Here is a 57,260-nt window from a genome sequence, read left to right as displayed (position 1 = left end):
CCTTCAGCCCGGCGCGCTTGCCGGTGAGCAGCAGGGCGCGGGCCTCCTCGGCGGTGAAGTGGCCCTCGTCGCAGTAGACGTCGATGGAGTCGGCGCCGGCCACGGCGGCGTCGCCGGCCCACAGCCGGACGGCCTCGATGTAGTCGCGGCGGCGGCCGAAGAACTCGGGCGGCAGGATGTGCGCCGCGAGGAACGTCGCGTGGATGCGCGGCATGGACGGCTCGCCCTCCAGCGACCGCAGCATCCGGATGTCGGCGAGCTCGCCGTCGCGGGTGAGGTGGTAGCCGGTCTTGGCCTCGACGGTGGTGGTGCCGGCGAGGATCCACTGGCGGAGCCGCTCGCGGACGCCGTTGCACAGCGTCCACGGGTCGGTGCCCCGGGTGACGGTGACGGTGGAGTTGACGCCGCCGCCCGCCGCGGCGATGGCGGAGTGCGACGACCCGCTGGTCCGCATGGCGAGCTCGGCCCACCGGTTGCCCGCGTAGACGGGGTGGGAGTGCGCGTCGATGAGGCCCGGCGTGACGAGGCCGCCGCCGAGGTTCTCGACGTGGTCGACGTCGACGATGTCGTCGATGATGCCCGGGACGCTCTGCGGAAGGTCGGAGGCGGGACCGGCCCAGACGATGCGGTCGTCGTGGATGAGGACCGCGGCGTTGCTGCAGACGTCGGTGCCCGTCCAGAGCCTGCCGATGTTCGTCAACAGCCGTACCGTCATGGCGTCACCGACCCGGACCGAGCCGTGCGCGCCGCCGCGCGGGATGGCGCCGAGGCGGGCCGCCCGCCCTCGTTCCGGTGTTCGGACCTGCCATGGCCACCTGCTCTCGATCCGAAACACCGGCCGGGCGCCGGCGACTCGCCAATGGAGGATCGGGTGGCCGGGCGACCACCGCTGGCAACGAGACCGGAGATATCGGTTTCGTCACGGTAGTGCACCGAAGGCCCGTCCGACAACCTCTCGCCGTAGTGCATCGACAGCCATCACCCCGCCCCTAGTGCTAAAGACCGTACGGATTTCAACCGAACCGTCAAGCGGATTGGACAAGCTGTCACCGTTCAGCGACGGGAACGGGCTTTCCGCTGGTTCCGGACGGCATCCAAGCCCGGCCTCAGAGCACCCGAAAACCCACCGGGCCCGCGCGGGGCCCGGTGGGTCGGGAGTCAGGCCGTCGGGGAGACGGTCTCGTACTGGGCGAGTTCCCCGGCGAGACCGGCGGGCATCCTGGCGTGCAGGACGGTGCCCTCGGCGACGTGCTCCTGCTTGAGCACCTCGCCGCGCTCGTGCACCTGCGCGACGAGGTCGCCGCGCTCGTACGGCACGAGGACGTGGAGTTCGCTCTCCAGCCCCGGCAGGTCGGCCTCGATGGCCGCGCGGAGCTCCTCGATGCCGAAGCCGGTGCGGGCGGAGACGACGACGCTGTGCGGCTCGCGCCGGCGCAGCCGGGCGATCGCGAGGTCGTCGGCCGCGTCCGCCTTGTTGATCACGATGATCTCGGGGATCGCGTCGGCGCCGATCTCGCGCAGCACCTCGCGGACGGCGTCGATCTGCGCCTCGGGGTCGGCGTCGGAGCCGTCCACGACGTGCAGGACGAGCCCGGCGTCGGTGACCTCCTCCAGCGTCGACCGGAACGCCTCGACGAGCTGGTGCGGCAGGTGCCGGACGAACCCGACGGTGTCGGCCAGGGTGTAGGCGCGGCCGCCGGGCGTCTCGGCGCGCCGGACGGTCGGGTCGAGGGTGGCGAACAGCGCGTCCTCCACCAGGACCCCGGCGCCGGTGAGCCGGTTGAGCAGCGACGACTTGCCCGCGTTGGTGTAGCCGGCGATGGCGACGGCCGGCACCTGGTGGCGGCGCCGCTCGCCGCGCTTGGTGTCGCGCGCCTTGCCCATCTCGGCGATCTGCCGGCGCAGCTTGGCCATCCGGGTGCGGATCCGCCGCCGGTCCAGCTCGATCTTGGTCTCGCCGGGGCCGCGGCCGCCGATGCCGACGCCGCCCGCGGCGCGCCCGCCGACCTGCCGGGACAGGTTGCCGCCCCAGCCGCGCAGCCGCGGCAGCAGGTAGTTGAGCTGCGCGAGCTCGACCTGCGCCTTGCCCTCGCGGCTCTTGGCGTGCTGGGCGAAGATGTCCAGGATCAGCGCGGTCCGGTCGATGACCTTGACCTGGACGGTCTCCTCCAGGTGCCGCAGCTGGCTCGGGGCCAGCTCGCCGTCGCAGATGACGGTGTCGGCGCCGGTGGAGATCACGATGTCGCGCAGCTCCGCGGCCTTGCCGGAGCCGATGTAGGTGGCCGCGTCGGGACGGGACCGGCGCTGGACGAGCCCCTCGAGCACCTGCGAGCCCGCGGTCTCGGCGAGCAGCGCCAGCTCGCGCAGGGAGTTCTCGGCCTCCGCGGCGGTGCCGTCCGTCCAGACGCCCACGAGGACGACCCGCTCCAGCCGCAGGGCGCGGTACTCGACCTCGGTGACGTCGGTCAGCTCGGTGGACAGGCCCGCGACGCGGCGCAAGGCCCTGCGGTCCTCCAGGTCGAGTTCGCCCGTCATGGGCTCGAACTCGACGTCGTCCTGGATGACGCCGTCCTGGATGACGTCGTCCTGGTTCTGGTTCTGGGTCTGGTCTGCAGAGAAAGGTTGAGTCATATGTCCTCGGTAGAACGCCGCTTCGCGGCCGTATCTTCCCGGCGATGGTCTCACGCACCGTCCCGGTAGGTCACCTGCTTATCCCCTGTTTCCCGCTGGATTGACGCAAGCGCGCGCGGGGAGGTCTCGCAAGGCGTACCCGCTTTGACCGCACCTCGCACCGCCGAGTACGGTTCTCCACATAACAGAAGTCGAATTTCGCTAGACGAAAGGCGAGGCAGATGGCCGAACTGGAAGGCGTCGAGGTCGCCGGGCCTCTCGGCGACCGCTACGAGGAGATCCTGACCCCCGAGGCGCTCGGCCTCCTCGCCGTCCTGCAGCGCGCCCTCGGCACCCGCCGCAAGGAGCTGCTCGAGGCCCGCGCGGAGCGGCAGCGCAGGCTGTCCGCCGGCGGGACCCTCGACTTCCTGCCCGAGACCGCGAGTGTCCGCGACGACGACTCCTGGCGGGTCGCCGAGCCCGCGCCGGGCCTGGTGGACCGCCGCGTCGAGATCACCGGCCCCACCGACCGGAAGATGACGATCAACGCGCTGAACTCCGGCGCGAAGGTGTGGCTGGCCGACTTCGAGGACGCCAACACGCCGCTGTGGAACAACATGATCGAGGGCCAGCTCAACCTGCGGGACGCCCTCGACCGCACCATCGACTTCACCGACCCCAAGTCCGGCAAGAGCTACGCGCTCAAGGCCGACGAGGAGCTCGCGACCATCGTCGTCCGGCCGCGCGGGTGGCACATGGAGGAGAAGCACCTCCTCGTCGACGGCGAGCCCATGTCCGGGTCGCTGTTCGACTTCGGCCTCTACTTCTTCCACTCGGCGCGGCGGCAGCTCGCCAAGGGCAAGGGGCCGTACTACTACCTGCCCAAGATGGAGAGCCACCTCGAGGCGCGGCTCTGGAACGACGCCTTCAACCTCGCCCAGGACCACCTGGGCGTCCCGCGCGGCACGATCCGCGCGACGGTCCTGATCGAGACGATCCCGGCCGCGTTCGAGATGGAGGAGATCCTCTACGAGCTGCGCGACCACTCCGCGGGCCTGAACGCCGGCCGCTGGGACTACCTGTTCTCGGTGATCAAGAAGTTCCGGGACCGGGGCGCGGAGTTCGTGCTGCCCGAGCGCAACGCGATCACGATGACCGCGCCGTTCATGCGCGCCTACACCGAGCTGCTCGTCCGGACGTGCCACAAGCGCGGCGCGCACGCGATCGGCGGCATGGCGGCGTTCATCCCGTCCCGCCGGGACGAGGAGGTCAACAAGGTCGCGCTGGAGAAGGTCCGCGCCGACAAGACCCGCGAGTCCGGCGACGGCTTCGACGGCTCCTGGGTGGCCCACCCCGACCTCGTCCCCGTCTGCCGCGAGGTGTTCGACGGCGTCCTCGGCGACCGGCCGAACCAGCTGGACCGGCTCCGCGAGGACGTCTCCGTCACCGCCGCGGACCTGCTCAACGTCAAGGACACCCCCGGCGAGATCACCGAGGCGGGCCTGCGCAACAACATCGATGTCGCGCTGCGCTACCTCGCCACCTGGCTGGACGGCGCCGGCGCCGTCGCCATCCACAACCTGATGGAGGACGCGGCCACCGCCGAGATCTCCCGCTCCCAGGTGTGGCAGTGGATCTACAACGGCGTCTCCACCGCCGAGGGCAGGAAGATCACCAAGGAGTGGGTGGAGCAGCTCCTGGACGAGGAGCTCGGCAAGATCCGCGCGGAGCTGGGCCAGGCGTACAACGAGCCCCGCTACGAGCAGGCGGTCGCCCTCTTCAAGGAGGTCACGCTGGCGGACGAGTACTCCGAGTTCCTGACCACGCCGGCCTACCAGCGCTTCCCGTAACCGCGGGCGGCGGACGGGGCGAGCCGGGCGGCCGCGGGCCGTCCGGCTCCGGATCTTGCGACGGTGTCGGGGGCGGAGGATGGTGGTGAGGGTGGAGTCCATGCTCACGGCGCTCGGGTCCAGGCTGGAGGCGCTGCTCGGCGCGGAACGGGTGATCGACGACCCGGTGCGGCTGCGCACCTACGAGTGCGACGGCCTCACCAACCACCGGGCGACGCCCGGGATCGTCGTGCTGCCGGACACGGCCGAGCAGATCGCGGCGATCGTGCGGGAGTGCGCGGCGGCGGGCGTGCCGTACGTGGCGCGCGGATCCGGCACGGGGCTGTCCGGCGGGGCGCTGCCCCGCACCGACGGCGTGCTGATCGTGACGTCCCGGATGCGCCGCATCCTGGAGATCGACATCCCCGGGCAGCGGGCCGTGGTGGAGCCCGGCGTGATCAACCTGGACGTCACGCGGGCCGTCCGCCCGTACGGGTACTACTTCGCGCCCGACCCGTCCAGCCAGCAGATCTGCTCGGTCGGCGGGAACGTGGCGGAGAACTCCGGCGGCGCGCACTGCCTGAAGTACGGGTTCACCGCGCACCACGTGCTGGCGTGCGAGGTCGTCACGCCGGACGGCGAGCTGGTGGAGCTGGCGGCGGACGCGCCCGGCTACGACCTGCTCGGGGTGTTCGTCGGGGCGGAGGGAACCCTCGGCATCACCACCAAGATCACGGTGCGGCTGACCCGGGTACCGGAGACCGTGCAGACGCTGCTGGCGGCGTTCGACTCGATCGAGGCGGGCGGCGCCGCGGTGTCGGCGATCATCGGCGCGGGCGTGCTGCCGGCGGCGATCGAGATGATGGACGCGCTCGCCATCGAGGCGGCGGAGGCGGCGGTGCGCTGCGAGTACCCGGCGGGCGCCGGGTCGGTGCTGATCGTGGAGCTGGACGGCCCGGACGCCGAGGTCGCGGCCCAGTTCGCCGAGGTGGAGCGGCTGTGCCGGGACGCGGGCGCGTTCGAGATCCGGATCGCCGCCGACGACGCGGAGCGGGCGCTGATCTGGAAGGGCCGCAAGTCCGCGTTCGCCGCGGTCGGCCGGATCAGCCCGGCCTACCTCGTCCAGGACGGGGTGATCCCGCGGACGGTGCTGCCGGACGTCCTCGCGAGCATCGACGAGCTGTCGGCGAAGTCGGGCGTGCGGGTCGCGAACGTGTTCCACGCGGGCGACGGCAACCTGCATCCGCTGGTGCTGTTCGACGACGCCGAACCGGGCGCCGAGGAGCGCGCCGAGGAGGTGTCGGGGGCGATCCTCGACCTGTGCATCCGGCACGGCGGCTCCATCACCGGCGAGCACGGCGTCGGCGTCGACAAGGCCCGCTACATGCCTCGCATGTTCACCGACGCCGACCTGGACACGATGCAGATGGTCCGCTGCGGGTTCGACCCGGCGGGGCTGTGCAACCCGGGCAAGGTCTTCCCGACGCCCCGGCTCTGCGGTGAGGTGCCCGGCAAGCGCAAGGGCCCGCACCCGTTCGAGGGAAAGGCGGAGATCTTCTGATGCGGCCCCTGGACGCCCTGGCGAAGGTCTGCGCCGACGTGCGCCCCGGCGAGCCCGCCGAGGGGGTGCTCGGCGTCGAGCCCGCGCTCGTCGCCGCGCCGGAGAACCTTGCCGAGGCCGCCGACGTCATGCGGGTCGCCGCCGAGCAGGGGCTCGCGGTCGTCCCGCGCGGCGCCGAGACCCGGCTCGACTGGGGGGCGCCGCCGGAACGCTGCGACCTGCTGGTCGACACCCACCGGCTGGACCGGCTCGTCGAGCACACGGCGGGCGACCTCGTCGCCAAGGCCGAGGCGGGGCTCCCCATGGAGCGGCTCAACGAGAGCCTCGCCGAGCACGGACAGCGGCTCGCGCTGGACGTCCCCCTGCCCGGCTCCACGGTCGGCGGGACGGTCGCCAGCGGCGCCGCGGGCCCGCTCCGCACGCTGTACGGGACGCCCCGGAACCTGGTCATCGGGCTCACGGTCGTCCGGGCGGACGGCCAGGTCGCGCGGTCGGGCGGCAAGGTCGTCAAGAACGTCGCCGGATACGACCTGGGCCGGCTCTTCTCCGGCTCTTACGGCACCCTGGGCCTGATCGTGGAGGCCACCTTCCGGCTGCATCCGATCCCGGCCGCGTCCGCGTACGTGACGTGCGCCGCGAACGGGCCGGAGGACGCGCATGACGCCGTCCAGAGCGTCCTGCACTCCCCCGTGGCGCCTAGTGCGGTCGAGTACATCGGCCCTGGGACGGTCTCGGTGCTCCTGGAGGGCGTCCCGGAGGGCGTCGCCGCGCGCGCTGAGCAGACGAAGCAGCTCCTAGGGGAGAACGCCGAGATCTCCGAAACCGCGCCGGACGGCTGGGGACGCTACCCCGACGGCACCACCCTCATCGACATCAGCGCCCCGCCGCCGTCGCTCCGCGACGTCCTCACCCTGCTCGGCGCCGACGCCGCCGTCACATGGAGCGGCAGCGGGAACGGCCACGTCGGCCTGCCCCCTGAGACGGCCCCGGACGAGGTGGCCGACGTCCTGGGGCGGCTGAGGGACGTCCTGTCCCGGCACCGCGGCCATGCCGTCGTCCGCTACGCGCCGCAGGAGGTGCGCGGCGGGATCGACCTGTGGGGGCCGATTCCGGCGCTCGCCCTGATGCGCCGCGTCAAAGACCAGTTCGACCCGGACCACAGGCTGTGTCCGGGCCGGTTCGTGGGAGGTATCTGATGAGCGCCCAGGACGATCTCCCCGATCTGCTGAGCGACTGCGTCCACTGCGGTTTCTGCCTCCCCACATGCCCGACCTACGTGCTGTGGGGCGAGGAGATGGACTCCCCCAGAGGCCGCATCCACCTCATGCAGCAGCATCTTGAGGGCGCCCCGCTGAACGAGCCGATGGCCGAGCATTTCGACCGGTGCCTCGGCTGCATGGCGTGCGTGACGGCCTGCCCGTCCGGCGTCCAGTACGACCGCCTCATCGAGATCACCCGCACCGAGGTGGAGGACGAGCACCCGCGTCCGCTCAAGGAGCGGGCCATCCGGGAGATGGTCTTCCAGCTGTTCCCCTACAAGCGGAGGCTCCGCGCCTTGCGCGGCCCCCTGCGCGCCTACCAGAAGTCGGGGCTGGAGCGCCTCGTCCGGCGCACCGGCATCCTGGAGCGCCTGTCGCCGTCCCTCGCGGCGATGGAGCGGCTCGCGCCGCCGCTCGGGAAGGCGCCCCGGCTGCCGGAGCGGGTCGCGGCGCGCGGCGACCGCCGCGCCACGGTCGGGATGCTGACCGGCTGCGTGCAGAGCGAGTTCTTCCCCGGCGTCAACGCCGCGACGGCCCGGGTCCTGGCCATGGAGGGCTGCGACGTCGTCATCCCCCGCGGCCAGGGCTGCTGCGGGGCGCTGTCGCTGCACTCCGGCCGGGCCGAGGAGGCCCGCGCCTTCGCCCGCCGCACCATCGAGACGTTCGAGTCCGTCGACGTCATCGTGGTGAACTCGGCGGGCTGCGGGTCGGCGATGAAGGAGTACCGGACGCTGCTCGCCGACGAGCCGGCGTGGGCCGCGCGGGCCGAGGCGCTGTCGGACCGGACCAGGGACCTCGCCGAGTACCTCGCGGAACTCGGGCCCCGCGCGGAGCGGCGGCCGCTTCCGGTCACCGTCGCCTACCACGACGCCTGCCACCTCGCCCATGCTCAGGGCGTGCGCAGCCAGCCGAGGGCGCTGCTCGCCGCGATCCCCGAGCTGACGCTCCGGGAGATCGCCGAACCGGACATCTGCTGCGGTTCCGCCGGAACCTATAACCTGTTCCAGCCAGAGGCCGCCGGCGAACTCGGCGACCGCAAGGCGGTGAACGTGGACGCCACCGGAGCCGAACTACTGGTCGCCGCCAACCCCGGCTGCTCGATGCAGATCGCCACCGCGCTGCGCCGGCGCGGCGCCGGCATCGCGGTCGCGCACACCGCGCAGGTGCTGGACGCCTCCCTGCGGGGGCTCGGCCGCGACGCCCTCGTCGCGCGCACTTCGTAACCCGCCGGCCTGGGACACCGCCGTTCCGGGCGTCAGGTATCGTGACCTGCCGCCGTTGCCACCGACAGCTCGACAGGACGCGCTTACTGAGCCTGGAGAAGGCCCGAGGGAGCACGCACCACCATGTCCAACATCCACCAGCCGTCCAGCGGCTACCAGCCGCACCGCTCGCACCGCCGCAGGAAGAAGACCGCCGCCGGCCGGCTCGGCCTAGCCGGGGCCGTCACCGGCGCCGTCGGCATCGCCGCGATCGCCGCGGGGATGGTGTTCCTGCGGCCCGGCGGCGACGCCGCCGAGGAGACCGCCCGGCCGACGCTGGCGAGCCAGGGCGACGGCGCGCGGCAGGGCTCGGCCGTCCCCGCGCCGAAGGCGGGCCCGGCGGTGGACTTCACGACCCCCGAGGGCTACGGCTACAGCCTCGCCGCGGTGCGCGCGGGGACCGACGCGCAGCCCCTGGGCGCCACCGAGGCGCCGCCGTCGGGGACGACGTACGCCTACGCCGACTACGTGCTGACCAACACGCAGCGGCGGCCCGTCCTGCTCGACTACCCCGCCGACCTGTTCATGCCGAAGGCGCAGGTCCCGAAGTCGGCGCAGGAGCGCTGCATGCCGCAGGCCGGCATCCCCGACGACATGTGCACGCTGCCGAACCACAGCGAGGTCACCGCCCGTGTGGACGGGTCGAAGCCGCCGGTCGACGACAGCGGCACGTTGATGATGCCGGGCGGCGCCTCCTACGTCGTGCGGATCGCCTCCGACCTCCCGGTCGACGACGGGGTGTCGGCCGACGACCTGCGGCTCTACGTGTGGAACGCGCGCTACACCAGCGACCGCAAGGGCATCCAGCTCGCCTTCCCGTGACCGCCTGCCGCTCCTGTTCTCAGCGCCGGGTTCACAGCGCCGGGTTCACAGCGCCGCGTTCTCAGCGCCGCGTTCTCAGCGGCGGGTGAACCCGATGTCCTGGTAGCCGGGCTCCAGGAAGCCGCACGCCCCCATGTTGGCCAGGTCCGCGCGCACCGCGACGAGCTGCGGACGCTGGTACAGCGGCAGCACCGTCGCCTGGCGCCAGATGAGCCGGTCTGTCTCGTTCACGAGGACGTGGACCTTCGCAGGGTCGGTCTCCGCGATCGCCCGGTCCATCGCGGCGTCGATGGCGGCGGTCCCGGTGCGGGAGTAGTTCTGCTGGACGCGGCCGGCGTGCGGCCGGGCGAACACGGCCCTCATCGGCGACACCGGGAACGAGGTGCCCAGCCAGGAGAACGCGACGATGTCGAAGTCGCCCCGTGTCACGTGGGTGTCCAGGGCGTCGTCGGCGGGGACGGGCCGTATGTCCACCCGGACACCGATACGTTCGAGCAGCGCGCCCGCCAGTTCCGCTTCACGCGCGCTGATGGGGACGCCGGACGGCACCACGAAACGTAATGCGAGCGTGCGTCCGGCCTTGGCACGGTACTTGCCGTGCCGCCGCCAGCCCGCCTCGTCCAGGAGCCGGGCGGCGTGCGCGGGATCGTATCCGCCGAGGACGGCCGAGTTGTCCCGGTATCCGTTCTGGGTGTTGACGTAGAAGTGGTTGCCGAGCGTCCGGACCGGTACGCCGAGACCGGCCAGGTCGGAGCGGGCGATCACCTCCCGGTCGATGCCCATCATGACCGCCCGCCGTACGCGCACATCCGACAGGACGGGTGACGCGGCGTTGAACGTGAAGTGCCGCCAGTCGGGTCCGCCCGCCCGGCGTACGCGGGTACCGGGAGCGGCTTGGACGCGTCGCATCGCGCTCGCGTCCAGCCCGATGTCCATGAGGTCGATCTCGTGGTTGGCGAACGCGCCGGGCATCGCGCTGGTGTCCATGGCGCGGTAGACGATGCGGTCGAGTTTGGCCGGCGGACCCCACCAGGACGGGTCTCGGGCCAGGGTGACGGTCTTGCCCGTGCGGTCGACCCGCTGCACTTTGAAAGGACCTGAGGTGACGGGCAGCGCGTTCATCCAGGCGGTATTGAACGCGCGTGGGGTGGCGTAGGCGGCGGCCGGGTAGAGCGGGCTGAACAGGCTGCGCCAGTCGGCGTACGGCTGGGCGAACGTCACTTTCACGACGTTCTCGCGAGGGCCTTGCTCGACGCGCTTGATCAGGCGGTAGCCGCTGACGGTGGAGACCTCGTAACGCCGGTCTTGTCCCGAGAGCGCACGTGCCTGGGCGGCGAAGTCCGCGTATCCGATGGGGCGGCCGTCAGACCATCTGGCGCGGGGGTTGAGCCGGTAGGTGACGGTCTGGGCCCGCTCGGTGCGCTTCAGCGTGGCCGACTCCAGATACTCCGGAACGGGATGAGGGACGGATTTCTCGTCAGCACGCATCAGATACGGCAGGACGCCTTGGACGACATGCTCCACCGCGCCCTTGGTGCCGTTGACGTGGTTGAAATTCCATTGGGACGGAAACTCCGGCAGCGGCCAGCGGAGCGTGCCGCCCTTCATGACCCGCTCGCGCGGGACGGGGTTGACGTCAGCGGCCGGCAAATGCCCTGACGCGTCGTCCTGTGCGCCGATGTCACCGCACCCGGACAAGAGCACTGCGCCCAAGAGAATCGCGCCGAGTACCCGATTCACTGCTCGACCTCGGCTCCGATTAGGGGACGGTGACAGGCGACCGACCGATCTGCATCCTCCGAAGGCTCCGGATCCTCCACTTCGCACAGGCGAGCGTCCTGTTCGGCGAGCGTGAGGTACCGGGGGCACCGGGAACGGAAACGGCATCCAATGGGTGGCGACATCGGGTCTGGCAGGTCTCCTTGCAGAAGGTCGGGTCGTAGCAGGGCGCGCGTATAGGGGTGGGCCGGCTCCTCGTACACGTCCCGAGTCGGCCCCAGTTCGACGATGCGCCCCATGTACATGACGGCGATCCGGTCGGCGATTCGGTGGACGACGGCCAAGTCATGAGTGACCAGCAGATAAGCGAGGCCGAGGCGTGCACGCAGGCTCTCCAGAAGCGCCATGACCCCGGCCTGCACGGACGCGTCCAGGGCCGACACGGGCTCGTCCAAGAGCAGCAGGCGCGGTTCCAGCGCCAGCGCCCGCGCGATGCTCACGCGCTGCTTCTGCCCACCCGAGAGTGCGTGGGGGTAGCGCCGCCTTAGATCGGCCTTCAGACCCACGAGTTCCAGTAACTCCCCCACACGGCTTTGTATCCGCGATGACGGGAATCCGTGGGTGACCAACGGCTCGGCGATGATGTCGGCGATGCGCATCCGGGGGTTGAGCGACGCGGACGGGTCCTGGAACACGACCTGGACATCCCGCCGCAGTGCCCTGCGCCGGGCCGCGCTCAGCCTCGCCGTGTCCTGGCCGAAGACGACCACGCGGCCCTGCTGCGGGCGCGCCAGCCGCAGGATCTCCATCAGGGTCGTGGTCTTGCCGCACCCGGACTCCCCCACGAGCGCGAGGGTCTCGCCCTCCCGGACGTCGAAGCCGATGCCGTCGACCGCGCGCACACTGCCGACCCGCCGCCGTACCAGCGTGCCCTTGTAGACGGGGTAGTGCCGGACGAGACCGTCCACACGCAGCACAACGGGACGCTCAGGCCGAGGCTGCGGCACATCCTTGCCCTCGATACGCGGGATGGCGGCCAGCAAGTCACCCGTATACGCCGCACTCGGTTCCCGGTAGATCCGCTCCACCGGCCCGGTCTCGACGATCCGCCCCTCACGCATCACGATCACGCGGTCGGCGAAGCCCTCGACGAGCCGCAGGTCGTGCGTGATCAGCGCGATCGCGGCCCCGGTCGCGTCCTTCGCCGTCCGCAGGACGTCCAAGATCTGCGCTTGGACGATCACGTCCAGCCCGGCCGTGGGCTCGTCCGCCAAGATCACTCCAGGACCGTTCGCGACCGCCATGGCGATCATCACCCGCTGCCGCATCCCGCCGGAGAGCTCGTGCGGGTACGCGCCCGCCCGTCCGGCGGCGATCCCCACCAGGTCGAGCAGTTCGGCCGCCCGCGCACGCGCTGCCGCGCGCGTGACCTCGGAATGGGCCCGGACCGCCTCGGCGACCTGGTCACCGACGGTGCGGACGGGCGTGAGCGCGGCCTCCTGGAACACCATCGCCAGGTCCTTGCCGCGCACCCGGCACAACTCCGCGTCCGGCCGCCCGATCAGCTCCGCATCGCGCAGCCGCACGGACCCCGTGACCTCGGCACCGTCCGGAAGAAGGCCCATGACGGCGAGCGCGAGCGCCGTCTTGCCCGCCCCCGACTCGCCCACGATCGCGAGAACCTCCCCCGGCTCCACCGCGAAGCCGACGTCGCGCAGGGCGCGCACACCACCCGGAAGGCCGACCGTCAGGGCGGTGACGCGCAGCACCGTCAACGCCCGTCCCGCCGCGGATCGAGGACGTCGCGCACCCCGTCGCCGACCAGGTTCACGGCGAGGACGATCAGCACGAGCAGCCCCGTGGCCGACACGAACGGCCAGGTGGCCGCCGCGCCCCGTCCCTCGGCGATCATCGTGCCGAGCGAGACGTCCGGCGGACGGACGCCGAAGCCGAGGAAGGAGAGCCCGCCCTCGGCGACGATCGCGGCCCCGGCGGTGAGGCTCGCGTCCACGGCCAGCGGCGACGCGACCTGCGGCAGGACGTGCCGGACGAGCACGCGCGGGGCGCCCGCCCCGGTGAACCGGGCGGCGAGGACGTACTCGCGCTCGCGCACCGACAGCGTCATGGCCCGCACCACCTTGGCGGTGAGCATCCACAGGAACGCGGCGAGCACGGGCGCGAGCAGAGGCCACCCCATGCCCGGCGCCAGAACGGCGACGACGAGGAAGGACGGCAGCACCAGCAGGAGATCGGCGCCGCACATCAGGACGCGGTCGAGCACGCCGCCCGCGAACCCGGCGGCGGTACCGACGGCGGCGGCGACGCCCGTCGAGAGCAGGGCGGCCAGCAGCCCGATGACCAGCGATTTCTGCGCGCCGCGCAGCATCAGCGCGAAGACGTCCCGCCCGCTCTGCGTCGTCCCGAGCCAGTGCCGCGCCGACGGCCCGTGGCCGAACGACGCGAAGTCGGTCTCGTCCCAGCGCCACGGCGCCGCGAGCGGCCCCGCGAACGCCAGGACGAACACCACCGCGAGCAGCGCGAGCCCGGCGACACCCCGCCGGCTCATGGCACGGCCCCGGACCGGACGCGCGGATCGAGGACACCGTTCAGGACGTCCGACACCAGCCCGGCCAGAAGCACGGAGCACGCGGCGACGCAGTCGATCGCCGCCACCGCGTTGACGTCGCCGCGCGCCATCGAGTCGACGAGCCACTCGCCCAGGCCGTGCCGCCCGAACACCTTCTCGGTGAAGACCCCGCCGAGGATGAGCAGCCCGGACGCATAGGCGAAGTACGTCGTCATCGGCACGAACGCGGTGCGCAGCCCATGCCGCAGTAAGGCGTCCCGCCGCGAGAGGCCCTTGGCCCTTGCCGTCCGTACGAAGTCGGCACGCAGGACGTCCAGCATCAGCCCCCGCTGGTACCGGCTGTACAGCGCGCACTGCGCCAGCGCGATCACGGCCATCGGCAGCAGCAGATGCCGTACCTGGTCAGCGAAATCGCGGGGCTCACCCTCCCCCACCCACACGAACACCCGCACGCCCAGTGCGTCGTTCACCATCGCGGCAGCCGCCTGTAGCAGCACCGCAAGGACGAACACGGGCACGGCCAGCAGGAGACAGGCTCCGCCAGTGACGACTCTGTCCGCGACCCGACCGCGCTTGGCCGCCGCATACGCACCGACCAGGATCCCCAGGACGCCTCCCACGACCCCGCCCGGAACCAGCAGCCGGAGGCTGACACCCAGCCGCCGCCATAACTCGGCGTCGACGGGCTCGCCCTCCTGCGTCCTGCCGAAGTCCCCGTGCAGGACGCCCAGCGCCCAGGTCCGGTAGCGGTCGGCCAGCGGAGTCCGGTCGTTCAGGTTCAGCGAGTCGAGCCGGGCATCGACGACGGCCTCGGGCGGACGCGGCGTCCGCCCCTCGAACGCGGCCCGCGGGTCGAGCACGGACGCGGCCAGCAGGTAGGCGAGGCTCCCGGCGAGCACGACCAGCACCGCGCGGCTCAGCACCCGCCGCACCACGAACCCAGCCACCGGCTCCCCTCCTCGCGCCACTCCCGACGAGCACGGAATGCTACACATCGACCACGGAACGCGCAGATAGACCGCGAAACCCCTCCCTGACCTGCGCTTTCCGCCCGGCTTGCGATCGCGCGCCTTACCGCGGCCCACCCGTGCGGGTACACGCGACGAACCATCACGGCCCCGTCCGCGCCCGCCAGACCCCCTCAAAACGGGACAGATCTTCCCTGCTCAGGGCGCCTCGTCGTAGGTTGGGCCTCCCCCGGTGGTTCCCGTAGGTAGATCATTCGGCCGGATGCGGCTCTCGGCCTGGGTCTGCGCCACCTGGACGCTTTAACATTCCATTACTTTTGGGCGGGGAGTAATGATGGAGACGGCACGGCACGGTCGCGCGGCGGGACGCCTGGGCGTCCTCCTCGCGCTCGCCGCCGTCGCGTTCGTCACCGCGTCGCTGACGCTCGGCGCCTGGCTGCCGCAGGACGACCGGATGGTCTGGTGGCACCCCGAGATCCTCGTCGCGCTCGCCTGGACGCCCGTCGGCGCCGTCCTGCTGCGGCACCGGCCGGGCCTGAAGGTCGCCTGGCTCATGGTCGGCGCCGGCTTCAGCGCCGCCGTGTACGTCCTGACGCTGAACCTCGCCCCGTGGGCGGACGCGCACGACTGGGCGGCCGCCGGGTTCCTCGAGTGGCTCGGGACCTGGCTGTGGGCGGTCGACACCTACGCCCTGACGCTGGTCCTGCCGCTGATCTTCCCGGACGGGCGGCTCGTGTCGCGCCTCTACCGGCCGGTGCTCGCGCTCGCCTGCCTCGTGCCCGCCGTCGTCTGCGTCCACCTGACCGTCGACCCGGGGGTGCGCCGCTGGCACAACGGCGTGTCGGTCTACCCGTTCGGCGGGATCCCGCTGCCGATCAGCGTCGTCATCCTCGGCACCCTGGCCGCGGGCCTGTTCTCGGTGCTCGTCCGATTCGTCCGGTCGCCGCCGGACGTGCGGCGGCAGATCGCCTGGGTCGTCTACCCCGGCGTCCTCGCCGAAGGGGTCATCTACATCGGCGAGAACAGCCCCATCGGGGACCCCCTGCGCAACATCACCATCGTGGCCGTGCCGATCTGCATCGCGATCGCCATCACCCGGTACCGCCTGTACGACATCGACCTCGTGGTCAGCAGGACGCTGGTGTACGCCGGGCTGGTGGTCGTCATCACCGGCGTGTACTTCGCGCTGGTCGGCGCGGCGAGCCTGCTCGCGCACGGGCGCGGCACCCTCGCCGGCCTCGCCGGGGCGATCGTCGCGGGCGCGGTGTTCGAACCCGTCCGGCGGCGCCTGCAGCGGATGGTGGACCGCGTCATCCACGGCGAGCGCGACCCGTACCGGATCGCCGACACCCTCAACCGGCGGCTGCAGACCGCCGCCGACCCCGGGGCCGCGCTCGCCGCGGCCGCCGAGGTGGCGCGGTCCGCGCTGCACGCGACCGGCGTGGTGATCGAGGTGCTCGACCGCGACGGCCGGACGATCTCCGCCGAGGACGGCGTGCTCGGCCCCCGCCCGCAGCTCATCCCGCTCGTGTGGCACGGGGAGCCGGTCGGCCGGCTGCTGTTCGGCGTCACCCGCACCCCGGACGCGCGGCTGTCGGGCATCCTCGCCCGCAACCTCGCCGAGCTGGCCAACGCGGCCCGGCTCGCCGCCGACGTCCAGCGCTCCCGCGAGCACATCCTGCGCACCCGCGAGGAGGAGCGGCGCAGGCTCCGCCGCGACCTGCACGACGGCCTCGGCCCCACCCTCGCCAGCCTCGCCATGACGGTGGACGCGGCCCGCATCACGCTGAAGACCGACCCGGAGGCGGTGGACGCGCTCCTGGAGGACCTGCGCGCCACCATGGGGCGCACCATCGGCGACATCCGCGACCTGGTGTACGGGCTGCGCCCGCCCGCGCTGGACGACCTCGGGCTGGAGGGCGCGATCCAGGCGCTCGGCGGCGTCGTCGCCACCGGGGACGGCCCGACGGTCGACGTGCGCGTGGAGGGCGACCTGAAGGGCCTGCCCGCGGCGGCGGAGGTCGCCGCGTACCGGATCGTCCAGGAGGCGCTGACCAACGTGCACCGGCACGCCAACGCCGGCTCCGCCGAGGTCATGCTGTGCCTGAACGGCGACCTGCACGTCACGATCGGCGACGACGGCGTGGGGCTGCCCGACCGGCCGCGTTCCGGGGTCGGCATGTCGTCGATGCGGGAGCGCGCGACGGAACTCGGCGGATCCTGCACGGTCGGCCCCGGCCCCAACGGCGGCACCCTCGTCCGGGCCCGGCTGCCGGTCAACGGCGCCCACTCCTGACGCCGGCCCCGGGGTCTCCCGGGGGCGCGCTCACCCCGGGTCTCTCCGGCCTCACCCTGGTGGGAGGGCCGGTGACCGCCCCCCGCCAAGAAGGTCGCCACCGGCCCTCAGGCTCCGTACGGCCCCGGGGCTCCCATCCCGGTCCGTACGGGCCATTCACCAGAGGGTGTGCAAGAGAGAAGTTATGCGGCCGAGGGTCCCGTTGGAGAGGGACACCTGTCCCGTTCGTGCCGGGACCGCTCCTGTCCACCGCAATCCCTGGTGAGGCGGCGTTCCGCCGGAATCCGCCCGGGTTCCGCTAGATCCAGTCCGGGCGCGTCTCGCCCTCGGCGACGAGCACCGCCGGGCCGCGCAGATGGCTGGTCCGCCCGTCGAGGGTGACGGTCACCCTGCCGCCGGGGACGTCCACGGTCCATTCGGACGTGCCCGGCGCCCCCTGGGCCGCCGCGGCGGCCACCGCGACCGTGCCGGTGCCGCACGAGCGCGTCTCACCGGAGCCGCGCTCGTACACGCGCATCTCCACGTGCCGCTCCCCGACGGACCGGAAGAACTCGACGTTCACCCCGTCCGGGAACACGGCCGGGTCGAAGCCGGGGGCGTGCGACAGGTCCAGCGCGTCGACCGGCCCGTCCACGCGGCACGCCAGGTGCGGGTTGCCCACCGAGACCCGCCGGCCCTGGAACGCCGTCCCCGCCAGGGACGCCTCGCCGTAGCCGAGGAGTTCGGGCGGGCCCATGTCCACGCTCACGTCGCCGGAAGCGCCGAGGCTCACCCGGCGCAGGCCTGCGCGGGTCGCGACGTCCCATTCCCCGGGCGCGGCCAGGCCGGCGTCGACGAGGTAGCGGGCGAACACCCGCATCCCGTTGCCGCACATCTCGGCGACGCTGCCGTCGGCGTTGCGGTAGTCCATGAACCACTCGGCGCCGGAGCCGAGGTCCGCGCCGAGGTCCGCGCCGAGGTCCGCCGCCTTCGTCCGGACGACCCGCAGCACGCCGTCGGCGCCGATCCCGGCGCGCCGGTCGCACAGCCGCGCGACGGCCTCCGGGGTGAGGTCGAGGGCCCCGTCGGGGTCGGGCAGGATGACGAAGTCGTTCTCGGTGCCGTGGCCTTTGACGAACCGCATCCTCCGATCGTATTGCCTCGCTCAGGTGCCCGGCCCGGCGCCGCCCGCGGCCTCCGCGACCAGCGCGAGAGCGCGCTCGGCCAGGTCGGGGGCGTCGTGCGGGAGCCACCGGACGCGCGGGTCGCGGCGGAACCAGGACTCCTGCCGGCGGGCGAAGCGCCGCGTCGTCCGGACGGTCTCCTCCTTGGCCCGCTCCTCGGTCCACTCCCCCGCGAGGAACCGGAGCACCTGCGCGTAGCCGAGCGCCCGCCCGGCGGTCAGGCCGTCGCGCAGCCCCCGCTTCTCCAGAGCCCGGACCTCGTCGACCAGGCCCGCGTCCCACATCCGCTCCACCCGCAGGGCGATGCGCTCGTCCAGGGCCTCGCGCGGGACGCTCACCCCGATCTGCAGGGCCGCGCCGTACCGGTACCGGTGCTCGGGCAGCGTCGCGGTGAACGGGCGGCCGGTGATCTCGACGACCTCCAGGGCGCGGACGATCCGGCGCCCGTTGCTCGGCAGGATCGCGTCCGCGGCGGCCGGGTCGAGCCCGCGCAGCCGGTCGTGCAGCGCACCGGAGCCGACCCGCGCCAGCTCCCCCTCCAGGCGCGCCCGGACGGCCGGGTCCGTCCCGGGGAACTCCATCTCGTCCAGCGCCGCGCGGACGTACAGGCCCGACCCGCCGACCAGCACCGGCAGCCGCCCCCGGCCGCGGACGTCCGCGATCGCGTCCGCGCTGAGCGCCTGGTACTCGGCGACGCTGGCCGTCTTCGTCACGTCCCAGACGTCGAGCAGATGGTGCGGGACCCCGCGCATCTCGGCCGCGGACAGCTTCGCCGTGCCGATGTCCATGCCGCGGTAGAGCTGCATCGAGTCGGCGTTGACCGCCTCGCCGTCCAGCCGCAGCGCCAGTTCCACGGCGAGGTCGGACTTTCCCGCGGCCGTCGCCCCGACGACCGCGATCACGTAGGGAGCATCAGGTGAGGTCACGGGATTGATTGTGGCAACAGAACGGGTATGGGCGGACTGTACGGGTGTCGCGCGCGATCGCCGCCGCACCGATCGAGACGAGGGATCCGGGGGGATCGGGAATGTCCATCGTCGACAAGGTCAAGCAGATGCTGGGGCAGCACTCCGACAAGGCCAAGCAGGGCGTCGAGCGCGCCGGGGACATGTTCGACGAGCGCACCGGCGGCAAGTACGCCGACAAGGTCGACAAGGTCCAGGAGAAGGCCGGCGACTACCTCGAGCGGGAAGGCGGCCAGGGCGGCACCGCCCAGGGCGACCAGATGCACCAAGGCGACCAGATGGGCCAGGGCGGCCACATGGGCCACGAGGGACAGATGGGGCAGGAAGGGCAGATGGGCCGGGAAGGCCGGCCCGGCCAGGGCCAGGGCCCCTCCTAGACGGCCCCGCGGTCCGGCTTCGACCAGGCCGCCACGAAGTAGCCGACCCCATAGGGCGCGTCGTCGGCCAGCAGTTCCCCGCCGAGACCGGCGGAGCCCTCGGCGGCGCCCGCGAGCACCTGCCACGCCGCACGCCCGGCCGCCTGGAGGTCTCGGGACAGCCCGGGATCGAGTGCGGCCAGGGCGGTGGCGTCGGCGGTGCCGAGAGCGCGCGCCACGGCCTCGTCGTGAGGGCGCGCGCGCTCATCGAGGTATCCGGGCGCCTTCTCTGACCGGCACGCCGACCCGTCCCCCATGACCAGGAGGGCCACACGGTCGGCCGCCCCGGCCAATTCCCTGCCGAGGGAGAGGCACTCCTTGGGTTCTGCGTCGAAGGCGACCGCCTGGTAGCGCGCGCGGGCGGCAAACCCCTGCCGCTCCAGCAGCCACCGGCCGATCGTCAGGGACAGCGGGAGCGGCTCAGCTCCGTCCCCCGGCTCGGGCGGGCTCGTCCAGTCGAGACCGAACGGCCTGAGCGACGCGTAGGCGTCCGGGCCGTAGGGCCGCGTCCGCGCCCCGCCACCGACGACGGCCAGCACGTCCGCGCCGGCGAGGAGGCCGGCGGCCCGGTCGCAGGCTTCGCGCAGCGCGTCGAGCTCCGGCGCCGCCTCCCCAGCCATCTCCGGGACGAGGACCGGCGGATGCGGGCACACCGCCGCCGCTACGAGCACACTGCCTCCTTAGACGCGCTGGGACCGCCCTCGGGGCGGGTGGGACCGCGAACGGCCGCGAGAGCCGCGCTCAGGAGCAGCCGTGGCCGGACGGCGCGGCCTGGGCCGGGGCCGGACGGCCGATCGAGGGCATGCCCAGCGCCACGCCCCTGGCACCGCCGCCGCCCCCCTGCCGGGCCTCCCAGGCGTCGCCCGCCCGCGTGCGGCGGACGCCGAGCACCGGCTTGTCGGCGACCAGGTGGTGCGGCGCCGCGTAGGTGACCTCGACGGTGACCATGTCGCCGGGCCGGACGGGCTCCTCCGGCGCGCCGAAGTGCACGAGCCGGTTGTCGGGCGCGCGGCCGGACAGCCGGCGGGTCGCCTCGTCCTTGCGCCCCTCGCCCTCCGCGACCAGGACCTCCAGCGTCCGGCCGAGCTGCTTCCTGTTCTCCGCCCAGGAGATCTCCTCCTGGAGGGCGACGAGCCGCTCGTACCGCTCCTGGACGACCTCCTTCGGCAGCTGGCCGTCCATGGTCGCCGCCGGGGTGCCGGGCCGCTTGGAGTACTGGAAGGTGAACGCCGAGGAGAACCGGGCCTCCCGCACCACGTGCAGGGTCTCCTCGAAGTCGGCCTCGGTCTCGCCGGGGAACCCCACGATGATGTCGGTGGTGATCGCCGCGTCCGGGATCGCCGCCCGGACCTTGCCGATGATACCGAGGTAGCGCTCCTGCCGGTACGAGCGCCGCATCGCGCGCAGCACCGCGTCCGAACCGGACTGGAGCGGCATGTGCAGCGACGGCATCACGTTCGGGGTCTCGGCCATCGCCGCGATGACGTCGTCGGTGAAGTCCTTGGGGTGCGGCGAGGTGAACCGGACCCGCTCCAGGCCCTCGACGCCCCCGCAGGCGCGCAGCAGGCCCGCGAAGGCGGACTGGCCGCCCTCGGTCATGGCGCGCACCTCGTCCGGCGCCGCCGACAGGGCCCCGAAGCCCGAGCCGTAGGCGTTGACGTTCTGCCCGAGGAGGGTGACCTCCAGCACGCCCTCGGCGACGAGCGCCTCCACCTCGGCGAGGATCTCGCCGGGGCGGCGGTCCTTCTCCTTGCCGCGCAGGGACGGGACGATGCAGAAGGTGCAGGTGTTGTTGCAGCCGACGGAGATCGACACCCACGCCGCGTACGGCGACTCCCTGCGCGTCGGCAGCGTCGAGGGGAAGGTCACCAGCGACTCTTCGATCTCGACCTGCGCCTCGCTCTGCACGCGGGCCCGCTCCAGCAGCGCCGGCAGCGACCCGATGTTGTGGGTGCCGAACACGACGTCCACCCAGGGGGCGCGCTTGACGATGGTGTCGCGGTCCTTCTGCGCGAGGCAGCCGCCGACGGCGATCTGCATGCCCGGATGGCCGTCCTTCACGGGCCGCAGATGGCCGAGGTTGCCGTAGAGCCGGTTGTCGGCGTTCTCCCGCACCGCGCAGGTGTTGAACACCACCACATCGGGCTCGGCGTCCCCGGCGCGGACGTACCCGGCCGCCTCCAGCAGCCCGGACAGCCGCTCGGAGTCGTGGACGTTCATCTGGCACCCGTAGGTACGGATCTCGTACGTGCGGGCGGCCGTCTCCATTGGCGCACTCATGACGGTAACCAAGGGTACGGGCCCGTCCCGCCGCGATGGAACGCCCGGCCGCGGCGGCCCCGGCGGAGCGGCGCACTTCCGGGGGCCGGGGACCGGTCCGGGCGCATCTCCGGACACACCGCTCCGACCAGCCCCGATGATCACTCTCCGCCACGACGGACCCCGTCCGACATGGGGATTCGTGATCGTATCGGTACCGCTCGGCAACTTCCAGGCGGCCGGCCATGACGTAAAGTCCGTCCGCATGACGGACAGCGAAGGCGAGCTCGACCTCACCAAGGACGAGCCCGAGGACTCCGTTCCGGAGCCGGCCCCCGCGGCGGGCGACCGGCCCCTCGTCGTGGTCGAGAACGTCAACAAGCACTTCGGCGAGCTGCACGTCCTCAAGGACATCAACCTCACGGTCGACTCCGGCGAGGTCGTCGTCGTCATCGGCCCGTCCGGGGGCGGCAAGTCGACCCTCTGCCGGTCGATCAACCGGCTGGAGCCCATCGACGGCGGGAAGATCCTCGTGGACGGCAAGGAGCTTCCCAAGGAGGGCAAGGAGCTGGCGAGGCTCCGCGCCGACGTCGGCATGGTGTTCCAGTCGTTCAACCTGTTCGCCCACAAGACGATCCTCGAGAACGTCACGCTCGGGCCGGTGAAGGTCCGCAAGCAGGGCAAGCAGGAGGCGGAGAAGCACGCGATGGAGCTGCTCGACCGGGTCGGCATCGCCAACCAGGCCGGCAAGTACCCCGCGCAGCTGTCCGGCGGGCAGCAGCAGCGGGCCGCGATCGCGCGCTCCCTCGCGATGAAGCCCAAGGTGATGCTCTTCGACGAGCCGACCTCGGCGCTGGACCCGGAGATGGTCAACGAGGTCCTGGACGTCATGACGGGCCTCGCCCGCGAGGGCATGACGATGATCGTCGTCACGCACGAGATGGGGTTCGCGCGCCGCGCCGCCCAGAAGGTCGTGTTCATGGCGGACGGCCAGATCGTCGAGGAGAACACTCCCGACGAGTTCTTCACCAATGCGCGCACCGACCGCGCGAAGGACTTCCTTTCCAAGATCCTCACGCACTGAGCCGCGGGGCTCCGGCAGAGAGCAGAGGTAGGACGAGAAATGCGAGTACGTCGTTTCGGCGCCCTCATCGGGGCGGGAATGGCGCTGTCCCTGGCGCTCAGCGCGTGTGGCAGCGACACCGAGAAGACCGAGGCCAAGACGGTCGTCCAGAAGGCCAAGGACGACAAGAAGCTGACCATCGGCATCAAGTTCGACCAGCCGGCGCTGGGCCTGAAGAAGCCCGACGGCACCTACGACGGCTTCGACGTGGACGTCGCCAAGTACGTCGCGCAGAAGCTCGGCGTCCCCGAGAGCGGCATCACCTTCAAGGAGACGACCTCCGCGAACCGCGAGTCGTTCATCGGCGGCGGGCAGGTCGACCTGATCTTCGCCACCTACTCCATCACCGAGGCGCGCAAGCAGCAGGTGACCTTCGGCGGTCCCTACTACGTCGCCCACCAGGACACGATGGTGAAGGCCGACAACACCGACATCAAGAAGGCCGCCGACCTCAAGGGCAAGAAGCTGTGCAAGGCGGCCGGTTCGAACTCGTTCCGCCGCATCACCGAGGGCCCGCCGGACGGCAAGCTCAACATCAAGGGCGTCACGCTGGTGGACGCCGGCAGCTACTCCGAGTGCGTGAGCAAGCTGAAGTCCGGCGCGCTGGACGCGGTGAGCACCGACGACCTGATCCTCGCCGGCTTCGCCAACCAGCAGAAGGGCTCCTTCAAGGTCATCAACGACCCCTTCACCGACGAGAAGTACGGCGTCGGCATCAAGAAGGGCGACACCGAGACCTGCGAGGCCGTCAACAAGGCCATCAACGAGATGTACTCCGACGGCACCGCCAAGACCCTGCTGGAGAAGCACTTCGCCGGCACCGGGCTGAAGCTCGTCACGACCGCCCCGCAGATGGAGGGCTGCTCCTGACCGGGGGCGGCGCCTGACGCCCGCCGCGCCGGCGCGTCCCCGCGGAGCGGCTCCCGGGGACGCGCCGGTCCGGCCTGACACCGCCGGCCGGGCTCCACACCGCTGGCCCGATACCGCTGGAACTCCATGAAACAGCTGAGCAATGTTTGACTTCAGCCCGTTCTTCGACAACTTCGACGAGATCCTCCAGGGCTTCTGGGCGACGATCCGCCTGGCGGCCGCCGCGGCGGTGCTCTCCCTCATCATCGGCACGGTCCTCGCGAGCTTCCGCGTCGCTCCCGTCCCGGTGCTGCGCGCCTTCGGCACCGGCTACGTCAGCATCGTCCGCAACACGCCGCTGACCCTGGTGCTGCTGATGTGCAGCCTCGGCCTCAACGACATGCTCGCGCTGAAGTTCTCCTCGAACTCGTCGGTGACCTACTACTGGTGGGCCGTCCTCGGCCTGTCCGCCTACACCGGCGCGTTCGTCTGCGAGACCCTCCGGTCGGGGATCAACACGGTCCCGCTGGGCCAGGCGGAGGCGGCGCGGTCGATCGGGCTGACCTTCACCCAGTCGCTGCGCATGATCATCCTGCCGCAGGCGTTCCGCGCGATCATCGCGCCGCTGGGCAGCGTCCTCATCGCGATGATCAAGAACACCACGGTCGCCGCGGCGGCGAGCTACGCCGAGGTCGCGCTGGTCACCAAGACGATCGTCGACAAGCCCACGTTCGCGAACGGCGTCATCCCGCTGTTCCTCGGCGTGGCCGTCGGCTTCCTGATCCTCACCCTGCCGACCGGGTACTTCTTCGGCTGGCTGGCCAAGCGGATGGCGGTGGCGCGATGAGCAAGGAAGCGACCGTACTCTTCGACATCCCCGGGCCGCGGGCGCGCGCGCGGAACGCGATCCTCACCGCCGTCGTGACGATCGTGCTCGCCGCCATCCTCGCCGCGCTGATCTGGCGGCTGGCCGACAAGGACCAGTTCGCCGGGAAGCTCTGGTCTCCGTTCACCGAGTGGACCGTGTGGCGGCACCTGATCATCCCCGGCCTGCTGAGCACGCTGAAGGCCGCCGCCGTCGCGACCGTGCTCGCGCTGCTGTTCGGCATCGTGTTCGGCCTGGCCCGGCTCTCCGACCACTGGTGGATCCGCGTCCCGGCGGGCGCGGTGGTGGAGTTCTTCCGCGGCATCCCGCTGCTGATCCTGATCTTCCTGGCGTTCTTCGTCCCGAACAAGATCAGCCCGCAGATCGCCGAGTCCCAGTTCGGGCAGCTGCAGCGCGTCTCGGTGGACTACTTCTTCTCGATCTTCGGGGTGGAGAGCAACGCCGGCGTGGTCACCGTCCCGGCGTTCGCCGCGGTCGTGTTCGGCCTCACCATGTACAACGGCTCGGTGCTCGCCGAGGTCGTCCGGGCGGGCGTCCTGTCGATCCCGAAGGGCCAGGCGGAGGCCGCCTACTCGATCGGGCTGCGCAAGAACGGCGTCATGCGGCTGATCCTGCTGCCGCAGGCCATCACCGTGATGATGCCCGCGATCGTCAGCCAGATCGTCGTCCTGCTGAAGGACACCGCGCTCGGGTTCATCATCGCCTACCCCGAGCTGCTGTCCGCGGGCTTCCGCCAGGTCCCCGCCAACTACAGCAACAACGTCCTGCAGGCCGGCATCATCGTCGCGGTCATCTACATCGCGATCAACATGTCGGTGAGCCGGCTGGCGACGTGGCTGGAGGCGCGCAGCCGCCGCAGCCGCAAGACGGAGGCCAAGACCATGGGCACCGGCGGGGCGCCGCCCGTCGCCGGAGTCGGGGTCACCCAGCAGTCCGTCCCCACGGTCTGATCCGCACGCTCGCCCGACGCGGGGGCGCCGCCGGTGACCGGCCGCGCCCCCGCCGCCGTTTCCGCGCACGTTACCGGTGAGTCCGCTGGTGGCGCGCTTGTATCTTTCCGAAGTCAAACAGGGCGTCATGGCCCCAACCGATCCCCGTATGCGGGACGATTCCTGTTATGACCGCTCGTGCGACCCTCCCCTACGGCTCCTGGCCCTCCCCCATCTCCGCGGCCGATGTCGCCCGCGCCCGGCTGCGCCTCAGTTTCCCCACCGTCGCGGGCGATGACGTCTGGTGGCAGGAGACCCGCCCCGAGGAGGACGGACGGACCACGGTCATCCATCTCAAGGGCGGGCACCGCACGGAGCTGCTCCAGGCGCCGTGGAACGCCCGTACCCGCGTCCACGAGTACGGGGGCCGCTCGTACCTGCCGGTCCGCACCGGGGAGGGGTGGTCGATCGTCTTCGCCAACTACGACGACCAGCGGCTCCACCGGCTCGACGAGGGCGACCCCAAGCCGTACCCGCTGACGCCGGAGCCGGCGGTCCCGGCGGGGCTGCGCTACGCCGACCTCGTCCTGTCCCCGGACGGGACGGAGATCTGGTGCGTCTGCGAGGGCCACATCGCGGCGCCGGCGGAGCCCGCGCCCGAGCCCGCCGAAGGGGAGGAGGCCGCGGCGCCGGCGGAGGAGGAGCCCGCCACCACGGGCATCAGGCGGGCCATCGTCGCGGTGCCGCTGGACGGCCGCGCCGCCGGCGACGCCGGCGCCATCCGCGAGCTGGTCACCGGGGCGCAGTTCTACGCCAACCCCGCCCCGTCGCCGGGCGGCGGTCACCTGGCATGGGTGCAGTGGAACCACCCCCGCATGCCCTGGGATGGCACCGAGGTGCGCGTGGCGGCGCTCGAGGACGGCCGTACGGTCGCCCCCCGCACCGTCAAGGGCGGCCTCAAGGAATCGGCCCTGGCGCCGCTGTGGCGCGACGACGAGTCCCTGTACGTCATCTCCGACTGGCCCGGCTGGTGGAACATCTACCAGGTCGGCCTGCACGGCGAGTCCCCGCAGGCCCTCTACCCGGCCGAGGAGGAGTTCGCCGCCCCGCTGTGGCAGCTCGGCGGCATGCCGTACGCGCTGCTCGGCGACGGGCGCCTCGCGGTCCTGCACGGCGAGGGCGACATGCGCCTCGGCGTCTACGACCCGGACACGCTCGACCTCGTCGACCTGGAGGTCCCCTACGAGCACTGGGCGGCGGAGCTGTCCGCGGACGGGACGACGATCGTCGGCATCGCCGGCGGCCCCGACCTGCCGCCCTCCGTCGTCCGCGTCGACACCACGACCGGGCGCGTCGAGGGGCTGCGCCGCGAGCTGGCCGAGCTGCCGGACGTGGCGTACCTGTCGAAGCCGCGCGCCGAGCGCCTGGAGGGGCCTTTCGGGCGTCCCGTCCACGCCTACGTGTTCCCGCCCACCAACCCCGAGGCCGCCGCGCCCGAGGGCGAACTCCCGCCGTACGTCGTGTTCGTGCACGGCGGGCCCACCGGCCGGGTCTCCAAGGTGCTCGACCTGGAGCGGGCCTACTTCACCAGCCGCGGCATCGGCGTCATCGACGTCAACTACGGCGGCTCCAGCGGCTACGGCCGCGCCTACCGCGAGCGGCTGCGCCGCCAGTGGGGCGTCGTCGACGTGGAGGACGCCGTGGCCGCGGCCCAGGCGCTCGTGGACGGCGGAATAGCGGACCCGGCGCGCCTCGCCATCCGGGGCGGCTCCGCGGGCGGCTGGACGACGCTGGCGGCGGTCACGCAGACCGACGTGTTCAAGGCGGCGACGTCCTACTTCGGCATCAGCGACCTGCAGAGCTTCGCCGAGGCCACCCACGACTTCGAGTCGCACTACCTGTTCGGCCTCATCGGCCCCCTGCCCGGCTTCGAGCGCGCCTACGAGGAGCGCTCACCGCTCGGGCACGCCGACAAGACCGCCTGCCCCGTCCTGCTCCTGCAGGGCCTCAGCGACCCGGTGGTGCCGCCGGACCAGTCCGAGCGGTTCGCGCTGGCGCTGCGCGAGAAGAAGACCCCGCACGCCTACCTCACGTTCGAGGGCGAGTCCCACGGCTTCCGGAAGGCCGCCACGGTCATCCGCTGCCTGGAGGCCGAGCTCGCCTTCTACGGGCAGACCCTCGGCTTCGAGCCGCGCGGCGTGGAGCCCATCAACCTCACCGTCGGCTGACCGCCACGGCATGAGGCGGGCCGGACGGTACGGGCTGACGGCACGGGACTGGACGCCGGGCGGTGAGCGGTCGGCGTCCACCGGTTGCTCGGCCCCCCCGTGAGGCCCGGCGGGCCCGCTCGCGCGGCCGCGGCGGATCAGCGGGCGAACTCGATGGCGCGGGACTCGCGGACCACGGTGACGCGGATCTGCCCCGGGTAGGTCAGCTCGTCCTCGACCTGCTTGGCGATGTCGCGGGCGATGACCTGCGCCTGGATGTCGTCGACGCTGTCCGGCTTGACCATCACCCGGATCTCGCGGCCGGCCTGCATCGCGAAGACCTTCTCCACGCCCTCGTGCTTCTCGCGGGCGATCTGCTCCAACCGCTCCAGCCGCTTGACGTAGGCCTCCAGCGACTCCCTGCGCGCCCCCGGGCGGCTGCCGCTCACCGCGTCCGCGGCCTGGGTCAGGACGGCCTCCACCGTCCGGACCTCGACCTCGTTGTGGTGGGCCTCGATCGCGTGGACGACGTCCTCGTCCTCGCCGTACCGGCGCGCGATCTCGGCGCCGATCAGGGCGTGGCTTCCCTCCACCTCGTGCGTGAGCGCCTTGCCGATGTCGTGCAGCAGCGTGCACCGTTTGGCGATCTCCACCGGGAGGCGCAGCTCGCTCGCCATGACCCCGGCGATGTGCGCGGACTCGATGAGGTGCTTCAGCACGTTCTGCCCGTAGGACGTGCGGTACCGCAGCTGGCCGAGCAGCGCGATCAGCTCCGGGTGCATGTCGGCGATGCCGACCTCCACCAGGGCGTCCTCGCCGGCCCGGACGCACAGCTGCTCCACGTCGCTGCGGCTGCGCTCGTAGATCTCCTCGATGCGCTGGGGGTGGATGCGCCCGTCCAGCACGAGCTTCTCCAGGGTCAGCCGCCCGACCTCGCGGCGCACCGGGTCGAAGCAGCTCAGCAGCACCGCCTCCGGCGTGTCGTCGATGATGAGGTTCACCCCGGTCGTCGTCTCGAACGCCCGGATGTTGCGGCCCTCGCGGCCGATGATGCGGCCCTTCATCTCGTCGCTCGGCAGGTGCAGCACCGACACGACCGACTCGGCCGTCTGCTCGCTCGCGACCCGCTGGATCGCCAGCGTCACGATCTTGCGGGCGCGCTTCTCGCCCTCGGCCCGCGCCGTGTTCTCGATCTCGCGGACGATCGGGATGGACTCCCGCTTGGCCTGGTTCTCGATCGCGGCGACGAGCTCGGCCTTGGCCTGCGCCGCGGTGAGCCCGGCCGCCCGCTCCAGCACCTTGCGCCGCTCCTCGGCGACGCCCGCCAGCTCCTCCTTGCGGGCGTCCAGCGCCTGCCGGGCCTCGGTGAGCCGCCCCTGCCACTCCTCCAGGCGGCGCATCTCGGCGTCGAGCCGCTGCTCGCGCTCCGCGAGCCGGGCCTCCCGGCGCTCCAGATCCTCCCGGACGACCCGCAGGTCCTCCTTGAGCGCGCGGCCCGCCTCCTCGGCCTCCGCGCGGGCCTCGGCGGTGATCCGCTGCGTGTCGCGCTCGGCCTGCTCCAGCGCCTCCCGCGCTTCCCGCTCGGCCTTGGACCGGATCTCATCGGCCTCGCTCTGCGCGCGGGCGATCTCGGCCGCGGCTCTGCCGGGCATGCCGGGCCGCCACAGGATCGCGATGACGAGAGCGACCAGGGTCACCAGCAGCGCTGCACCCAGCAGGACGCTCTCCATGAGGCAGATCCTTCCTCGCCGCGGGCCCGTCCGGACTTCGGGACCCTGCCTAGCGAGGATTTACTCGCGCGCGGACGCACGACGTCACCGGGCGGCACGCGGCGCGCCCGCGATGACTCGGCCGTATCCGGTCGACGAACGTGTCCTGTATGCCTCTCAGCTGCTGGAACGTGCTCGGTCGTATGGCAATCCGCGAGACGCGGAGTAACTCCTCACTGCCGTAACGGTAAGCGGCATGGAGGTAATGAGCAAGCAAACGAGGGGCATTCCGGACTAACCGAACGTCAGCGTGAGTCCTTCCTTACCACCGCTCCTGACCGCCCGCACCCCGTCCCACCTGCCCGGAAAGCATCCGGTCAGAGTCAGGGGAACGTCACCGCGCAGTCACCCGCCCTCCGACACCCCGCTCTCCGACCCGGCGTGTCGCCCCACCGGAGCCCGCCGGCCCCCGGCGGCGAACGGACGGGCGGAAACGGGATCCGCATGGAATGGGGCGGTCGGCGGCCTCCGTCTGGATGCGAGCAGTGAGGGGATCCGCGTGGAGTGCCGGCGAGGGGGCGGCTAGAACGGAGGGCCGGTGGTCAGTCGTCGGGGACGGTGTCGGGGACGGCCTCGAGGTCGGCGCCCTCGTCGGCCAGGGCCTCCTTGACCACGCGGTAGGCGAGGCCGGGCGGGTAGCCCTTGCGGGCGAGCATGCCGACGAGGCGGCGCATGCGCTTGGCGGGGTCGGCGCCGCGGGTGGCGGGCAGCCTGCGGACGACCAGGGCGCGGGCGGTCTCCTCCTCGCGGGCCGGGTCGAGGGTCTCGACGGCCTCGTTGACGGTGTCGTCGGCCACGCCGCGCCGGCGCAGTTCGGCGGCGAGGGCGCGTTTGGCCAGGCCGCGACCGCTGTGCCGGGACTGGACCCAGGCCCGCGCGAACGCCTCGTCGTCGATCAGGCCGACATCGGTGAAGCGCGCGAGCACCCGGTCGGCGACCTCGGCCGGGACGTCCTTGCGGCGGAGGGCGTCGGCGAGCTGGGCGCGGGTGCGCGGCGACGCCGCCAGCAGGCGCAGGCACACCTCGCGCGCCCTGGCCTCCGGGTCGCCGCCCTCGGCGCCGCGCGGGGCCGCGCTCACCGGCCGCCGCGCCCGGTGACCGCCGTGGGAGCGGCGGCGCCATCGGGGAAGGTCCAGGCCCCTGTCGCGCGGTGCCCGGTAAGGCGCCGCCGCCCTGCATAGGAGATCATCGCTTACTCGTCGTCAAGAGTCACCCATATCAGGGGATTCCTTGTCAGGAATCACCCGTCTTGGCGGCCTTCGCGGTCTTCCTCGCGGTGGTGGCCTTGGCGGCCGGCGCGGGCGCGGGCGCGGCGTCCGGGGCCGCCGCGGGCTCGGCCTCCTTGTCGACCTTGGGCCCGATGCCGAGCTTCTCCTTGATCTTCTTCTCGATGCCGTCCGCCAGGTCGGGGTTGGCCTTGAGGAAGTTGCGGGCGTTCTCCTTGCCCTGGCCGAGCTGGTCGCCGTCGTAGGTGTACCAGGCGCCGGACTTGCGGACGAAGCCGTGCTCCACGCCGAGGTCGATCAGGCCGCCCTCGCGGCTGATGCCCTGGCCGTAGAGGAGGTCGAAGTCGGCGACGCGGAACGGCGGGGCCATCTTGTTCTTGACGACCTTGACGCGGACGCGGTTGCCGACCGCCTCGGTGCCGTCCTTCAGGGTCTCGATGCGGCGCACGTCCAGCCGGACCGAGGCGTAGAACTTCAGCGCCCGGCCGCCGGTGGTCGTCTCGGGCGAGCCGAACATGACGCCGACCTTCTCGCGGAGCTGGTTGATGAAGATGGCGGTGGTCTTGGTCTGGTTGATCGCGCCGGTGAGCTTGCGCAGCGCCTGCGACATGAGGCGGGCCTGGAGGCCGACGTGGCTGTCGCCCATCTCGCCCTCGATCTCGGCGCGGGGGACGAGCGCGGCGACGGAGTCGATGACGACGATGTCGATCGCGCCGGAGCGGATCAGCATGTCGGTGATCTCCAGGGCCTGCTCGCCGGTGTCGGGCTGGGAGACCAGCAGGGCGTCGATGTCGACGCCGAGCTTGGCGGCGTACTCGGGGTCGAGCGCGTGCTCGGCGTCGACGAACGCGGCGATGCCGCCCTTCTTCTGCACGCTCGCCACGGCGTGCAGCGCGATGGAGGTCTTGCCGGAGCCCTCGGGGCCGTACACCTCGACGACGCGGCCGCGCGGCAGGCCGCCGATGCCGAGCGCGATGTCGAGGGAGATCGCGCCGGTGGGGATCACCTCGACGGGCGCCCGCGCCTCCTCGCCCATCCGCATGACCGACCCCTTGCCGAACTGCCGCTCGATCTGGGCGAGTGCGGTCTCGAGAGCCTTCTCCCGGTCGTTCGCTGCCATTGAGATGTCCTTCTCGTCGTGACTGTCGGCTCTCGGCCGCTGCTTGCGATGTCGAGGGCGACGTTACGGCGGGCCACCGACACTTTCGAGCGCCCGGCGCGATTGTGGACGGCGCCGCGTGCCGCGCCCAGCCTACCGAACATCCGTTCGATCATCGTCCGGGATGGCGATTCGGATGGGAATCGCCGTGCGTTTCATGGTCCCGACCCCGTACGCTGGCGCCGTCCACGGAGGGTTCCAATCATGACGCTGACCGTCCTCTTCTGCGTCGATCCGCTCCACCCCCGGCGCGTTGACCCCCATTTCTCCCGCGAGGCCGAGGCCGTCCGGGACCATTACGGCGAGACGGCCCTGATCGACCACGACGCCCTGCGGCGCGGGGACGTGGAGGACGCGATCGGCGCCGTGCCCGCCGGCCTCGGCCCGGTCTGGTACCGCGGCTGGATGCTGTCGGCGGACGAGTACGCCGCGATGGCCGCCGCCCTGAAGCGGCGCGGCACGGTGATGCTCACGCACCCGGACGACTATAGGCGCGCCCATGAGCTGCCCGGCTGGCACGAGACGTTCGCCGGCCTGACCCCCCACAGCGTGTGGCGCCCGCTGGGCACCGGCCAGGACCCGGGCGACCTCGGCGAGCTGGCCGAGCTGGTCAAGCCGCTGCGGAGCGGCCCCGGCATCGTCAAGGACTACGTGAAGTCGTGCAAGCACGAGTGGGAGGAGGCGTGCTTCGTCCCGGACGTGAAGAACCCGTCCCGGCTGCACGACATCGCCTCCAAGATGGTCGCGCTGCGGGACGACCATCTGGCGGGCGGGCTCGTCGTCCGCGAGTTCGAGGAGTACGACGGCGGCGGCGAGGCGCGCGTGTGGTGGGTGGACGGCGAGCCCGCGCTGGTGGGGCCGCACCCCGACAGCCCCGGCGTGGAACCCGACCCGGACCTGGCCGCCGTGGCGCCGGCCGTCCGCGCCCTGGGCTGCCGGTTCATCACCACCGACGTGGCCCGCCGCAAGGACGGCGTCTGGCGCGTCGTGGAGGTCGGCGACGGCCAGGTCAGCGACCTGCCGTCGTCCGTGGACGCGATGGACCTCTACGCGCACCTGCCCGTCCCGGACTGACCTCCCCCACCGGCCCCACCGGCCCCGCCGGCCTCTCCTGCCGGGGTCCTGCGGGCCTCTCCTACCGGAGGGTCGAGGGGACGTCGAAGGTGGCGACGACGGCCTGCCACACCCGCTTGGCCGACTCGCCGTCGGCGAGGGCCTGCTCGATGGTGCGGCCGCCGAGTTCCGCCAGGACGTAGTCCTTGGCCACGCTCTGGGCGTAGCTCTCGCCGAACTGCTGGTTCATCCGATCCCAGAACACTGTGAGCCGCACGCCCCCCACGCTATCCGACCGGGGACTCCCCCACGGACCGCTCGACCTCGTCGGGGACGTCCGGCCCGGAGCCCCGCCTGTACTGCCGGTGCAGGCCGGTCAGGTAGCGCTCGACGCCCTCGATGACGCGGGCCGTCCGGTAGGAGGGGAAGACGTCGAACCCGTGCTGGGCGCCCTTCATCTCGGCGTAGACGACGGGCGACGCGGAGACCTCCCGGAGCCGTTCGACGAACCGCCGGGCCTCCGCCACGGGGATGAGCGAGTCGCGGCTTCCGTGGATGACGAAGAAGGGCGGCGCGTCCTCGCCGATGTGCGTGACGGGGGACGCGGCGGCGTACACCTCGCGGTTCTCGGCGAACGGCTTCTTGATGACCATCTTCTCCATGAGGCGCGTGGACCCCATGGGGACGGGCCAGGGCCCCGCTTCGAGGAGGTCGTAGACGCCGTAGAACGGGACGGCGCCCCGCACGCTCGTGTCGGCGTCCTCGAAGCCCGGCTGGAACTCGGGCTTGTTCGCGGTCAGCGCCACCAGCGCGGTGAGATGCCCGCCGGCCGAGCCACCGGTCACCCAGAGGAAGTCGGGGTCGGCCCCGTACTCCTCGGCGTGCTCCTTGTACCAGGCGAGGAAGTGCTTCAGGTCGATCAGGTGCTCCGGCCAGGTGGCGCGCGGGCTGAGCCGGTAGTTGACGTTGAAGCCGACCCATCCCTGCAAGGCCATGTGGTTGAGCAGTGGCAGGCCCTGCTCGCGCTTGTCTCCGATGACCCAGGCGCCGCCGTGGATCTGCATGAGGCCGGGACGCAGTTCCCCGTCCGCGGCGTCTTCCGCGGGGCGGTACACGTCCAGCCTGAGGCGGAGCCGCCCCTCCTCGCGGTACGGGATGTTGCGGTCGACCCGCACGCCCTTGCGCGGGATCAGGCACAGCGGCGGGACGACGAGCTGCGCCAGCGGGATGCGAGGCGCGTCCTTCGGGTCGAGGTCGAGCGGCAGGCCGCACTCCCGCAGGGTGATGACCGTACGGCGGGACGCGAGGACGGTGGCCGCGACGCCCGCCATGCCGGCGAGCGCCAGGACGAGGCCCGTCCAGCCCGCCCAGCCGTCCAGTCCGCCGAACGCGGCCACGAGCGAGGTGACGACGGCCCAGGTGACGAGCACATGGGGCGCCAGCTCGATCGTCAGCCAGCCGAGGAAGAAGCCCGGCACGAGGAGCAGGCTGCCGCGCCGGGGCGCGTGCGCGTTGGCCGCCGTCAGCGCGAAGACGATGCCGAGGGCGAGCAGGACGTAGGGCATGGATGGCTCCCTTGGGGGGTGCGTCCTACCGGTAGACCATGCCCGTGCGAGCGCCACCGTACAAGCGCTTGCTTACAATGTGATGCGCGCCACTCCGCCGCGTTCTGTCGGACCCGCGAGGCAGGATGGCGCCATGGGCGGTGACGTGCTCGAACGCTTCTCCCCGGCGACCCGTGCCTGGTTCTCCGGGGCGTTCGCCGCACCCACGCCCGCCCAGGCCGGGGCGTGGGCGTCGATCGCGGGCGGCGACAACACGCTGGTCGTGGCGCCGACGGGGTCCGGCAAGACGCTGGCGGCCTTCCTGTGGTCGCTCGACCGGCTCGCCACCGGGCCCGTCCCCGACGACCGGCTGCGGCGCTGCCGCGTCCTGTACGTGTCGCCGCTGAAGGCCCTCGCCGTCGACGTCGAGCGCAACCTGCGCGCCCCGCTGGCCGGCATCCGGCAGGCGGCGCGGCGCCTCGACCTGCCCGAACCGGCCGTCACGGTCGGGATGCGCTCCGGCGACACCCCGGCCGACGAGCGCCGCCGGCTCGCCGCCAGGCCGCCGGACATCCTGATCACGACGCCGGAGTCGCTGTTCCTGATCCTCACCTCGCGGGCGCGCGAGTCGCTGCGCGGCGTCGAGACCGTCATCGTCGACGAGGTGCACGCCGTGGCGGGCACCAAGCGCGGCGCGCACCTGGCGCTGTCCCTCGAACGCCTCGACGCCCTGCTCGACCGGCCCGCGCAGCGGATCGGCCTGTCGGCGACCGTCCGCCCCGCGGGCGAGGTGGCGGCGTTCCTCGGCGGGCCCCGCCCCGCGGCGGTCGTGCAGCCGCCGTCGGAGAAGGTCTTCGACCTCGACATCGTCGTCCCCGTGGAGGACATGGGCGAGGTCGGCCAGTTCGTCGACGACTCCGGCGCGGCCGACCCCCGCCGGCGCAGCATCTGGCCCCATGTGGAGGACCGCCTCCTCGACCTCATCCAGGCGCACCGCTCGACGCTCGTGTTCGCGAACTCCAGGCGGCTGGCCGAGAGGCTCTGCGGGCGGCTGAACGAACTCGCCTACGAGCGCGCGACGGGCGAGCCCATGCCCGAGGACCACTCCCCCGCCGCGATGATGGCCCAGGCGGGCGCCGCCCGGGGCGCGCCCGTGGAGATCGCCAGGGCGCACCACGGCTCGGTCTCCAAGGAGGAGCGGGCCGGCATCGAGAACGCCCTGAAGGAGGGGCGCCTCCCGGCGGTCGTGGCGACGTCCAGCCTGGAGCTGGGCATCGACATGGGCGCCGTCGACCTGGTCGTCCAGGTGGAGTCGCCGCCGTCGGTGGCCAACGGGCTCCAGCGGGTCGGGCGCGCGGGCCACCAGGTCGGCGCCGTGTCCAAGGGCGTCATCTTCCCCAAGTACCGCGGCGACCTCGTCCAGACGACGGTGGTGGCCGAGCGGATGCGCGGCGGCGAGATCGAGGAGCTGCGCTACCCGCGCAACCCCCTGGACGTCCTCGCGCAGCAGATCGTCGCGATGGTCTCCATGGACGAGTGGTCCGTCGACGACCTCGAATCGCTGGTGCGGCGCGCCGCGCCCTACGCCACGCTGCCGCGCTCGGCGCTGGAGGCGTGCCTCGACATGCTCGCCGGCCGCTACCCCAGCGACGAGTTCGGCGAGCTGCGCCCCCGCCTCGTCTGGGACCGCGTCACCGGCCTCCTGCGCGACCGCCCCGGCGCGCAGCGCCTCGCCGTGACCAGCGGCGGGACGATCCCCGACCGCGGCCTGTTCGGTGTGTTCCTGGTCGGGGAGAAGTCCTCCCGCGTCGGCGAGCTGGACGAGGAGATGGTCTACGAGTCGCGCGTCGGCGACGTGTTCGTCCTCGGCGCCAGCTCGTGGCGCATCGAGGACATCACCCCCGACCGGGTGCTCGTCTCGCCCGCGCCGGGCCAGCCCGGCAAGCTGCCGTTCTGGCACGGCGACACGCTCGGGCGCCCCGCCGAGCTGGGCCGCGCGCTCGGCGCGTTCACCCGCGAGCTGGCCGGCCTGCCCGCCGAGCGGGCGGAGGCGCGCGCCTCCGCCGCCGGGCTGGACGCGTGGGCGTCCGCCAACCTCGTCTCCTACCTGGGCGAGCAGCGCGAGGCCACCGGGCACGTCCCCGACGACCGGACGATGGTCGTCGAGCGGTTCCGCGACGAGCTCGGCGACTGGCGGATGGTCGTCCACTCCCCGCTCGGCGCGCGCGTGCACGCGCCCTGGGCGCTCGCCATAGCGGGCCGCCTGCGCGAGCGGTACGGCGTCGACGCCCAGGCCATGCACGCCGACGACGGCATCGTCATCCGCATCCCCGACATGGACGAGCCGCCCGGCCTCGACCTCGCCGTCTTCGACGCCGACGACGTCGAGCGCGTCGTCGTCGACGAGCTGGGCGGATCGGCCCTGTTCGCGGCGCGGTTCCGCGAGTGCGCCGCGCGGTCGCTGCTGCTGCCGCGCCGCCGGCCGGACAAGCGCATGCCGCTGTGGCAGCAGCGCCAGCGGGCCGCGCAGCTGCTCGCCGTCGCGAGCAAGTACCCGTCGTTCCCGATCGTGCTGGAGACGATGCGCGAGTGCCTGCAGGACGTGTTCGACGTCCCGGGCCTGGTGCAGGTCATGCGCGACCTGTCGGGGCGCAGGGTCCGCATGGTCGAGGTGGAGACGCCAGAGCCGTCGCCCTTCGCCCGCTCGCTGCTGTTCCACTACGTCGGCGCGTTCATGTACGAGGGCGACTCCCCGCTCGCCGAGCGCCGCGCCCAGGCCCTCGCGCTCGACTCGGCGCTGCTCGCCGAGCTGCTCGGCCAGGCCGACCTGCGCGAGCTGCTCGACCCGGACGCGGTCGCCGACACCGAGCGCGAGCTGCAGCGCCTCGTGCCCGACCGCCGCGCCCGCGACCTGGAGGGCGTCGCCGACCTGCTCCGCACCCTCGGCCCCCTCACCACGGCGGAGGTCGCCGACCGCACGCTCCCCGCCGCCGCGGCCGGCCGCCCCGACCCGGCGGACGGCGCGCTCCCGGCGGACGCGGCCGGCCTCCCCGGAGATCCCGCGGCGCCGCCGCCCGCCACGGCGGAGGCGGCCGGATGGCTGGTGGAGCTGGAGGGCACGCGCCGCGCGATCCGGGTGCGGATCGCGGGCGCCGAGCACTGGGCCGCGATCGAGGACGCCGGGCGGCTGCGCGACGCGCTCGGCGCGCCGCTGCCGGTGGGCGTCCCGGAGGCTTTCCTCGAACCGGTGGACGACCCGCTCGGCGACCTGGTGTCGCGGTACGCGCGCACGCACGGGCCGTTCCGCGCGTCCGCGGCCGCCGCCCGCTTCGGGCTGGGCGTCGCCGTGGTCGCCGAGACGCTGCGCCGGCTGGCCGCCGCGGGGCGGGTCGCCGAGGGCGAGTTCCTGCCGGTGGAGGCGGTGGCGGGGCCGCTGACGACCGAGTGGTGCGACGCCGGCGTGCTGCGCATGCTGCGCCGCCGCAGCCTGGCCCGGCTCCGCGCCGAGGTGGAGCCGTCCCCGCCGGAGTCGCTCGGCCGGTTCCTGCCGGTCTGGCACGGCATCGCGGGCGGGTCGCGGCTGCGCGGCATCGACGCGCTCGTCCAGGCGGTCGAGCAGCTGCAGGGCGCGGCCGTCCCGGCGTCGGCGCTGGAGTCGCTGGTCCTGCCGTCCCGCGTCGCCGGGTACACCCCGGCCATGCTGGACGAGCTGACGTCCGCGGGCGAGGTCGTGTGGGCGGGGCAGGGCGGCCTGCCGGGCGGCGACGGCTGGGTGGCGCTCTACCTCGCCGACACCGCGCCGCTGCTCATGCCGGAGCCCGCGGAGATCACCCTCACGCCCGTCCACCAGGCGGTGCTGGACGCCCTCGGCGACGGCGGAGCCCACTTCTTCCGCACCCTGTCCGACCGGGTGAACGCGGAGGTCACCGCGAACGACGCCGACCTCGTCACCGCCGTGTGGGACCTCGTCTGGTCCGGGCACCTCACCAACGACACGATGGCGCCGCTGCGGGCCGCACTCGGGTCCGGGCGCCCCACGCACCGGTCCCGGACGTCGCGGCGCGGCCGGCCCGTGCTGCCGTCGCGGACGGGCCCGCCGACGGTCGCCGGGCGCTGGTGGCCGCTCCCGCGGCGGGAGTCCACCGCGACGCTGCGCTCGCACGCCCTCGCCGAGGCGCTCCTGGAGCGGTACGGCATCGTCATCCGCGGCGCGGTCGCCGCCGAGCGCACGCCCGGCGGCTTCTCCGCCGTCTACCCGGTGCTGCGCGCGTTCGAGGAGACGGGCCGCTGCCGCCGCGGCTACTTCGTCGAGGGCCTCGGCGCCGCCCAGTTCGCCCTGCCGGGCGCGGTCGACCGGCTGCGCGCGCTCCGTCCCGCGTCCGCTCCGCCGGACGACATCTCCGCGCTCTGGGAGACGCCCCGCAAACCCGACGTCCGCGCCCTCGTGCTGGCCGCGGCCGACCCCGCCAACCCGTACGGGGCGGCGCTGCCGTGGCCGGAGCGCGCCGAGGAGGTCGCGAGCGGACACAAGCCGGGCCGCAAGGCGGGCGCGCTGGTCGTGCTGGTCGAGGGGCGCCTCGTCCTCTACGTCGAGCGCGGCGGCCGCACCCTGCTCACCTGGGACGACGACCCGGACGTCCTGCGGCCGGCGGTGGACGCGCTGGCCCTCGCCGTCCGCGAGGGCGCCCTCGGCAGGCTGACCGTCGAGCGCGCCGACGGCGAGTCGATCAACGATTCGCCGCTGGCCGCCGCCCTGGAGTCGGCGGGCTTCCACCCGACCCCGCGGGGGCTGCGCCTGCGCGCCTGATCCCGGAACCGGGGCGCGGCGGTCAGCGGCGCCGCTTGAACATCGCGATCAGGCCGCGCAGGGCGCGCTCGTCCAGGGAGCCGAACGGGTTGTCGTGGACGAGGTAGGTCCAGGTCGCGGAGGGCCGCTTCAGGCCGGCGGAGTCGAGGTCGACGCCGTCCTCGGTGGCGGTGAGGGCCTCGAAGGCGGCGACGGCGCGCGTGCGGGCGTCGCCGAGCAGCCGCTTGCCCGCCGGGACGGCCTCCCGGTTGAACTCCACCAGGGGGTCGAGGCCGCGGCCGAGGGACCGCAGGTGGATGCCCTCGCGCAGGTCGGCGAGGAACGCCAGGTGCTCGGCCCAGCAGCGGTCGAGCTGGTAGAGGACGATCTGGCGGGCGGCGGCGGCCACCGCGGCGGCGCCGGCGATCTTGGTGAGCTCGGCGTGCTTACCGGGCGCGGCCTCGGCCATCGCGCGGTCGGCGGCGTCCCCCTTCAGGACGGCGTCGCGCTCGGCGAGCAGCTCGCGGCGCTGCAGCCCGATGAGGTGGTTGTAGCGCCAGGTGTTGCGGTGCAGTTCGAGGTCGACGCCCTCGGCGACGCGCTGGGCGTGGGCGACGATCCAGTGGGCGCCCTTGTCGGTGATGAGCCCGTCGTCGCGGGACGGGGCCTTGGTCTTCTCGTCGGGGGCGTAGCGGGTGACGAGGTCGTCCTGGAGGCTGGTGAAGAAGACGGAGGCGCCGGGGTCGCCCTGCCGGCCGGCGCGGCCGCGGAGCTGGTCGTCCAGGCGGCTGCTGTGGTAGCGGCCGGTGCCGATGACGAGCAGCCCGCCGGCCTCGGCGACCCGGTCGCGGTCGGTGCCGGCGGCGTCGGCGGGCGCGGTGCCGGGGGCGGCGGTCGGGCTGCCGCCGAGGCGGATGTCGGTGCCGCGGCCCGCCATCTGGGTGGAGACGGTGATCGCGCCGTACCGGCCCGCCTCGGCGATGATCGCGGCCTCCTCGGCGTCGTTCTTGGCGTTCAGCACGACCCGGTCGAGCCCGGCGCGGACGAGGCTGCGGGCGAGCCGCTCGGACTCGGCGACGTCGCCGGTGCCGACCAGCACCGGCCGCCCGGCGGCGTGCGCGGCGGCGATCTCCTCGACGATCGCGACCTCCTTGTCGACGGCGGTCGCGTAGAGGCGGTCGGGCCGGTCCTCGCGGACGCACGGCCGGTTCGGCGGGATGACCGCGATCCGCAGCCCGTAGAACTCGGTGAGCTGCCCGGACACGGCCATCGCGGTGCCGGTCATGCCGCACCGGACGGGGTAGCGCCCGATGAGCTCCTGGACGGTGATCGAGTCGAGGATCTCCCCGCTCGGGGAGGTTTCGAGGGCCTCCTTCGCCTCGACCGCGGCCTGCAGGCCGTCCGGCCAGCGCTGCAGGAGCGCGACCCGGCCGCGCGACTCGCTGATCAGCTTCACCGCGCCGTCCCGGACGATGTAGTCGACGTCGCGGTGCAGCAGGACCTCGGCGTGCAGGGCGACGTTGACGGCGGTGAGGGTGCGCAGGTTCTCGGGGGCGTACAGGTCGAGGCCGAGGACGCGCTCGACCTCGCGCGTCCCCGCGGCGGTGAGCTGGACGTTGCGGGCCTCGTCGTCGGTGGCGTAGTGCAGGCCGGGCCGGAGCCGGCGGGCGAGGTCGGCGTAGCGGGGGTCGGCGGCGTCGAGGTCGGCGGCGCCGGCGAGGACGAGCGGCACCATGGCCTCGTCCACGAGCACCGAGTCGGCCTCGTCGATCAGCGCGACGGACGGCTCGGGGAGCACGGCGTCGGCGGCGTCGGTGACGAGCCGGTCCCGCAGGAGGTCGAACCCGACCTCGCTGACCGGCGCGTACGTCACGTCGGCCCGGTACGCGGCGCGGCGCTCGTCCGGCGTGGACGCCTGGCCGACCCACGCGACGGTGACGCCCAGCATCGCGTAGAGCGGGGCCATCCACTCGGCGTCGCGGCGGGCCAGGTAGTCGTTGACCGACATCGCGTGGACCCGCCGGCCGCGCAGCGCGTACCCGGCGGCGGCGAGGGCGCCGGACAGGGTCTTGCCCTCGCCGGTGGCCATCTCGGCGACGTGCCCGGACAGCAGCGCGAGCGTCCCGATCAGCTGGACGTCGTAGGGCCGCTCCCCGAGCGTCCGGCGGGCGGCCTCCCGGCCGAGGGCGCACAGCTCCGCGAGGTCCTCGGTGTCGCGGAGGGCGGCAGCGGCGGCGGTCAGCTCCGCGTCGGACAGCTCCCGGACCCGCCGCTCGCGGGCCCCCGCCTCCTCCACCACGGCGCGGAAGGGCGCCAGGTCGACGCTGCCCGGCTTCTGGACGAGCCGCCGCAGCCGGTCACGCAGCGCCACGGCGGGCTTCCGGTCGTTCGCTCACGGTTCTCCCAACGGCGGGTCGGGGGCGGTCGTTCCCTTCCATGATCCCAGGGAGATCCCGCCCTCGTACCAGGGTGTTCTCCGCTGTTGGTCTGACCTTGATCTCATTCCTCGGGCGGATCCCCCGGCCCCCTCTCCTCTGGGACCATGGAGGCATCACGGGGTTTGCGGTGGCCGAGGGGAAGCGTCACCGCGGAACGGGGTTTCGCCATGACACCTACGGCTCGCAAGGCCGCCGCGCTGCGGCGCAAGCGCCAGATCATCAGTCAGACCGTCATCGACCGCGCGCTGAACGACCCGCGGCGCCACAAGGAGGCCGCCGTCGCGACGGCGTCCGCCAAGTAGGCCCGGCCGCAGGAACGCCCCCGCCGTCCGGCCGGACGGCGGGGGCGTTCCGCTTCAACGGGACGCCCGGCTTCGCCGGGACGCCGGGCTTCGCCGGGACGCCGGGCTTCGCTAGGACGTCCCGTCCGCCGAGAACACCTCGTCGCGGGCCTGCTGGAGCGCCGCGTGCAGTGCGCCGCGCAGCACCGGGTCGCCCTCGACCTCGGTGACGGCCACCTCGGGGCGGGTCGGGCTGATCCGGCCGACGATCCGCTCGATGCGGGTGGCGAGGGGCCGCCCGCCGGCCCGGCCGAGGCTGCCCGACAGCACGACGAGCCCCGGGTCCAGGACGATGTTGACCGAGGTGACGCCGTAGGAGATGCGGTCGGCGAGCGCGTCCAGGAAGGCGCCGCCGAGGGACTCGTCGGCGGCGGCCGCGCTGACGCAGTCGAACGCGGTGGCCTCGGTGATTCCGTGCTCGTGGGCGAGGGCGCGGACGGCGTCCGCGCCGACCAGCGCCCCGTAGCCGCCGGCGAGCGTGGGGATGCCCCAGGTCGTCGACTCGGTGACGCCCTGCTCGTCGCGCGGGCCGCGGCGGGCGGCGCCGAGCGGCAGCGGCGCGCCGGGCACCGGCAGGTAGCCGATCTCGCCGGCGCCGCCCCACCGGCCGCGGTGCAGCCGGCCGCCGAGCATGACCGACAGGCCCATGCCGCGGTCGAACCACATCAGCGCGAAGTCGTCGGCGTCCCGCGCCGAGCCGTAGGCCCGCTCGGCGATGGCGGCGAGGTTGACGTCGTTCTCTATGGTCACGGGCCGGCGCAGGTCGGTGCGCAGCGCGGCGAGGACGCCCTCGTGCCAGGACGGCAGGTCGAAGGAGAACTGGACGTCGCCCGAGCGCGGGTCGACGACGCCGGGCGTCCCGATGACGAAGGCGCTCAGCTTCGACACCGCGACCTTGGCGGAGCGGCACGCCTTGACGACGGCGTCGTGCACCACCTTCACCGGCTCGTCGGCGCCGTTCGGGTCGACGGTGACCTGGGCGGCGATGTGCCCGGTGATGTCGGCGACGCCGGCGGTGACGCCGTCCGGGCCCACCTCGACGCCGGCGACGTAGGCGCTGGACGGCACGACGGCGTACAGGGCGGCGTTCGGCCCCCGCCCCCCGGCCTGCTCGCCGACGACCGAGACCAGCCCGCGCTCCTCCAGTCTCGACAACAGCTGGGATGCGGTTACCTTCGATAGCCCGGTGTGCTCGCCGATCTGCGCACGGGTCAGCGGGCCCTGCTCGACGAGCAGGTCCAGCGCCGCGCGGTCGTTGAGCTCACGCAGCAGCCTCGGCGTTCCCGGGCGTCTGGCCATGCAGGCCCCCTCGATGTCTCAATCCGCTAACGAGCAGTTTTGTTTAGGAAAGTTTCTTGTTAGTTTACGCCCAAGCGCCGACCGGTCCGGTACCCCGGCCGGGGGCGCGCGCAGTGCGCGGACTGGCGAGCAGGGCGCCCGCGAGCGATGCGAACGCGAGGTGGGCATGGCCAGGACCCTAAAGGGTCCGGGCCGCCTCCCCCGCACGCAGGCCACAAGGCCGCGCGAGGCGACGCCGGAAAGGATCCCCCAGTGAAGTACATCAAGGTTGCGGCCGCGGCGGCCGCGATCGCCCTGGCCGCCACGGCCTGCGGCGGCGACGGAGACGGCGACGAGGCCGGCGCGGGCAAGGACCCGGCCCAGCTCAAGGTCTGGATGATGGGCGAGGGCACGCCCGAGCAGACCAAGTTCCTCGACACCGTCGAGACCGAGTTCAAGCAGAAGCACCCGGACACCGACGTCCAGATCAAGTACGTCCCGTGGCCGCAGGTCGCCACCACCTTCCAGAAGGCGGCGGCGGGCGGCGAGGGCCCGGACGTCACCGAGCTCGGCAACACCGACGTCCAGTCCCACGTCGAGCAGGGCAGCCTGGCCGAGATCACCGACGAGTTCAACGGCTGGGCCGACGGCAAGACGCTGAACAAGACCGCGCTCGAGAACGACACCTCGGACGGCAAGATCTACGCGGTGCCGTGGTACGGCGGCGTCCGCGGCGTCTGGTACCGCACCGACTGGTTCCAGGAGCTCGGCATCCAGCCGCCGAAGAGCTGGGCCGACCTGACCGCGGCGGCCAAGAAGGTCCAGGACGCCAAGAAGGTGCCCGGCATCGGCATCCCGAGCGACCAGACCAACGCGCTGCTCAGCTTCATCTGGGGCAACAACGGCGAGGTCGCGGTCAGCGACGGCAACGGCGGCTGGAAGGGGCAGCTCGACCAGCCCGCGGCGGTCGAGGCCGCCGAGTTCTACTCCGGGCTCGTCGCCACCGAGAAGGTCGCGCCCGAAAAGTACATCGGCAAGAACGAGCTGGAGGGCCCGCAGCGCGACTTCGCGCTCGGCAAGCTCGGCATGTACATCGACGGCAGCTGGGCGCTGAAGGAGATGAAGAAGATCTCCGAGAAGGACGCCGCCAAGTGGGGCGTCTTCCCCATCCCGAGCAAGGCCGGCGGCAACGCGCCGGTCATGGCGGGCGGCTCCGACGTCGCCGTCTGGAAGGACAGCAAGGCCAAGAAGGCGGCGTTCGACTACATCACCGTCCTGAACAACGCCAAGAACGCCAAGGCGTGGGCCGACTACAGCGGCTTCTCCTCCATGCGGTCGGACGTGAAGTTCTCCGACCCCAAGCTGGAGGTCTTCACCGAGATCGCCGGCAACACCAAGTTCCCGCCGATCGGCGCCGGCTGGGCCGAGTTCGAGCAGGCCAAGAAGGTGCTGCCGAACACGATCAAGGCGATCATGCAGGGCAAGAGCGCCGGCGAGGAGATGAAGAAGGCCAACGAGCAGGCCAACACGCTGCTGAACCCGTAGTCCAGGCTGATCGGAACGCCCATGCTCGACACCGCCCCCGCGGTGGGCGCGGCGCCCGGCCGGAGCAGCTCCGGCCGGGCGCGGTCCCGCCGCCGGCCCCGCCTCGGGCCCTACCTGCTGATCGCGCCGACCGTGCTCGTGATCGCCGTCCTGATGTTCTGGCCGATGATCCAGATCGGGATCATGTCGTTCCAGAAGGTCGGCAACCGCCAGCTGCGCGGCGAGCCGGCCGAGCGGGTCGGGACCGAGAACTTCGACAAGATCCTCAATGACCCGTTCTTCTGGCAGACCCTGCGGCACACGGTGCTGTTCGCCGTCGTCGCGGTGAGCCTGACGCTCCTCGCCGGGACGCTCGTGGGCCTGCTGCTCAACAAGCTGGGCAAGAAGATGTCGGGCTTCGTCGCCAGCGGCGTCATGGTCGCCTGGGCGACCCCGCCGGTCACCGCCGCCATCATCTTCAGCTGGCTGTTCGGCACCACCGGCGGCCTGGTCAACTGGTGCCTGGACCTGCTGCCCGACTTCCTGGTGGGCGGCGGCTGGGCCGACCACAACTGGTTCGCCACCCCGCTGTCGACCTACACCGTCCTGACCGTCTGCGTCGTGTGGCAGGCGTGCCCGTTCGTCGCCGTGTCCGTCCTGGCCGGACTGAAGAGCGTGCCCGGCGAGCTGTACGAGGCGGCGCGGGTGGACGGCTCCGGCCCGTGGCGGACGTTCTGGAGCATCACTTACCCGATGCTCAAGCCCATCTTCATGGTGCTGCTCGTCATGTCGATCATCTGGGACTTCAAGGTCTTCACCCAGCTGTTCATCATGTCCGGGCTGGCCAACCGCGACGCGTTCAACCTGTCGCTCTACGCCTACTCCGAGGCGTTCGGCTCGCTGAACCCGAAGCTCGGCATGGGGTCGGCGATCGCGCTCGTGCTCACGTTCATCCTGCTCATCGTCACCGCCCTGTACGTGCGGGTCATGGTCCGACAGGGGGAGACGCGATGAAGTCCTCGCTGCCGCGCAGGATCCTGCTGAACGCGACGGGGCTCCTGGTCTTCGCCATCGCGGTGTTCCCGGTCTTCTGGATGGCCTCCACCGCGTTCAAGCCGAACACCGAGATCTTCAGCACGACGCCGAAACCGCTCCCCGCCCACCCGACGCTGGACCACTTCGACCTGGTGCTGAACGGCGGCATCGCCGAGGTCTCCTTCTGGGAGTACTTCCGCAACAGCGCGGTCCTCGCCCTCGTCACCGTCCTCGCGTCCGCGCTGCTCGCGCTGATGGCGGCGACGGCCGTCGCCCGGTTCCGCTTCCGGTTCCGCACGACCTTCCTGGTCATGCTGCTGGTGGTGCAGATGGTGCCGCTGGAGGCGCTGGTCATCCCGCTGTTCCTCGACCTGAAGCAGCTCGACCTGCTCAACAGCCTCGGCGGGCTCGCGCTCGTCTACATCGGCTTCGCCGTGCCGTTCGCCATCTGGATGCTGCGCGGGTTCGTCGCCGCGGTGCCGCGCGAGCTGGAGGAGGCCGCCGCGATCGACGGCGCCGGCCCGGTCCGGACGTTCTTCACGGTCCTGCTCCCGCTGGTCGCGCCCGGACTCGTGGCGACCAGCATCTTCTCCTTCATCACCGCCTGGAACGAGTTCATCTTCGCCTACACGTTCCTGGAAGACCAGGACAAGTACACCCTGCCGATCATGCTGCAGTTCTTCTTCGGCCGCAGCGGCAACGCCTGGGGGCCCATCATGGCAGCGTCCACGCTGCTCACCATTCCCGTCATCGCCTTCTTCCTGCTCGTCCAGCGCCGCATGGTGTCCGGCCTCACCGCCGGGGCGGTGAAGGGGTGACGACCGACGACATCGCGACCACGGCGGAGATCGCCCGGCTGGCGCGCGGCACGCTGCTCCCGTCGTTCCCCGGGGCGACCGCGCCGCGCTGGCTGCTGGACGAGCTGGAGGGCGGCCTCGCCGGCGTCACGCTCTTCGCCCTCACCGGCAACGTGCCGAGCCCGGAGTCCCTCGCCGCGCTCACCGCGCAGATGCGCAAGGCCGGCGACCCGTTCGTCACGATCGACGAGGAGGGCGGCGACGTCACCCGGCTGGGCGGCCACGCGACCGGCAGCCCCTACCCGGGCAACGCCGCGCTCGGCGCCGTGGACGACCCCGAGCTGACCCGGCGCGTCTACCGCTCCCTCGCCGCCGAGCTGGCCGAGGTCGGCGTGAACGTCAACTTCGCGCCGTCGGTGGACGTCAACACCGCCGACGACAACCCGGTGATCGGGACCCGCTCGTTCGGCTCCGACCCCGAGCTGGTCGCCCGGCACGCCGCCGCGTCCGTCGCGGGTACGCAGGAGGCGGGCGTCGCGGCCTGCGCCAAGCACTTCCCGGGGCACGGCGCGACGGTGGACGACTCGCACCTGTCGGTGCCGCTCGTCGACGCCGACCTGGAGCTGCTGGAGCGCCGCGAGCTGCTCCCGTTCCGGGCGGCGATCGCCGCCGGAACCCGGGCGGTGATGACCGGCCACCTCAACCTGCCGGCGATCACCGCCGGGGCGCCCGCCACGCTGTCGCACGCGGCGATCACCGGGCTGCTCCGCGAGCGCCTCGGCTACCGGGGCGTGATCGTCACCGACGCGCTCGACATGCGGGGGGCGAGCGGGGCGATCGGCATCCCGGAGGCGTCCGTGCGGGCCCTCATCGCGGGCGCCGACCTGCTGTGCCTCGGGCCGAAGGAGGGCGCCGAGACCGTCGAGGCGACCCTCGCCGCGATCGGCGCGGCGGTCCGGGCGGGGCGGCTGCCGGTGGCGCGGCTGGCGGCGGCGGCCGAGCGCACGGCGCGGCTGCGGGACTGGCTCGCCGAGCCGGTCCGGGCGACGGTGGACCGCGCCGCCGGTCTCGCGGCCGCGCGCCGCGCCGTGCGGGTCACGGGAGCGCTCCCAGGCTGGGCCGGGCCACCGCTGGTCGTGCGGACGGAGTCGTCCGGCAACATCGCCGTCGGCCCGACGCCGTGGGGCCTGGACCCCTGGGCGCCCGGCGCCGTCCGCACCGACGGCTCGGACGGGGAGGCGGACCGCGTCCTGGATCGTGCCAAGGGCCGGGGCCTGGTCGTCGTCCTGCGCGACGCGCACCGGCACGCCGCGCAGCGCGCCCTCGCCACGGCGCTGCTGACCGCCCGTCCCGACACGGTCGTCGTCGAGATGGGGCTGCCCGTCTGGCGCCCCGGATCGGCCGCCTACGTCGCCACCTACGGCGCCGCCGCGGCCAACGCGCAGGCCGCCGCCGAACTCCTCGGCCTCGCCGGGGCCGGCTGAGACCCGCGGCGCGCCCGCCGGGCATGGAGCCCGGTTCCGGCGGGCGCGCCGCGCTCCGCACGGCCCCGTGCCCGCCCCGCGCGGACGCCCGTCCCGCACCGGGGCCCGAGTGGTTCGCACGACAAGGGATAATGCGTACATGCGATTGTCCGCCCGGGTCGACTACGCGCTGCGTGCCGCCGCCGAGCTGGCGGTCGCCGGGAGTCACCCGGTGACCGCGGTGCAGCTCGCCGAGGCCCAGCAGATCCCGCCCAAATTCCTCGAGAACATCCTCGGCCAGCTGCGCCGGTCCGGCCTCGTCCGGAGCCAGCGCGGCCCCGAGGGCGGCTACTGGCTGGCGCGGCCCGCCGAGCGGATCTCCCTCGCCGACATCATCCGCGCCATCGACGGGCCCCTGCTCGGCGTCCGGGGCGAGCGCCCCGAGCACGTCGGGTACGAGGGTCCGGCGCGCTCCCTGCAGGAGGTGTGGATCGCGCTGCGCGCCAGCGAGCGCGCCATCCTGGAGCAGGTCACGCTCGCGCACATCGCCGCCGGCGAGCTGCCCGCCCCCGTCCAGAAGCTCACCGAGGACCCGTCCGCCTGGGAGAGCCCCTCGCTGATCTAGGCCATGCCGGAGGGCGACGTCGTCTGGTGGACGGCCCGGCGGTTGCGCGAGGCGCTCGCCGGGCGGGTGCTGACGCGCTCGGACTTCCGCGTCCCCCGGCTCGCCACGGCCGACCTGCGCGGCCGGACGGTCCTGGAGTCGGTCGCGCGGGGCAAGCACCTGCTCACCCGCGTCGAGGGCGGGCTCACCGTGCACACGCACCTGCTGATGGACGGGCGCTGGCAGGTCCGCCGCGCCGGGCCGCCGCCGCGCGACCACCGGGTCCGGCTGGTGCTGGCGAACGCGCAGTGGCAGGCCGTCGGCTACTCGCTCGGGCTGGTGGAGCTGCTGCGCACCGCCGAGGAAGGCGCCGCCGTGGGCCATCTCGGGCCCGATCTGCTCGACCCGGCCTGGGGCCCGGAACTCGCCGCGGAGGCCGTGGCGCGGCTCGGCGAGCAGCCCGAGCGGCCCGTCGGCGACGCGCTGCTCGACCAGACGCGGCTCGCCGGGATCGGCAACGTCTACAAGGCCGAGGTCCTGTTCCTCAGGGGCGTCGCCCCGTGGACCCCGATACGGGACGTCCCCGACCTCGGAGCGCTCGTGGAGCTGTCTCACCGGCTCCTGGACGCCAACAAGGAGCGGCACGGCCACATCACGACCGGCGACCGGGGCCGCGGGCGCGAGCACTGGGTGTACGGGCGCGCCGGGCGCCCCTGCCGGCGCTGCGGGACGCGGATCGAGCGCGCGGAGCAGGCCGGGGAGCGGGTCACGTTCTGGTGCCCGCACTGCCAGCCCGCCGCGGACCGGCGCTAGCGGCCGGCGCGATGGGACGGGCGGGCGTCGGCGCCCGCCCAGAGCCCGGGCTCCGGGCGGGTCGCCGCGTGGCCGGGTCGCCGGATCCTGCGCCCGTGGAAAGATCTTCGGTCCGCGATCGTTCCAAGTCAATTCTCGGGTTTTCTTAGCTGCTCCCCAGTTCTAACTTGGGCATATGACCCTGGACGACCTCCGCGTGTTCACCGCCGTCTGCGCCGCCGGCAACCTCAGCGCGGTGGCGCGCGACCTGTCGTGCAGCCAGTCGGCCGTCAGCCAGCACGTGAAGCGGCTGGAGCGGGAGACCGGGCTGGTCCTGCTGGAGCGGCGGCCGCGCGGCGTGGTGCCGACCCGCGCCGGGCGCATCCTGCACCGGGCGGCGACCGACGGCCTGGCGGGGCTGGACGCCGCGCTGCGGCACCTCGACGACCTGCGCCGCGGCGTCGGCGGCACCGTCCGGGTCGCGACGGGCGCCACGACCGTCCGGCACTTCATGGCCGCGGGCGTGGCGGAGTTCCGCGCGCGGCACCCCGAGGCGGCGCTGCAGTTCGAGACCGCGGGGTCCAGCCGCCGCTGCCTGGAGGCGGTCCGGTCGCACACGGCGGACCTGGCCTGGGTGACGATCGGCCCGGCGCTGAAGGGCGTCGAGCAGCGCGCCTCCTGCGAGCTGCCGTGGATGCTCGCCGTCCACGCGGGCGACCCGCTCGCGGAGCGGGCGTCGATCGCGCTCGGCGACCTGGCGGGGATCCGGTACATCGAGCTGCCCGCGCACTCGACCTCGCGCGTCCACCTGGAGATGCACCTCGAACGGCACGGCGTCCGGCTGGCCTCCACCACGAGCGTCGCCGACTGGGACACCGCGCTGCTGCTCGCCGAACTGGGGCTGGGCCACGCGATCCTGCCCGCGCTGCCGGGCTGGGGGCGGGGCACCGGGGACGTCCGGCTCATCCCGGTCCCGGACCTGCCGCCGCTCGCCGCCGGCTGGGCCGCGCGGAGCTGGGACGCCCTGAGCCCGCTCGCGATCGAGTTCGCCGACACCGTCCTGTCCCACCTGAGCGACACTGCCCGCCTGACTGACGGCAGGTGACCGGAGCGTCCCGCGGGCCCGCCCGCGGCCGGACATGGACCGGACATGGAAAGGCCCCGGCACCCGCCGGGAAGGCGGATGCCGGGGCCGATGCGCCCGGGTCCGGTTCACGCCGGGATCGCGGCGGCGCGACCTCGGACCGGTCGCCGTTCCATCATGTCGCCGTTCGATCGTGTCGGTGCGTCAGGTCTGGGCCTGGAACATCCAGTGCTGCTTCTCCAGCTCCGCGGTGATGCCGATGAGCAGGTCCTGGGTGACCTGGTCCGCTTCGTCGGTCGCGGCGATGCGCTCCCGGAAACGCGCGATGATCTGCGCCAGCGTGTCGGTGATGGCGGCGACGACCTTGTCGTCGTCCAGGTACCCGGCCTCCAGCTGGGGCAGCTGGGTGCGGTCGGCGACCGTCCGGGCGCGGCCGTCGGGGTTCACCCCGACCGCCACGGCGCGCTCGGCCAGATCGTCCTGGCCGGTCCGCGCGAGGGCGACCACCTCGTCCAGGTGCTCGTGGACGACCTTGAAGTTTCGCCCGGTCAGGTTCCAGTGCGCCTGCTTGGCCACCAGAGCCAGATCGATGAGGTCGACGAGAGAACCCTGCAGGGCCTCCCCCACGACCTTGACGGCCTCGTCCGGGAGCGGGCTCTTGACCCTCGCCATGGATCGGGCTCCTTCCGCGTCGTTACGGTCATGCGCTACAACACGGAGAGATCCCCTGTAATGCCGGGTTCATGCGTGAGGCCGCGCACACCCGCGGCCCCGGGTCGGGCATGAACGCCGCCGGCCGGGTCAGGCCGCGACCATGTCGGCGCGGAACTCCCCGGTGATCTCCTCCGGCGTCTCCGGAATGCTCTCGGCCGCGATGCGCTCGTGCTCCGGCGCGCCCGCCATGACGGGCTCGTGCTGCAGCTCGGCGAGAGCGAGCTGGTCCGCGACCTCGCGGAGCACGTGTGACAGCGGGACGCCGAGTGCCTTGCAGATCGAGGAGAGCAGCTCCGAGGAGGCTTCCTTCTGACCCCGCTCGACCTCGGAGAGATAGCCGAGTGACACCCGCGCCGCCGCGGACACCTCACGGAGGGTGCGTCCCTGGCGCAGCCGCAGCTGCCGCAGTACGTCACCGAGCAGCTGGCGAAGCAGGACCATCGTCTCGCTCCCTCCCTCAGTTCGGACCATCTGCCGGTTCCACCGTACCCGCCTTGACGGCGGCCATGGCAGACCGTTGATTTCGTGTTCGCTCGGAACGTAACGCTGTAATCAGTCCCGGTCTTCCCGATCTGCCTGAGCCTCCTCGCTCTCCTCCCCGGCGTCAAGTCCCAGCAGCACACGTCTCAGCAGCTCAAGGGCATGGACGACGGTCATCCGCCGGATCACCCCGCGGGTCTCGCGCCCGGGGCCGGGTACGGGGAGTCTCGGGCCGGCCACGGTTCGCGAATCGCCGGGTCCGGCCACGGCGGCGTAGACCGTTCCCACCGGGCGGCCGTCCTGGGGCTCGGGACCCGCGACACCGGTCACCGCGAGCCCGTAGGTCGCGCCGAGCGCGTCGCGCACGCCCGCGGCCATCGCGGCGGCCACGTCCGGGTGGACGGCGCCGTGCGCGGCGAGCAGCTCCGCGGGGACGCCGAGCAGCCGGTGCTTCGCCTCCGTCGCGTAGGTCACCATGCCGCCCGCGAAGGTGGCGGACGAGCCGGGCATCTCGGTCAGCTCCGCACCGAGGAGGCCGCCGGTCAGCGACTCCGCGGCGGCGACGGTGGCGCCGCGCTCGGCGAGCAGCCGGTGGACGACCCGGTCGAGCGTCTCGTCCTCGGCCCCGTAGACCGCGTCGCCGAGCAGGTCGCGGACGCGGGCCTCCACGCCCGCGAGCCGGCCCGCGGCGTCCGGGCCCGCCACGGTGATCCGGATCCGCACCTCCGCCGGGCCCGGCAGGTAGGCCAGCCGCACCCCGTCCATCGCCTCGACCTCGGCGAGCCGCGTCGCGACGACCGACTCCCAGAGCCGGGCGGTGCGCAGCGTGCGGCGCGCGACGGCGGGCAGGCCCGCGGTCCGGGCGAGCTCCGGCAGCACGACCTCGTCCATGATCGTGTGCATCTCGAAGGGGACGCCGGGCAGCGCGTAGACGACGCCGCCGGGCAGCTCGACGCGCAGGCCGGGCGCCGAGCCCGCCGAGTTGGCGAGCAGGCCCGCGCCCTTCGGGACGTCGGCCATCCGCAGCGCCATCGGACGCAGCTCGCGGCCGGCGCGGGCGGTCCGGGCGCGCAGCCGCGCCTCCAGCTCCGGGTCGCGGACGAGCGGCACCCCGGCCGCCGCGGCGAGCGCGTCCCGGGTGAGGTCGTCGGAGGTGGGGCCGAGACCGCCGGTGGTGATCACCGCGTCGGCCCGGCCGAGCGCCGCCTCGACCGCCGCGACGATCACCTCGAGGTCGTCGCCGACGACGACGCTGCGGGTCACCTCGACGCCGTGGTCGGCGAGCCGCCGGCCCAGCCAGGCCGCGTTGCCGTTGACCGTGTCGCCGAGGAGCAGCTCGTCCCCGACGGTGAGAAGTTCGACTCGCATGGCGCCCCCATCCCTCCCGGCGGCCGCCCGATCTGCGGCCGCGGGCGAGTCGAATCTACCGGCGCGGACCGCGCGACGACCCCGGGGCGCCGCCGGTTCACCGCGGGAAACGGCCGAATGAGGACGCGAGCGCCAAGTCCCCGTTCCACCGTTCCAACCGGCCCATCCCTTTTCCGTCGCGGCGCGAAAGGAACGGCCGCGCTTTGGCCGCCGTTCCGCGAGCCGCCGCGTCACGGCGCGCGGCCGCGGCGGGCACCTGGGCGCGCATCGTCGCCGCACGTCAAAGCCCCGGCAACCCGACAAATCGGAGATGCGCAGGTCACATTGTGAGTCAAAACTCATTTGATCGATTCGTCCCGCCGGGCGCGGACGGGGATAATCACATCGCGTGGCGCCCGCGCGAACGGGGCCGCGGGACCACGACCGGGGTGGGCGTGGCCTCGCGGCCCCATCAGCGCGGGCGCCACTACCGCGCCAGGCTGCGCAGCACGGCGCCGCAGCGGCGGGCGTACCCGCGCTGGAACGCCGCGACGAGCGGTCCCGCCAGCCGCGCCGGCGCCGTCGCGGGACGGCTGAACAGGGTGACCGTCAGCCACACGTCGTCCTCCTCGTCCCGGTGCACGACGAACGACTCCTCCCCTGCCAGCGGATGCCCCGGCAGCGTCCCGTACGCCCAGCCGGCGTAGCGCTCCTCCTCCCGCGTCCACACGATCCGGCACGGCGCGACGAGCCGCAGCGGGCCGGCGCCGAGCCGGACGGCGACGCTCACCCCGGGCGCCGCGCGCCGCGCGGAGGCGTCCACCCGGGCGGGGAGCGCCCGGTGCATCCAGAACTCCATGAGCGCGTCGGAGGCGTTCCGGAACGCCTCCGCGCCGTGGCCGACCGGCACGCGCTCGCGCATGTGCCGGTACCCCGGCGGCCGTCCGGCGTCCCGCGTCGCGCCCACCTCGGCGTACGTGAAGTCCTGCGCCGCCACGGCCCTCCATCCCCAAGCTGACGAATCGCCGTCAAGTATCGCCGCTTCCACTGGTCGGCGCGGGTGCCGGGGACGTACCGTCCCGCACATGACCGCCATCGTGGCCGCACTGAACGTCTTCCCCATCAAGAGCGCGGGCGGCGTCGCGCTCGCCGAGGCCGAACTGACGCCGGACGGGCTGCGGCACGACCGCGAGTTCATGCTGGTCCGCCCGGACGGGCGGCACCTGTCGCAGCGCGAGCTCCCCGGACTCGCCCTGCTGCGCCCCGGCTTCGACGGCGTCAAGCTCACCGTCTCCGGCCCGATGGCGGACGCGCCGCTGGTGTTCGAGGTGATGGACGGCCCCGCGCTCGACGTCACCGTGCACAGGCGCCCGTGCCAGGGCGTCGACCAGGGCGACGACGCGGCCCGCTGGTTCTCGGCCGCGCTCGGCGCCCCGTGCCGCCTCGTCCGGTTCACCGGCACGCGCCCCACGCAGCTCGGCGGCGGGACGCTCACGTACGCCGACGGCTATCCGGTCTCGGTGCTGTCCGAGGAGTCGCTGGACGACCTCAACCGGCGGGCCGGGGACGCGCTGCCGATGTCCCGGTTCCGGCCCAACATCGTCCTGCGCGGCCTCGGCCCGTACGGGGAGGACGCCGCCACCCGGCTGCGCTGCGGCGCGGCCGAGATCGAGCTGGTCCGGCCGACCGGCCGCTGCGCGATCGTCAACATCGACCAGGAGACCGCCGAGCGGGCGCCCGGACCGCTCCGGGCCCTCGGCCGCTACCGCACCGCCCGGTTCGGCGGCGTCCGCGAGATCATGTTCGGGCGGCTCGGCGTCCCCCGCGCGATGGGCGTCCTGCAGGTCGGCGACGAACTGGCCGTCTCCTAGCGGCCGGGAGCCCTGCGCTCGGGAGCCCCGCGCTCAGGAGCCCTGCGGTCCGGAGCCCTCTGGCGCGCGGCGCAGCCGCCACGCCCGGACCAGGTAGTCGGCGCCGGTGACGACGGTGACCGCGAGGGCGGCGCCCATCGCGACCCACCGCACGTAGTCGAGCGGGCCGGGCAGGATGTAGAAGCCGATGGCGATGACCTGGAGCATCGTCTTCAGCTTCCCGCCCTTGCTGGCGGGGATCACCCCGTACCGGATCACGACGAAGCGCAGCACCGTGATGCCGATCTCGCGGACCATGATGGCGGCCGTCACCCACCACCACAGCTCCCCCATCGCCGACAGGCTGACCAGCGCGGCGCCGGTGAGCGCCTTGTCGGCGATCGGGTCGGCGATCTTGCCGAAGTCGGTGACCAGGCCGCGGGCCCGCGCGATGTCGCCGTCGATCTTGTCGGTGACCGAGGCGGCGGCGAACACCGCGAACGCGGCGAGCCGCCAGCCGGTGCCGTCCAGGAACAGCAGCCACACGAACAGCGGGACGAGCGCGATCCGGACCATCGTCAGCGCGTTGGCGATGTTCCAGACGCCCGCCTGCGGCGGGTCGGGGGCGCCCGCGACCGGTTCCGTGGCCCCGGCGATCATGCGATGTCCGCGATCAGGTCCACGCCGTCGCTGCCGATGACGCGCGCCTCCACGATCTCGCCGAGCGCGAGGCCCTCGCCGCGCACGAGGACCGTCCCGTCGACCTCCGGCGCCTGGTGCTCGGCGCGGCCCTCGAACCCGCCGCCGTCGGCCTTCTCCTCCAGCAGGACGCGGACCCGCGAGCCGATCCGGTCCTCGGCGCGCTGCGCCGTCAGCTCGTCGGCCAGCTCCGACAGCTCCTCGACGCGGCGGGCGACCTCGTCCTCGTCGAGCTTGCCGTCCAGGCCGGCGGCCTCCGTGCCGTCCTCGTCGGAGTAGCCGAACACGCCGACCGCGTCCAGGCGCGCGGCGGACAGGAACTCGGCGAGCTCCTCGAAGTCGTCCTCGGTCTCGCCGGGGAAGCCGACGATGAAGTTGGACCGCACGCCCGCCTCCGGGGCCAGCTCGCGGATCTGGGCGAGCAGCCCGAGGAACCGCTCCCGGTCGCCGAACCGCTTCATCGACCGCAGCACCGGGCCGCTCGCGTGCTGGAACGACATGTCGAAGTAGGGCGCGACGCCGGGCGTCCCGCAGATCGCCTCGATGAGCCCGGGACGGGTCTCGGCGGGCTGCAAGTAGCTGACCCGCACCCGCTCGATGCCGTCCACGGCGACGAGGCCGGGCAGCAGCTTCTCCAGCGCGCGCAGGTCGCCGAGGTCCTTGCCGTAGGACGTCGAGTTCTCGCTGACGAGGACCAGCTCGCGGACGCCGTGCCCGGCGAGCCAGCGCGCCTCCTCCAGCACCTCCGCCGGCGGCCGCGAGACGTACGCGCCGCGGAACGCGGGGATCGCGCAGAACGTGCAGCGCCGGTCGCAGCCGGACGCCAGCTTCAGCGGCGCCACCGGGCCGCCGCCGAGCCGCCGCCGCAGCACCCGGGGGCCGGACGCGGGCGCCACCCCGTCCGGCAGGTCGGCGGGCGCGCCGTGCCCCGGGACCGCCACCGCGGACGCGGGCCGCTCCACCGGGCTGATCGGCAGCAGCGTCCGCCGGTCGCGCGGGGTGTGCGCGTCGTGCCGGCGGCCCGCCACGACGTCGTCGAGGCGCTCCCCGATGTCGGCGTAGTCGTCGAACCCGAGGACGGCGTCGGCCTCCGGCAGGGCCTCCGCCAGCTCCCTGCCGTAGCGCTCGGCCATGCACCCGGCCGCCACGACCTTGGCGCCGGAGTCGTGCGCGGCGAGCAGCGTGTCGATGGAGTCCTTCTTCGCGGCCTCGATGAACCCGCAGGTGTTGACGACGACCACGTCCGCGCCGTCGGCGCCCTCGGTCAGGTCCCAGCCCGCGTCCTCGATGCGCGCGGCGAGCTCCTCGGAATCGACCTCGTTGCGGGCGCAGCCGAGCGTGATGAGCGAGACCTTGCGACGAGTGGACATGCCCCTAAAGGTAATGGGCGCGGGCGGCTTCGCGCGCCAGCGGGGTGCGGGCGCGGCGCCGTGCCCGAGGTCAGGCGTGCCGGTGGGCAGGGCGAGCTCGGGGATGCTCTTATGGATGTCAAGCGGCGAGTCTAAGATCGTTTGTGGTGATGATCTGGTAGAGCTCGCGGGCGACGTAGCGTTTGAGGCATCGGATG

General features: G+C 73.0%; 46 protein-coding genes (1 of these 46 running past the window's edge). 23 read left to right on the top strand and 23 right to left on the bottom strand.

The genetic code is table 11. The annotated features are described in order from the left end of the window. Together hutI and hflX are read right to left on the bottom strand one after the other, a co-directional pair. Positions 1-715 carry the 5' portion of an imidazolonepropionase gene (hutI, locus tag CHF16_RS00225; protein ID WP_089323806.1) on the bottom strand. Its footprint begins 500 nt before the window's first position, so the window shows 715 of its 1,215 coding nt (coding positions 1-715); it begins with the start codon at positions 713-715; its stop codon lies off the left edge, out of view. A 443-nt stretch (positions 716-1,158) separates the two neighbouring features. Beyond that, on the bottom strand, positions 1,159-2,535 hold the full coding sequence (hflX, locus tag CHF16_RS00220; RefSeq protein WP_179271350.1) for a GTPase HflX: 1,377 nt from the start codon (positions 2,533-2,535) through the stop codon (positions 1,159-1,161). Positions 2,536-2,852: 317 nt separating this feature from the next. On the opposite strand from hflX, the gene aceB reads away from it, so the two are divergent. From aceB to CHF16_RS40005, 5 genes are all read left to right on the top strand, one after another. Continuing rightward, positions 2,853-4,460 carry a malate synthase A gene (aceB, locus tag CHF16_RS00215; protein ID WP_089323804.1) on the top strand — a complete coding sequence of 536 codons (1,608 nt, stop codon included), beginning with the start codon at positions 2,853-2,855 and terminating at the stop codon, positions 4,458-4,460. Between the two features lie 100 nt (positions 4,461-4,560). Continuing rightward, a complete protein-coding gene (locus tag CHF16_RS00210) occupies positions 4,561-6,000 on the top strand; it encodes an FAD-linked oxidase C-terminal domain-containing protein (protein ID WP_179271349.1) in 1,440 nt (479 codons plus the stop codon). Beyond that, a complete protein-coding gene (locus tag CHF16_RS00205; protein WP_089323802.1) occupies positions 6,000-7,196 on the top strand; it encodes an FAD-binding oxidoreductase in 1,197 nt (398 codons plus the stop codon). Before CHF16_RS00210 ends, CHF16_RS00205 begins: the two co-directional genes overlap by 1 nt. Beyond that, a complete protein-coding gene (locus CHF16_RS00200; RefSeq protein ID WP_089323801.1) occupies positions 7,196-8,482 on the top strand; it encodes a (Fe-S)-binding protein in 1,287 nt (428 codons plus the stop codon). The genes CHF16_RS00205 and CHF16_RS00200 overlap by 1 nt, the downstream gene beginning before the upstream one ends. A 123-nt stretch (positions 8,483-8,605) precedes the next feature. After that, positions 8,606-9,343 (top strand): hypothetical protein, encoded by a 738-nt coding sequence (locus tag CHF16_RS40005; protein ID WP_089323800.1) that lies wholly within the window; start codon positions 8,606-8,608, stop codon positions 9,341-9,343. 75 nt (positions 9,344-9,418) lie between these two features. Here CHF16_RS40005 and CHF16_RS00190 read toward each other — a convergent pair whose 3' ends face one another. From CHF16_RS00190 to CHF16_RS00175, 4 genes are all read right to left on the bottom strand, one after another. Then, on the bottom strand, positions 9,419-10,993 hold the full coding sequence (locus CHF16_RS00190; protein ID WP_179271322.1) for an ABC transporter family substrate-binding protein: 1,575 nt from the start codon (positions 10,991-10,993) through the stop codon (positions 9,419-9,421). A gap of 86 nt (positions 10,994-11,079) precedes the next feature. Next, positions 11,080-12,837, bottom strand: coding sequence for a dipeptide ABC transporter ATP-binding protein (locus tag CHF16_RS00185; protein WP_218826488.1), 1,758 nt, complete (start codon positions 12,835-12,837; stop codon positions 11,080-11,082). Next, positions 12,834-13,628 carry an ABC transporter permease gene (locus tag CHF16_RS00180; protein ID WP_089323798.1) on the bottom strand — a complete coding sequence of 265 codons (795 nt, stop codon included), beginning with the start codon at positions 13,626-13,628 and terminating at the stop codon, positions 12,834-12,836. Before CHF16_RS00180 ends, CHF16_RS00185 begins: the two co-directional genes overlap by 4 nt. Then, complete coding sequence (locus CHF16_RS00175; protein ID WP_089323797.1) at positions 13,625-14,596, bottom strand: ABC transporter permease; 972 nt, start codon at positions 14,594-14,596, stop codon at positions 13,625-13,627. Before CHF16_RS00175 ends, CHF16_RS00180 begins: the two co-directional genes overlap by 4 nt. Before the next feature lie 355 nt (positions 14,597-14,951). Between CHF16_RS00175 and CHF16_RS00170 the strand changes: the two genes are divergently transcribed. Beyond that, complete coding sequence (locus CHF16_RS00170) at positions 14,952-16,913, top strand: sensor histidine kinase (RefSeq protein WP_089324254.1); 1,962 nt, start codon at positions 14,952-14,954, stop codon at positions 16,911-16,913. Positions 16,914-17,211: 298 nt separating this feature from the next. On the opposite strand, the gene dapF is transcribed toward CHF16_RS00170, so the two are convergent. Together dapF and miaA are read right to left on the bottom strand one after the other, a co-directional pair. Next, on the bottom strand, positions 17,212-18,036 hold the full coding sequence (gene dapF, locus CHF16_RS00165) for a diaminopimelate epimerase (RefSeq protein WP_089323796.1): 825 nt from the start codon (positions 18,034-18,036) through the stop codon (positions 17,212-17,214). A gap of 21 nt (positions 18,037-18,057) precedes the next feature. Beyond that, positions 18,058-18,978 (bottom strand): tRNA (adenosine(37)-N6)-dimethylallyltransferase MiaA, encoded by a 921-nt coding sequence (miaA, locus tag CHF16_RS00160; RefSeq protein ID WP_089323795.1) that lies wholly within the window; start codon positions 18,976-18,978, stop codon positions 18,058-18,060. A gap of 125 nt (positions 18,979-19,103) precedes the next feature. On the opposite strand from miaA, the gene CHF16_RS00155 reads away from it, so the two are divergent. After that, positions 19,104-19,418 carry an antitoxin gene (locus CHF16_RS00155; protein WP_089323794.1) on the top strand — a complete coding sequence of 105 codons (315 nt, stop codon included), beginning with the start codon at positions 19,104-19,106 and terminating at the stop codon, positions 19,416-19,418. On the opposite strand, the gene CHF16_RS00150 is transcribed toward CHF16_RS00155, so the two are convergent. Further along, positions 19,415-20,128: a class III extradiol dioxygenase subunit B-like domain-containing protein gene (locus CHF16_RS00150; RefSeq protein WP_089323793.1), complete on the bottom strand. Its 714-nt coding sequence runs from the start codon at positions 20,126-20,128 to the stop codon at positions 19,415-19,417. The two genes, CHF16_RS00155 and CHF16_RS00150, sit on opposite strands and share 4 nt — an antisense overlap. A 70-nt stretch (positions 20,129-20,198) precedes the next feature. Then, on the bottom strand, positions 20,199-21,737 hold the full coding sequence (gene miaB, locus CHF16_RS00145; RefSeq protein WP_218826487.1) for a tRNA (N6-isopentenyl adenosine(37)-C2)-methylthiotransferase MiaB: 1,539 nt from the start codon (positions 21,735-21,737) through the stop codon (positions 20,199-20,201). 244 nt (positions 21,738-21,981) lie between these two features. Between miaB and CHF16_RS00140 the strand changes: the two genes are divergently transcribed. The 5 genes from CHF16_RS00140 (at position 21,982) to CHF16_RS00120 (ending at position 27,731) form a co-directional block, all read left to right on the top strand. Continuing rightward, entirely contained in the window at positions 21,982-22,800 is an 819-nt protein-coding gene (locus CHF16_RS00140) for an amino acid ABC transporter ATP-binding protein (protein WP_089324253.1), read from the top strand. Positions 22,801-22,839: 39 nt separating this feature from the next. Beyond that, positions 22,840-23,709 (top strand): glutamate ABC transporter substrate-binding protein, encoded by an 870-nt coding sequence (locus CHF16_RS00135; RefSeq protein ID WP_089323791.1) that lies wholly within the window; start codon positions 22,840-22,842, stop codon positions 23,707-23,709. 142 nt (positions 23,710-23,851) lie between these two features. Beyond that, a complete protein-coding gene (locus tag CHF16_RS00130) occupies positions 23,852-24,535 on the top strand; it encodes an amino acid ABC transporter permease (protein WP_089323790.1) in 684 nt (227 codons plus the stop codon). Beyond that, on the top strand, positions 24,532-25,524 hold the full coding sequence (locus CHF16_RS00125; protein WP_089323789.1) for an amino acid ABC transporter permease: 993 nt from the start codon (positions 24,532-24,534) through the stop codon (positions 25,522-25,524). The genes CHF16_RS00130 and CHF16_RS00125 overlap by 4 nt, the downstream gene beginning before the upstream one ends. A gap of 167 nt (positions 25,525-25,691) precedes the next feature. Next, positions 25,692-27,731, top strand: coding sequence for a S9 family peptidase (locus tag CHF16_RS00120; RefSeq protein ID WP_089323788.1), 2,040 nt, complete (start codon positions 25,692-25,694; stop codon positions 27,729-27,731). Positions 27,732-27,868: 137 nt separating this feature from the next. Here the strand turns inward: CHF16_RS00120 and rny are convergent, their stop codons facing one another. The 3 genes from rny to recA all read right to left on the bottom strand — a co-directional run bounded on the left by rny (position 27,869) and on the right by recA (position 31,825). Continuing rightward, complete coding sequence (gene rny / locus CHF16_RS00115) at positions 27,869-29,440, bottom strand: ribonuclease Y (protein ID WP_089323787.1); 1,572 nt, start codon at positions 29,438-29,440, stop codon at positions 27,869-27,871. Between the two features lie 581 nt (positions 29,441-30,021). Next, a complete protein-coding gene (locus tag CHF16_RS00110) occupies positions 30,022-30,558 on the bottom strand; it encodes a regulatory protein RecX (protein WP_089323786.1) in 537 nt (178 codons plus the stop codon). Between the two features lie 154 nt (positions 30,559-30,712). Then, complete coding sequence (gene recA / locus CHF16_RS00105; RefSeq protein ID WP_089323785.1) at positions 30,713-31,825, bottom strand: recombinase RecA; 1,113 nt, start codon at positions 31,823-31,825, stop codon at positions 30,713-30,715. 243 nt (positions 31,826-32,068) lie between these two features. Between recA and CHF16_RS00100 the strand changes: the two genes are divergently transcribed. Then, positions 32,069-32,938: an ATP-grasp domain-containing protein gene (locus CHF16_RS00100; protein ID WP_089323784.1), complete on the top strand. Its 870-nt coding sequence runs from the start codon at positions 32,069-32,071 to the stop codon at positions 32,936-32,938. Between the two features lie 61 nt (positions 32,939-32,999). On the opposite strand, the gene CHF16_RS00095 is transcribed toward CHF16_RS00100, so the two are convergent. Both CHF16_RS00095 and CHF16_RS00090 read right to left on the bottom strand, forming a co-directional pair. Then, positions 33,000-33,194 (bottom strand): DUF3046 domain-containing protein, encoded by a 195-nt coding sequence (locus tag CHF16_RS00095; protein ID WP_089324252.1) that lies wholly within the window; start codon positions 33,192-33,194, stop codon positions 33,000-33,002. Positions 33,195-33,204: 10 nt separating this feature from the next. Continuing rightward, positions 33,205-34,482, bottom strand: coding sequence for an alpha/beta hydrolase (locus tag CHF16_RS00090; protein ID WP_089323783.1), 1,278 nt, complete (start codon positions 34,480-34,482; stop codon positions 33,205-33,207). Between the two features lie 133 nt (positions 34,483-34,615). Between CHF16_RS00090 and CHF16_RS00085 the strand changes: the two genes are divergently transcribed. Continuing rightward, positions 34,616-39,268, top strand: coding sequence for an Lhr family helicase (locus CHF16_RS00085; protein WP_089323782.1), 4,653 nt, complete (start codon positions 34,616-34,618; stop codon positions 39,266-39,268). Positions 39,269-39,290: 22 nt separating this feature from the next. Here the strand turns inward: CHF16_RS00085 and secA2 are convergent, their stop codons facing one another. Continuing rightward, positions 39,291-41,612: an accessory Sec system translocase SecA2 gene (gene secA2 / locus CHF16_RS00080; protein ID WP_089324251.1), complete on the bottom strand. Its 2,322-nt coding sequence runs from the start codon at positions 41,610-41,612 to the stop codon at positions 39,291-39,293. 240 nt (positions 41,613-41,852) lie between these two features. Between secA2 and CHF16_RS41790 the strand changes: the two genes are divergently transcribed. Then, positions 41,853-41,987, top strand: a complete 135-nt coding sequence (locus CHF16_RS41790; protein WP_281259289.1) for a hypothetical protein — start codon at positions 41,853-41,855, stop codon at positions 41,985-41,987. 111 nt (positions 41,988-42,098) lie between these two features. On the opposite strand, the gene CHF16_RS00075 is transcribed toward CHF16_RS41790, so the two are convergent. Then, positions 42,099-43,325, bottom strand: coding sequence for an ROK family transcriptional regulator (locus CHF16_RS00075; RefSeq protein ID WP_089323781.1), 1,227 nt, complete (start codon positions 43,323-43,325; stop codon positions 42,099-42,101). Positions 43,326-43,577: 252 nt separating this feature from the next. On the opposite strand from CHF16_RS00075, the gene CHF16_RS00070 reads away from it, so the two are divergent. The 7 genes from CHF16_RS00070 to CHF16_RS00040 all read left to right on the top strand — a co-directional run bounded on the left by CHF16_RS00070 (position 43,578) and on the right by CHF16_RS00040 (position 50,624). Beyond that, positions 43,578-44,849, top strand: coding sequence for an extracellular solute-binding protein (locus CHF16_RS00070; protein WP_089323780.1), 1,272 nt, complete (start codon positions 43,578-43,580; stop codon positions 44,847-44,849). 21 nt (positions 44,850-44,870) lie between these two features. Beyond that, on the top strand, positions 44,871-45,842 hold the full coding sequence (locus CHF16_RS00065) for a carbohydrate ABC transporter permease (protein ID WP_089323779.1): 972 nt from the start codon (positions 44,871-44,873) through the stop codon (positions 45,840-45,842). Further along, positions 45,839-46,681, top strand: a complete 843-nt coding sequence (locus CHF16_RS00060) for a carbohydrate ABC transporter permease (protein WP_179271323.1) — start codon at positions 45,839-45,841, stop codon at positions 46,679-46,681. The genes CHF16_RS00065 and CHF16_RS00060 overlap by 4 nt, the downstream gene beginning before the upstream one ends. After that, the gene (locus CHF16_RS00055) at positions 46,678-48,144 is read left to right on the top strand and encodes a glycoside hydrolase family 3 protein (RefSeq protein ID WP_245868102.1); all 1,467 of its coding nucleotides are present in this window, start codon (positions 46,678-46,680) and stop codon (positions 48,142-48,144) included. The genes CHF16_RS00060 and CHF16_RS00055 overlap by 4 nt, the downstream gene beginning before the upstream one ends. 139 nt (positions 48,145-48,283) lie before the next feature. Then, positions 48,284-48,748, top strand: coding sequence for an RrF2 family transcriptional regulator (locus CHF16_RS00050; RefSeq protein WP_089323778.1), 465 nt, complete (start codon positions 48,284-48,286; stop codon positions 48,746-48,748). A 3-nt stretch (positions 48,749-48,751) separates the two neighbouring features. Continuing rightward, positions 48,752-49,540, top strand: coding sequence for a DNA-formamidopyrimidine glycosylase family protein (locus CHF16_RS00045; protein ID WP_089323777.1), 789 nt, complete (start codon positions 48,752-48,754; stop codon positions 49,538-49,540). A 175-nt stretch (positions 49,541-49,715) separates the two neighbouring features. Next, a complete protein-coding gene (locus CHF16_RS00040) occupies positions 49,716-50,624 on the top strand; it encodes a LysR family transcriptional regulator (protein WP_089323776.1) in 909 nt (302 codons plus the stop codon). A 183-nt stretch (positions 50,625-50,807) separates the two neighbouring features. On the opposite strand, the gene CHF16_RS00035 is transcribed toward CHF16_RS00040, so the two are convergent. The 4 genes from CHF16_RS00035 to CHF16_RS00020 all read right to left on the bottom strand — a co-directional run bounded on the left by CHF16_RS00035 (position 50,808) and on the right by CHF16_RS00020 (position 54,141). Continuing rightward, entirely contained in the window at positions 50,808-51,275 is a 468-nt protein-coding gene (locus CHF16_RS00035; protein ID WP_089323775.1) for a Dps family protein, read from the bottom strand. Positions 51,276-51,404: 129 nt separating this feature from the next. Continuing rightward, positions 51,405-51,758: a helix-turn-helix domain-containing protein gene (locus tag CHF16_RS00030; protein ID WP_089323774.1), complete on the bottom strand. Its 354-nt coding sequence runs from the start codon at positions 51,756-51,758 to the stop codon at positions 51,405-51,407. Positions 51,759-51,869: 111 nt separating this feature from the next. Beyond that, entirely contained in the window at positions 51,870-53,165 is a 1,296-nt protein-coding gene (locus CHF16_RS00025; RefSeq protein WP_089323773.1) for a CinA family nicotinamide mononucleotide deamidase-related protein, read from the bottom strand. 466 nt (positions 53,166-53,631) lie between these two features. Continuing rightward, positions 53,632-54,141, bottom strand: coding sequence for a DUF1990 domain-containing protein (locus tag CHF16_RS00020; RefSeq protein WP_245868101.1), 510 nt, complete (start codon positions 54,139-54,141; stop codon positions 53,632-53,634). Between the two features lie 88 nt (positions 54,142-54,229). On the opposite strand from CHF16_RS00020, the gene CHF16_RS00015 reads away from it, so the two are divergent. Further along, positions 54,230-55,015, top strand: a complete 786-nt coding sequence (locus CHF16_RS00015; RefSeq protein WP_089323771.1) for an MOSC domain-containing protein — start codon at positions 54,230-54,232, stop codon at positions 55,013-55,015. A gap of 33 nt (positions 55,016-55,048) precedes the next feature. On the opposite strand, the gene CHF16_RS00010 is transcribed toward CHF16_RS00015, so the two are convergent. Together CHF16_RS00010 and rimO are read right to left on the bottom strand one after the other, a co-directional pair. Beyond that, a complete protein-coding gene (locus tag CHF16_RS00010; RefSeq protein ID WP_089323770.1) occupies positions 55,049-55,654 on the bottom strand; it encodes a CDP-alcohol phosphatidyltransferase family protein in 606 nt (201 codons plus the stop codon). After that, on the bottom strand, positions 55,651-57,063 hold the full coding sequence (gene rimO, locus CHF16_RS00005; protein WP_089323769.1) for a 30S ribosomal protein S12 methylthiotransferase RimO: 1,413 nt from the start codon (positions 57,061-57,063) through the stop codon (positions 55,651-55,653). The genes CHF16_RS00010 and rimO overlap by 4 nt, the downstream gene beginning before the upstream one ends. Positions 57,064-57,260 lie beyond the last annotated feature (197 nt).

It is taken from the genome of Actinomadura meyerae (genome assembly GCF_900188445.1).
GTDB classification, from domain to species: Bacteria; Actinomycetota; Actinomycetes; order Streptosporangiales; family Streptosporangiaceae; genus Spirillospora; species Spirillospora meyerae.
This window is presented reverse-complemented; position numbering and strand designations above follow the sequence as displayed.

What these genes read in the sequence shown, in the direction of transcription:
- CHF16_RS00035 (WP_089323775.1), bottom strand. Translation starts at nt 51,275, where the DNA reads ATGGCGAGGGTCAAGAGCCCGCTCCCGGACGAGGCCGTCAAGGTCGTG.
- CHF16_RS00205 (WP_089323802.1), top strand. Translation starts at nt 6,000, where the DNA reads ATGCGGCCCCTGGACGCCCTGGCGAAGGTCTGCGCCGACGTGCGCCCC.
- CHF16_RS00140 (WP_089324253.1), top strand. Translation starts at nt 21,982, where the DNA reads ATGACGGACAGCGAAGGCGAGCTCGACCTCACCAAGGACGAGCCCGAG.
- CHF16_RS00170 (WP_089324254.1), top strand. Translation starts at nt 14,952, where the DNA reads ATGGAGACGGCACGGCACGGTCGCGCGGCGGGACGCCTGGGCGTCCTC.
- CHF16_RS00210 (WP_179271349.1), top strand. Translation starts at nt 4,561, where the DNA reads ATGCTCACGGCGCTCGGGTCCAGGCTGGAGGCGCTGCTCGGCGCGGAA.
- CHF16_RS00040 (WP_089323776.1), top strand. Translation starts at nt 49,716, where the DNA reads ATGACCCTGGACGACCTCCGCGTGTTCACCGCCGTCTGCGCCGCCGGC.
- CHF16_RS00075 (WP_089323781.1), bottom strand. Translation starts at nt 43,325, where the DNA reads ATGGCCAGACGCCCGGGAACGCCGAGGCTGCTGCGTGAGCTCAACGAC.
- CHF16_RS00135 (WP_089323791.1), top strand. Translation starts at nt 22,840, where the DNA reads ATGCGAGTACGTCGTTTCGGCGCCCTCATCGGGGCGGGAATGGCGCTG.
- CHF16_RS00060 (WP_179271323.1), top strand. Translation starts at nt 45,839, where the DNA reads ATGAAGTCCTCGCTGCCGCGCAGGATCCTGCTGAACGCGACGGGGCTC.
- dapF (WP_089323796.1), bottom strand. Translation starts at nt 18,036, where the DNA reads ATGCGGTTCGTCAAAGGCCACGGCACCGAGAACGACTTCGTCATCCTG.
- rny (WP_089323787.1), bottom strand. Translation starts at nt 29,440, where the DNA reads ATGGAGAGCGTCCTGCTGGGTGCAGCGCTGCTGGTGACCCTGGTCGCT.
- CHF16_RS00100 (WP_089323784.1), top strand. Translation starts at nt 32,069, where the DNA reads ATGACGCTGACCGTCCTCTTCTGCGTCGATCCGCTCCACCCCCGGCGC.
- aceB (WP_089323804.1), top strand. Translation starts at nt 2,853, where the DNA reads ATGGCCGAACTGGAAGGCGTCGAGGTCGCCGGGCCTCTCGGCGACCGC.
- CHF16_RS00125 (WP_089323789.1), top strand. Translation starts at nt 24,532, where the DNA reads ATGAGCAAGGAAGCGACCGTACTCTTCGACATCCCCGGGCCGCGGGCG.
- CHF16_RS00120 (WP_089323788.1), top strand. Translation starts at nt 25,692, where the DNA reads ATGACCGCTCGTGCGACCCTCCCCTACGGCTCCTGGCCCTCCCCCATC.
- CHF16_RS00015 (WP_089323771.1), top strand. Translation starts at nt 54,230, where the DNA reads ATGACCGCCATCGTGGCCGCACTGAACGTCTTCCCCATCAAGAGCGCG.
- CHF16_RS00155 (WP_089323794.1), top strand. Translation starts at nt 19,104, where the DNA reads ATGTCCATCGTCGACAAGGTCAAGCAGATGCTGGGGCAGCACTCCGAC.
- CHF16_RS40005 (WP_089323800.1), top strand. Translation starts at nt 8,606, where the DNA reads ATGTCCAACATCCACCAGCCGTCCAGCGGCTACCAGCCGCACCGCTCG.
- CHF16_RS00010 (WP_089323770.1), bottom strand. Translation starts at nt 55,654, where the DNA reads ATGATCGCCGGGGCCACGGAACCGGTCGCGGGCGCCCCCGACCCGCCG.
- CHF16_RS00130 (WP_089323790.1), top strand. Translation starts at nt 23,852, where the DNA reads ATGTTTGACTTCAGCCCGTTCTTCGACAACTTCGACGAGATCCTCCAG.
- CHF16_RS00085 (WP_089323782.1), top strand. Translation starts at nt 34,616, where the DNA reads ATGGGCGGTGACGTGCTCGAACGCTTCTCCCCGGCGACCCGTGCCTGG.
- rimO (WP_089323769.1), bottom strand. Translation starts at nt 57,063, where the DNA reads ATGTCCACTCGTCGCAAGGTCTCGCTCATCACGCTCGGCTGCGCCCGC.
- miaB (WP_218826487.1), bottom strand. Translation starts at nt 21,737, where the DNA reads ATGAGTGCGCCAATGGAGACGGCCGCCCGCACGTACGAGATCCGTACC.
- CHF16_RS00090 (WP_089323783.1), bottom strand. Translation starts at nt 34,482, where the DNA reads ATGCCCTACGTCCTGCTCGCCCTCGGCATCGTCTTCGCGCTGACGGCG.
- hflX (WP_179271350.1), bottom strand. Translation starts at nt 2,535, where the DNA reads ATGACGGGCGAACTCGACCTGGAGGACCGCAGGGCCTTGCGCCGCGTC.
- CHF16_RS00200 (WP_089323801.1), top strand. Translation starts at nt 7,196, where the DNA reads ATGAGCGCCCAGGACGATCTCCCCGATCTGCTGAGCGACTGCGTCCAC.
- CHF16_RS00180 (WP_089323798.1), bottom strand. Translation starts at nt 13,628, where the DNA reads ATGAGCCGGCGGGGTGTCGCCGGGCTCGCGCTGCTCGCGGTGGTGTTC.
- recA (WP_089323785.1), bottom strand. Translation starts at nt 31,825, where the DNA reads ATGGCAGCGAACGACCGGGAGAAGGCTCTCGAGACCGCACTCGCCCAG.
- CHF16_RS00050 (WP_089323778.1), top strand. Translation starts at nt 48,284, where the DNA reads ATGCGATTGTCCGCCCGGGTCGACTACGCGCTGCGTGCCGCCGCCGAG.
- CHF16_RS00045 (WP_089323777.1), top strand. Translation starts at nt 48,752, where the DNA reads ATGCCGGAGGGCGACGTCGTCTGGTGGACGGCCCGGCGGTTGCGCGAG.
- CHF16_RS00065 (WP_089323779.1), top strand. Translation starts at nt 44,871, where the DNA reads ATGCTCGACACCGCCCCCGCGGTGGGCGCGGCGCCCGGCCGGAGCAGC.
- CHF16_RS41790 (WP_281259289.1), top strand. Translation starts at nt 41,853, where the DNA reads ATGACACCTACGGCTCGCAAGGCCGCCGCGCTGCGGCGCAAGCGCCAG.
- CHF16_RS00025 (WP_089323773.1), bottom strand. Translation starts at nt 53,165, where the DNA reads ATGCGAGTCGAACTTCTCACCGTCGGGGACGAGCTGCTCCTCGGCGAC.
- CHF16_RS00030 (WP_089323774.1), bottom strand. Translation starts at nt 51,758, where the DNA reads ATGGTCCTGCTTCGCCAGCTGCTCGGTGACGTACTGCGGCAGCTGCGG.